Source organism: Streptomyces sp. NPDC097981 (assembly GCF_040302565.1).
Lineage (GTDB): Bacteria > Actinomycetota > Actinomycetes > Streptomycetales > Streptomycetaceae > Streptomyces.
Genome location: NZ_JBEORW010000037.1, coordinates 1 through 56,704, shown reverse-complemented (window position 1 = coordinate 56,704; position 56,704 = coordinate 1). Strand labels below are relative to the sequence as shown.

Sequence of the window (56,704 nt, the reverse complement as noted above, 5' to 3'; positions counted from 1 at the left end):
AGCTCCAGCGCCCCGGAGGTGAAGACCCGCTCCAGCAGGCCCAGCTCGCCCAGGGCGGCGAGGAGCGGGCGGTTGACCCGGCCCGGCTCCCCCTTCTCGGCGAGCGGCCGCAGCCGCTCGCCCGCCAGCACGCGCAGGTGCCCGCACCACTCCTCTTGTTCCGCCCCGAGCGCGAATCCGGTCATCCGAACATCCCCGCTTCTATCGCGTCCTATTGACTGCCGTCACCATCACGATACGCTCGTGGGGCAAGTGCACGGCCTGCTCCGCCACTTCGGCCCCCGACCGGGGCCGCTGCCGTTGCAAGGGGGCGAACCCGCCTTGGAGCTCAAGCCTTCCGCCCACGCCGACACCTTCGCGCGCGACCACCTGCCGCCGCCGCACGCCTGGCCGCGGCTCCTCTTCGAGCTCCCCGAACTGGCCTACCCCGACCGGCTCAACTGCGCTGCCGAGCTGCTCGACGCCACCATCGCCCGGTTCGGACCCGACCGCCCGGCCTTCCTCAGCGGGGCCGGCGAGGTGTGGTCGTACGGCGAGCTGCGCGAGCGCGTGGACCGCCTCGCCCACGTGCTCACGGCCGACCTCGGCGTCGTCCCCGGGAACCGGGTGCTCCTGCGCGGCCCCACCGGTCCCTGGCTCGCCGCCTGCTGGCTGGCGGTGTTGAAGGCGGGCGCGGTGGCGGTGACCGTCCTGGCCCAGCAGCGGGCACAGGAGCTGGCCACGGTCTGCGCGATGGCCCGGGTTCAGCACGCGCTGTGCCATGTGGCGGTGCTGGACGACCTGGCGAAGGCCGAGGTGCCCGGCCTGCGGATCACCCCGTACGGCGGCGAGGCGCCCGACGACCTGCTCCGGCTGGCCGAACGGCACCGGGCGCCCTTCGCCGCCGTCGAGACCTCCGCCGACGACGTGGCCCTGATCGCGTTCACCTCGGGGACGACCGGCCGCCCCAAGGGCTGCATGCACTTCCACCGCGATCTGCTCTCCGTCGCCGACACCTTCTCCCGCAACGTCCTGCGCCCCCGCCCCGACGACGTCTTCGCGGGCAGTCCGCCGCTCGGCTTCACGTTCGGCCTCGGCGGGCTGGTCGTCTTCCCGCTGCGCGCCGGGGCCTGCGCGCTGCTGCTCGACCAGGCGGTCCCGCGCCGGCTTCTGCCCGCCCTCGCCGAACACCGGGTCACGGTGCTGTTCACCGCGCCCACCGCATACCGGGCGATGCTGGACGAGCTGGGCCCGCACGACGTCGGCACGTACGACCTGTCGGCGCTGCGCCGCTGTGTCTCGGCGGGCGAGAACCTCCCGGCCGCCACCTGGCAGGCATGGTACGAGCGCACCGGACTGCGGATCATCAACGGCATCGGTGCCACCGAGCTGCTGCACATCTTCATCTCCGCGGCCGACGAGGACATCCGCCCGGGTACGACCGGCCGCGTGGTGCCGGGCTGGCAGGCCCGGGTGGTGGACGGCTCGGGCCGCCCGGTCGCCGACAACGAGCCGGGGCTGCTGGCCGTACGGGGCCCGGTGGGCTGCCGGTACCTGGCGGATCCGCGGCAGGAGGAGTACGTGCGGGACGGCTGGAACCTGACCGGGGACACCTACGTCCGCGATCCGGAGGGGTACTTCCGGTACGTCGCCCGCGCCGACGACATGATCGTCTCGGCGGGCTACAACATCGCGGGCCCCGAGGTGGAGGAAGCCCTGATGCGCCACCCGGACGTGGTGGAGGCCGCGGTGGTGGGCCGCCCGGACGAGCGACGCGGGCAGATCGTGGTGGCGTACACCGTGGTGCGGGCCGGCGCGGCACTGACGGAGGAGGCCCTGCGCGCGTTCATGCAGGCCGAGCTGGCCCCGCACAAGTGCCCCCGCGCGTTCGTCTTCCTCCCGGCGCTCCCCCGGACGGCGACCGGGAAACTGCAGCGGTTCCGGCTGCGCGATCTAGAGTGAACCCGTGGTCGAGCAGCACACCCCGCGATCCCTGATCGTCACGTTCTACGGAGCCTACGGGCGGGCCTTCGACGGCCCCGTCCCGGTGTCCGCGCTGGTCCGCCTGCTGGGCGCGGCCGGCGTGGACGCCCCGTCGGTCCGCTCGTCGGTGTCCCGGCTGAAGCGGCGCGCCTTCCTGCTGCCCGCGTGCGCCGCGGACGGCTCGGCGGGGTACGAGCTCTCCGTGGAGGCGCGGCAGCTGCTGGACGACGGCGACCGGCGGATCTACGGGGCCCCCGAGCCGTCCGGGGAGTGGCTGCTGGCGGTGTTCTCCGTTCCCGAGCAGGAGCGGCACAAGCGGCACCTGCTGCGCTCGCGGCTGGCCCGGCTCGGGTTCGGCGCGGTGGCCCCGGGGGTGTGGATCGCCCCGGCCCACCTGTACGAGGAGACCGGGCACACCCTGGACCGGCTGCACCTGACGGCGTACGTGGAGCTGTTCCGCGGCGGCCACCTCGGCTTCACCGCGACCGCCGAGGCGGTGGCCCGGTGGTGGGACCTGACCTCGCTGGCCAAACAGCACGAGGAGTTCCTCGACCTGCACGAGCCGGTGCTGCGCGCCCTCCAGTCCGGCCCGGCCCCCACCGCGGAGGAGGCATACCGCGGCTACCTCCTCGCCCTGGACAGCTGGCGGCGCCTCCCGTACGCCGACCCCGGCCTGCCGCGGGAGCTGCTGCCCGCGGACTGGCCGGGCGACCGGGCGGCGGCGGTCTTCGCCGAACTGCACTCCCGGCTGCGGGACATCGGGGCGGAGTTCCTGGAACCGTAGGCGGCGGGGGTACGTCACGTCGGGGTGTGACGACGAACGGTCTTCCGCCGGAGACACCGCCCCAACCCCCGCACCCGCCGCGCGTCCAGCCGCCGGCCGGCTCCCCGCCGCCCGGCTCCCCGCCGCCCGGCTTCGGGCCGCCGCCCGCCATGGCGGGGAACCGGGCTCGCCGGCAGGGCGTGGTGGTCGCGGCGCTGGCCGGCGCCTTCGCCGGCTACCTCGCGCACGCCCTGGCCGCCAACGCCCGCGCCTACTGTGACGCGGGCTGGGAGGCGGGCGGCAAGTTCGAGCTGACCTTCGAGATGATCGGGCTGGTCCCGGGGTGTGCGGTGCTCGCCGTGCTGGTCTGGCTGCTCGCCCGGCGCGTGAACCCGGTGGTGGGGGTGGCGGCCGTGCTGCTGGTCCTGGCAGTCATCGTCGTCTGGTACTTCGCCACGCAGGGCACGCTGGACGGGTACCGCGGGGAATCGGGGCTGTGCGGGCCCGACAACGTGCCGCCGTGGTGGCCGGCCTGGCTGCCCTCGTAGAAACCGGTGTGCGCGGGGAAACGGTCCGGGACCATCATGAGCCATGACGTGGACCTTCACCCATGACCTGGCGGCCTATCTTGCTGCGGCGCGCCCGGCCGTGGCCGGCGAGCCCGTCGCCAACACCTCTCTGCTGACGGTGACCGATGCGCTGGAGCGGCGCGGCCCGGACGCCTACGGATCCGCCGAGCCCGTCTTCGGCTGGTGGACCGCCGCCGACGGGAGCGTCGGCGGCGCCCTGCTGTGCACCCCGCCGTACCCGCTCCTGATCGGGGCGCTGCCGGACGAAGCCGTGCACGCGCTGGGGGCCGCACTGGCCACCGAGCCGCTGCTCGCCGGGATCGACGCGCTGAACGCCCGCCGCCGCGACGCGCAGGCGCTGGCCGCGGCCTGGGCCAGGCCGAGCGAGGTCACCGAGGAATACCGCCTGTACCGGCTCGCCGAACTGGTCCCCCCGGATCCCGCCCCGGCCGGGCGGGCCCGGACCGCGGCCGAGGACGACCTCCCGCTGCTGATGGACTGGGCCGGCGCCTTCGGGCGGGAGACCGGGGAGCCGGGCGGCCCCTCCGAGGCCTCCCTGCGCGACCGGCTCGGGTACGGGGGCATGCTGCTCTGGGAGGACGCCGGGACGCCGGTGTCGATGGCCGGGTTCTTCCGCCCCATCGGATCGGTCTCCCGCGTCGGCCCGGTGTACACGCCGCCGGAGCTCCGCGGCCGCGGGTACGCGGCCGGGGTCACCCACGCGGTGAGCGAAGCGGCGTACGCGGCCGGCGCCTCGGAGGTGCTGCTCTTCACGGACCTGGCCAACCCGACCAGCAACGGCATCTACCGGCGCCTGGGCTACACCCCGGTCGAGGACCGCGTCGAGGTGGCCGCCGTATGAGCACCCCGGGGAGCCCGACGAGCCGGGTGATCCGCTCTCAGCCGCGCCCGGTCGGCGGTTTGCGACTGCCCGCCCGGTAGGGCGCCGGCCAGGGCGCGGCGGGGCCCGTGTACGACTGGTCGGCGGCAGCGTGCAGGGTCCAGTGCGGGTCGTACAGGTGGGGGCGGCCCACCGCGCAGAGGTCGGCGCGGCCCGCCAGCAGCAGGGAGTTCACGTCGTCCCAGGAGGAGATGGCCCCGACCGCGATGACCGGGACGCCCAGGGCGCTGCGGATCCGGTCCGCGTACGGGGTCTGGTACGAGCGCCCGTACTCGGGGGTCTCGTCCGCCACCACCTGGCCGGTCGACACGTCGATGGCGTCGGCGCCGTGGGCGGCGAAGGCGGCCGCGATGTCCACCGCGTCCTGGGCGGAGGTGCCGCCGGGGGCCCAGTCGGTGGCCGAGATGCGGACGGTCATGGGGCGGTCGTCGGGCCAGACGGCGCGGACCGCGTCGAAGACCTCCAGCGGGAACCGGAGCCGGTTCTCCAGCGGGCCTCCGTAGGCGTCGCTGCGGTGGTTGGTGAGCGGGGACAGGAACCCGGACAGCAGATAGCCGTGGGCGCAGTGCAGTTCGAGCAGGTCGAAGCCGCAGCCGGCGGCCCGTACCGCGGCGGCCGCGAAATCGGAGCGGATCGAAGCGAGGTCCTGCGCCGTCAGCGCGCGCGGGACGGCGGAGACGCCCGGCCGGTAGGGCAGTTCCGAGGCGGCCACGACCGGCCAGTTGTCCTCCGGGAGGGGGTCGTCCATGCCCTCCCACATCAGCCGCGTCGAGCCCTTGGGACCCGAGTGGCCGAGCTGGACGCCGAGTGCGGTGCCGGGTGCGCCGGTGTGGACGAAGTCCGCGATCCGGGTCCAGGCAGCCGCCTGCTCCGCCGTGTACAGGCCGGTGCAGCCGGGGGTGATGCGGCCCTCGGCGGACACGCAGACCATCTCCGTCATGACCAGGGCGGCTCCGCCGAGCGCCCGCGCACCCAGGTGCACCAGGTGGAAGTCCCCGGGCATGCCGTCGCCGTCCCGCGCCGAGTACATGTCCATCGGGGAGACCACGACCCGGTTGCGCAGGGTCAGCCCGCGCAGCTTCAGCGGCGTGAACATCGGCGGGGTGTTCTCGTCCGGGCAGCCGAAGTCCCGCTCGACGGCGCGGGTGAAGCGCTCGTCGCGCAGCCGCAGGTTGTCGTGGGTCACCCGGCGGCTTCGGGTGAGCAGGTTGAAGGCGAACTGCCGGGCGGGCTGGTCCACGTACCCGGCGATCTCCTCGAACCACCGCATGCTGGCTGCGGCGGCCCGCTGGGTCGAGGCCACCGCCGGCCGCCGTGCGGCCTCGTACGCGGCCAGGGCGGAGGGCACGTCCGGCTGCGCGGCCACGGATTCGGCGAGCGCGAGCGCGTCCTCCACGGCCAGCTTGGTGCCGGAGCCGATGGAGAAGTGCGCGGTGTGCGCCGCGTCACCGAGCAGGACCACGTTGCCGTGCGACCAGCGCTCGTTGACGACCGTGCGGAACTGCGTCCACGCCGAGCGGTTCGAACGCAGCGGCCGGCCGCTGAGGGCCTCGCCGAAGATCTTGGCGCAGCGGGCGGCCGATTCGGCCTCGTCGCACAGGTCGAGGCCGGCCGCCCGCCACACCTCCTCGCGCATCTCCACGATGACGGTGGAGGCGTCGGCGGAGTACGGGTAGGCGTGCAGCTGCATGACGCCGTGCTCGGTCTCCGCGATCTCGAAGCGGAAGGCGTCGAAGGCGAAGTCGGCGGCGAGCCAGATGTACCGGCAGCGCCCGCTCGTCAGCGTCGGGCCGAAGTGCGCGGCCCCGCTCTGCCGGGTCGTGCTGTGCACTCCGTCGGCCGCGACCACCAGGTCGTACGAGGCCGCCAGCACCGCGGTGGGCGGCGCCTCGGCGCGGAAGCGGAGCGACACTGCGAGTGCGGCGCAGCGCTCGTGGAGGATCTCCAGCAGCCTGCGCCGTCCGAGGGCGGCGAAGCCGTGGCCGCCGGAGGTGAGCAGCCGCCCCCGGTGCACGATGTCGATGTCGTCCCAGCGCACGAACTCCGCGCCGAGGGCGGCGTAGACCGTGGTGTCGGCCCGCTCGATGCCGCCGAGGGTCTCGTCGGAGAGCACCACGCCGAAACCGAAGGTGTCCTCGGGGGCGCCCCGTTCCCAGACCTCGACGGCGTGGCCCTGGCGGGCCAGCAGGGCGGCGGCGTACAGGCCCCCCGGCCCGCCTCCGACGACGGCGACCCGCAGGGGGCGCCGGGGGCTGTCGACCGGCATGGTGCCCGCGGACATGGCGCTACCTGCCCTTCCACTCCGGGGGCCGCTTCGCGGTGAAGGCGGCGTGGAACTCGGCGTAGTCCCGGCCGTTCATCAGCAGGGCCTGGGTGTTGGCGTCGAGCTCGACCGACGCGGCCAGCGGCATGTCGAGTTCGGCGGTCAGCAGCGCCTTGGTCTGCGCGTAGGCGAGGGCCGGGCCGGCGGCGAGGCGCGCGGCGAGTTCGGCGGCCCGTGCCCCGGCCTTGCCCTCCTCGGTGACCTCGCTGAGCAGGCCGATGCGCTCGGCCTCCGGCGCGCGTACGGGCTCTCCGAGCATCAGCAGGCGGGTGGCGTGGCCGAGGCCGACGACCCGGGGCAGCAGGTACGCGGCGCCCATGTCCCCGCCGGAGAGGCCGACGCGGGTGAAGAGGAACGCGAAGCGGGCGGTGGGGTCGGCGATCCGGAAGTCGGCGGCGAGGGCGAGGACGGCTCCGGCGCCGGCGGCGACCCCGTGCACGGCGGCGATCACCGGGAACGGGCATTCCCGGATGGCCCGCACCACCTGGCCGGTCATCCGGTTGAAGTCGAGGAGCTGGGCCGTGTCCATGGCGAGGGTGGCGCCGATGATCTCGTCGACGTCCCCGCCGGAGCAGAACCCGCGCCCCTCGCCGCCGAGCACGAGGGCGCGCACGGACCGCTCCCGGGAGAGTTCGGCGAGCAGGTCGCGCAGGTCGGCGTAGGCCCCGAAGGTGAGGGCGTTGAGTTTCTCGGGGCGGTCGAGGGTGACGGTGGCCACGCCGTCCTGCCGGGTCACCCGCAGGTGGCGCCACTGTCCGGTCGCTGCTGTGGAACCGATGAAGGGGCTCACACCGTCGACGGTATCACTGCATCGTGACTGCCGTCACAGAAACGCGACACACAGGTGACCGCGCGGCGAGGGCGGACCCCGGCCGGCGGCGGGAAGGCGGCCCGGTGCGCCGTGGTGGCGCGGCGCGGCGCGCCGCGCATGACTATGCGGTACTAGCCCGCAGCCGTCGGGGCAAGGGTCGCCACGAGTACGGCCTTGATGGTGTGCAGCCGGTTCTCGGCCTCGTCGAAGACGACGGAGTGCGCGGACTCGAACACCTCGTCCGTCACCTCCAGCGAGTCCAGCCCGTGCCGCTCGTGGATCTCCCGGCCGACCTCGGTGCCCAGGTCGTGGAAGGCGGGCAGGCAGTGCAGGAACTTCACGTCCGGGTTGCCGGTCGCGCGCAGCACGTCCATCGTGACGGCGTAAGGGGCCAGGGCGGCGATCCGCTCGTCCCAGACCGCCTTGGGCTCGCCCATGGAGACCCACACATCGGTGGCGACGAAGTCCGCCTGGGCCACACCCTCGGCGACCTCCTCCGTCAGCGTGATCCGGGCCCCGCTGACGGCCGCGAGCTCGCGCGCCTTCGCCACCACGGACTCGGCCGGCCAGTAGGCCTTCGGCGCGACGATGCGCATGTCCATGCCGAGCAGGGCGCCGGTCACCAGGTACGAGTTGCCCATGTTGAAACGGGCGTCACCGAGGTAGGCGAAGACGATCCGGTCCAGCGGCTTGGTGCAGTGCTCGGTCATGGTGAGCACGTCGGCGAGCATCTGGGTGGGGTGCCAGTCGTCGGTGAGGCCGTTGAACACCGGCACGCCGGAGTGGGCCGCGAGCGCCTCGACGGCCTCCTGGCTGTCGCCGCGGTACTCGATGCCGTCGAACATCCGGCCGAGCACCCGCGCCGTGTCCTTGACCGACTCCTTGTGGCCCATCTGGGAGCCCGCAGGGTCGAGGTAGGTGGTGCGGGCGCCCTGGTCGGCGGCGGCGACCTCGAACGCGCAGCGGGTGCGCGTCGAGGTCTTCTCGAAGATCAGCGCGATGTGCCTGCCCTGGAGGCGGCGCTGCTCGGCCCCCGCCTTCTTTTCGGCCTTGAGTTCGGCAGCGAGCTCGATCAGGCCGCGGAACTCGGCGGCGGAAAAGTCGAGCTCCTTGAGGAAACTGCGGCCGACGAGGTCGGTGGCCATGGGGACACTCCGGGGTCGCACTGACAGGGGATGCTGGAAGTCTATACGACGCTCCGCATTGATATACAGCCCAGCCCCCTGTCGGGCGGGTCAGACGGGGTCCCGCTCCACCGGACAGCTCATGCACCGCGGCCCGCCCCGGCCCCGCCCCAGCTCGCTGCCCGGGATCTCGATGACCTCGATGCCCTCCTTGCGCAGGTGCGTGTTGGTCGTCACGTTCCGCTCGTACGCCACCACCACCCCCGGCTCGACGGCCAGCACGTTGCAGCCGTCGTCCCACTGCTCGCGCTCCGCGGCGTGCACGTCCTGCGTGGCGGTCAGCACCCGGATCGAGTCCAGCCCGAGCGCCGCCGCGATCGCCCGGTGCATGTGCTCCGGCGGGTGGTCGGTCACCTTCAGCTCCTGAGCGCCCGCGCCCGGCTCGATCGTGTAGGAGCGCAGCATGCCGAGGCCCGCGTACTGAGTAAACGTATCTCCGTCCACCATCGTCATCACGGTGTCCAGGTGCATGAGGGCCCGCCGCTTGGGCATGTCCAGCGCCACGATGGCGGTCGCCGACCCGGCCGCGAAGAGTCCCCGCGCGAGCATCTCCACCGCCTGCGGCGTGGTCCGCTCGCTCATCCCGATCAGCACGGCGCCGTTGCCGATCACGAGCACGTCCCCGCCCTCGATGGTCGACGGGTAGTCCGACTGCCCCTGCGACCAGTAGTGGAAGGCCCCCGAGGAGGTGAAGACCGGGTGGTGCTTGTAGATCGCCTCGAAGTGCACGGTCTCGCGCTGCCGGGCCGGCCAGCGCATGGCATTGATGGACACCCCGTCGTAGATCCAGGCGGAGGTGTCCCGGGTGAACAGGTGGTTGGGCAGCGGCCCCAGCAGGAAGTCGTCCAGCTCCATGGCGTGGAAGCGGACCGAGATCGGCTCGGGGTGCCGCTCCAGGTACTCGCGCTTGGTCATCCCGCCGACCAGTGCCTCGGCCAGCCCGGTCGACGGCAGACCCTCGAAGACCGCGCGCAGGTGGTCGGTGGCGAGCGGCCCGTACTCCTTCTCGTCGAACACCCGGTCCAGTACGAGGTGTCTGGCCTCGGGGATGTCCAGGGCCTGGCACAGCAGGTCGCCGAAGAGGTGCACCTCCACGCCTCGGTCACGCAGTACGTCCGCGAATCCGTCGTGCTCCTGGCGGGCCCGGCGCACCCACAGCACGTCGTCGAAGAGCAGACCGTCCTTGTTGCTCGGTGTGAGCCGCTTCAGCTCCAGGTCGGGCCGGTGGAGGATGACGCGGCGAAGCCGCCCGGTCTCGGAGTCGACATGGAATCCCATGGCGTACACGTTCGCAGACCGGACGGCTTTTTGACGTGGCGTTCGCTCAGGAGACCCGGCGCAGCCCGCGGCCCCCGCGAACCGGGCGGCCCCGGCGGGATCAGTGCAGGCCGAGAAGCGCCGACGGGGTCCCGACCAGCTCCGGTGCGCTCAGTCCCAGCTTGGGCGCGGCCAGGTCCGGGATCCCGTAGTTGGCGCCGTTCGGCATCGTCAGCGGGGCGCCGACGACCGCACCGGGCGTGCGGGTGTGCAGGTCGGTGGCCGGCGACTCCAGCGAGCCCTCGCCGTCCGTCTCCGGATCGCCGAGCAGGTTCGGCACGGGCGCGCCGACCAGGGTGCTGCCGAGCTCGGTGGTGACCGGCATCGCCGGGACGAGCGGGGCGGGCAGCAGATCGCCCGTGTGCCGGCGGGGGGCCTCCGGAGCGCCGACGACCGGCACCGGCACCGCGGTGGCCACGCGCGGGGTGTCCACGCCCAGGGTGGTCTTCACGGCGTCCAGGGGGACACCCACCGGCACCGAGGCGGCCACGGCCGGGGCGGTCGCGCCGGCCGCGGCCATACAGGTCATGAGTGCCGCAATGCTTCCGCGCGCGGTCATCTTCATAAGTGACGTTCCGTCCTTCCAGGGTCGCGGACATTCCGCTGCCCTGGGTGAACGATCCCGCCGGTGGTTTTCCCGGCGTTCCCCGGGAAAGTTCCCCCATACGACCTAATTAGCGGCCGTACAGGGGCTCCGGCTTTACGGCTGCGTGCGAAGCACCGCCGCCCGCAGTGTCACAGCCGGGGGTCGACCGGCTCCGATTCGAGGGCGAGCACCGCGAAGACCGCCTCGTGCACCCGCCACAGCGGTTCCTCGCCCACCAGCCGGTCCAGGGCCTCCAGCCCGAGCGCGTACTCGCGCAGGGCCAGCGAGCGCTTGTGGCCCAGGAACCGGTGGCGCAGCTTCTCCAACTGCTCCGGACGCGTGTACTCCGGACCGTAGATGATCCGCAGGTACTCCCGGCCGCGCACCTTGACGCCGGGCTGGACCAGGCGACCCTTGCCGTCGCGGGCGTACGCCTGGAGCGGCTTGACGACCATGCCCTCTCCGCCCGCGGCCGTCAGCTCCAGCCACCAGTCGGTGCCGGCCCGTACGGACTCCTCGTCTGCGGTGTCCACCAGGATCCGGCCCGTGCGGCGCAGCAGCCCGCTGCCGCCCGGTTTGCCGGGGTCATCCGCTTCGACGAGGCGGTCCAGCCAGAACAGCTGCTCGTCGTGCGGTACGCCGGCCAGCGAGCGCCCGGCAGCCGCCAGGATCTGGAACGGCGCGAACCGTACGCCCTCCAGCCCGTCGGTGGTCCAGCAGTAGCGCCGGTAGGCGTCGGTGAACCGCTCGGCGTCGACCGCCCGGTCCCGCTGGCGGGCGAGCAGGGCGCCGGTGTCGACGCCCCGCGCGGTGGCCGCGGCCAGGGCGGCGAGGGCGTCCGGGAAGACGGCGCGGGAGGCGGCGCCGACGGCGGCGTACTGGTTGCGCAGCAGGCCGGTGGACTTCAACGACCAGGGCAGGAGCTCCCCGTCGAGCAGCAGCCAGTCGGTGGCCAGCTCCTCCCACAGACCCGCGTCGGTGACGGCGCCGCGGAGCCGGGCGAGGACCTCCTCGGTGACCTCGGGGTCGTGGAAGAAGGGCCGGCCGGTGCGGGTGTAGACGGAACCGGTCGGGCCGTCGACGCCGAAGCGCTCGCGGGCCGCGGCGGCGTCCTTGCAGACGAGGACGGTGGCGCGGGAGCCCATGTGCTTCTCCTCGCACACGACCTGGGCGATGCCGTCCTGGCGGTACTGGGCGAAGGCCTCGGCCGGGTGCTCCAGGTAGCCGTCCTGGTTCGAGGTGGCCGTGGGCGCCATGGTGGGCGGCAGGTACGGCACCAGCCGCGGGTCCACCGCGAAGCGGCTCATGACCTCCAGGGCGGCCGCCGCGTTCTCCTCGCGCACGTTGACGTTGCCCAGGTGCCGGGTCTCGACGATCCGGCGCCCGTGGACGTCGCCCAGGTCGAGCGGCCGCCCTCCCCCGGAATCCGTCCGGGGGGACCCCCAGTCCCCCGGCGCCTCGTCAGCGAGCGGCTTGACCGGCTCGTACCAGACCTTCTCGGCCGGTACGTCCACCAGTTCGCGCTCGGGCCAGCGCAGGGCGGTCATCTTCCCGCCGAAGACGGCGCCGGTGTCCAGGCAGATGGTGTTGTTGATCCAGGACGTGTCCGGGACCGGGGTGTGGCCGTAGACCACGACCGCCTTGCCCCGGTAGTCCTCGGCCCACGGGTAGCGCACGGGCAGGCCGAACTCGTCGGTCTCGCCCGTGGTCTCCCCGTACAGGGCGTGCGAGCGGACCCGGCCGGAGGTGCGGCCGTGGTATTTCTCGGGCAGGCCGGCGTGGCAGACGACCAGCCTGCCGCCGTCGAGGACGTAGTGGCTGACGAGCCCCGCGATGAACGTGCGGACCTCCCGGACGAACTCCTCCGGCTCGTGCCCCAGCTGCTCGATCGTCTCGGCGAGCCCGTGGGTCTGCTGGACCTTGGAGCCCTTGAGGTAACGGCCGAGCTTGTTCTCGTGGTTCCCCGGCACGCACAGGGCGTTGCCGGACTTGGCCATGTCCATCACCCGGCGCAGTACGCCGGGGCTGTCCGGGCCGCGGTCGACGAGGTCGCCGACGAAGACGGCGGTGCGGCCCTCGGGGTGGACGCCGTCCTCGTACCCGAGCTTGGCGAGCAGGGTCTCCAGCTCGGAGGAACAGCCGTGGACGTCGCCGATGATGTCGAAGGGACCGGTGAGGTGGGAGAGGTCGTTGTAGCGCTTCTCCAGGACGACCTCGGCGGTCTCGGCCTCCTCGGGCGTGCGCAGCACGTGCACCTTGCGGAAACCCTCGCGCTCCAGTCCGCGCAGCGAGCGCCGCAGGTCGCGGCGGTGCCGCTGGATGACGGCACGGGGCAGCCCGGCCCGGTCGGGGCGGGCGGCGTTGCGCTCGGCGCAGACCTCCTCCGGCATGTCGAGGACGATGGCGATGGGCAGCACGTCGTGCGCGCGGGCGAGCTGGACCAGCTGGCGGCGCGCCTCCTGCTGGACACTGGTCGCGTCGACGACGGTGAGGCGGCCGGCGGCGAGGCGCTTGCCGGCGATGTAGTGCAGGACGTCGAAGGCGTCCTTGCTGGCGCCCTGGTCGTTCTCGTCGTCGGCGACGAGGCCCCGGCAGTAGTCGGAGGAGATGACCTCGGTGGCCTTGAAGTGCGTGCGCGCGAAGGTGGACTTCCCGGATCCGGTGGCCCCGATCAGAACGACGAGGGACAGGTCGGTGACGGGAAGTACGCGCTTGGTGTCGGTGGTGGTCATGCTGCCTCGCCCTCCTTCGGGGTGTTGGCGGTGGTGCCGGCGGCGGTCGTGCCGACGGCGGCCTTGGTGAAGACGGCCATCTGGGTCGGCGGCCCCACCCCAGGGTCGTCGTCCCCGACGGGGGTGAACTCCACGGTGTACCCGTACCGTTCGGCGACCCCGCCGGCCCAGGTGCGGAACTCCGCCCGGGTCCACTCGAAGCGGTGGTCGTTGTGCCGGACCTGCCCGGCCGGCAGGGTCTCCCAGCGGACGTTGTATTCCACGTTGGGGGTGGTGACGAGCACCGTGCCGGGGCGGGCGGCGGCGAACACGGCGTACTCCAGCGCGGGCAGCCGCGGCAGGTCCAGGTGCTCGATGACCTCGCTGAGCACGGCGGCGTCGTAGCCGGCCAGCCGTTTGTCGGTGTACGCGAGGGAGCCCTGGAACAGCTGCACGCGGCTGCTCTGCCGCTCCCCCATCCGCTCCAGCCGCAGCCGCCTGGCAGCCGTGGTGAGGGCCCGCACGGACACGTCGACACCGACGATCTCGGTGAAGGCCACGTCCTTGAGCAGGGCCTGCACCAGCTGGCCCTGTCCGCAGCCCAGGTCGAGGACCCGGGCCGCGCCGGCGGCGCGGAGCGCGGCGAGGATCGCCTCGCGGCGCTGCACCGCGAGCGGTACGGGCCGCTCCTCGGTGTCGATGCGTTCGTCGACCGCGTTGTCGAGCTCCTCCACCTCGCTGCCGTCGGCCTCGGCCAGCCGGACCAGCTCCAGGCGGTCGAGGGCGTCCTGGGTCAGCCGCTTGTGGCGGGCGAGGTAGCGGGAGGTGATGAGTGCGGTCTCCGGGTGCGCGGCCAGCCAGCCGTCTCCGGCGCGCAACAGCTTGTCGACCTCGTCGGGGGCGACCCAGTAGTGCTTGGCGTCGTCGAGCACGGGCAGCAGGACGTAGAGCTGACGCAGCGCGTCGGCGAGCCGCAGCCCGCCCTCCAGGACGAGCCGCACGTACCGGGAGTCGCCCCACTCGGGGAACTGCTCGTCGAGCGGTACGGGTTCGGCCCGTACGAGGTCCCAGCCGAGCGGGTCGAACAGCCGGTGCACCAGGGCCGCCCCGCCGCGCGCGGGCAGCGCCGGGATCTCGATCCGCAGCGGGCGGACCTCCTCCGGCAGCTCGGGGCGGGCGGCGCACTGCCCCTTGAGTGCGGTGCGGAAGACGCCGCTGAGCGCCACGGCGAGCAGTGAGGAGGCCGCGTACGGGCGGTCGTTGACGTACTGCGCGAGCGCGGCGTCGGGCGCTCCGCCCCGGCCCTTGCCCTGACCGCTGCGCACGAGTGCGACGGGATCCACCTCCAGCAGCAGGGCCGCCGTGCACCGCTCGGCCGTGGCCTCGGGGTAGAACACGTGGGCGGTGCCGTGGGAGGTGGAGAACGCCTGCGCCTTTCCGGGATGCTTGTGCAGCAGGAAGCCCAGGTCGGTGGCGGGTCGTTCAGGGGAACCGGTGGTGGAGATCGTCAGGAACACGCGACCGATTCTTGCCGGTCACCCGTTCCGTCTGCCTCCTGTTTTTCGGCGGCCCCGGCCCCTCAGCAGGCCCCGGCGGCTCAGCCGGCCCCGGCCGTCAGCCGCGCGATGCGGGCCGGGCCGATGCGGCAGCAGCCGCCGATGAGGCGGGCGCCGGTGCGACGCCAGGCCGCCGTTGGCCAGGGGGCGGGATCGGCCGGGGCGTGCCACTCGCCGGTGGCCGCTTCCCACACGGAACCGTCGTTGGGGTACGCCACGAGCGGTTTGCCGGTGACGGAGGCGGCCGCTTCGAGGGCGGGCAGCACATCCGCCGGGTCGCAGCAGTTGACGCCGAGGGCGGTGATCTCCGGGGCCGCGGCCGCGAGTGCGAAGGCTTCGGTCAGGGACTGGCCGGCGCGGGTGCGGGCGTCGGCCACGGTGTAGCTCAGCCAGGCGGTGGCGCCGGTCCCGGCGAGGACGCCGAGGAGGGCTTCGGCCTCATCGGCGTCCGGGATCGTCTCCAGGGCGAGGACGTCGGGGCCCGCCGCGAGCAGGGCTTCGATGCGGGGGCGGTGGAAGGCGGCGAGCTCGCGCACGCTCAGCCCGTACCGTCCGCGGTACTCGGAGCCGTCCGCGAGCACCGCCCCGTACGGGCCGACCGACGCTGCGACCCAGACCTCGTGGTCCGCGGCCTCGGCCGCCCGGGCGGCGAGTGCGACGCTGCGGTGCAGCAGGGCCGTGGTCGCGGCGCGGTCGTGGCCGCGGGCGGCGAAGGCCTCGTACCCCACCTGGTAGCTGGCGGTGATCAGTACCTCGGCGCCGGCCCGCGCGTACGCCGTGTGGGCGGCCTCCACCTGGTCCGGCCGCTCGGCGAGCACCCGGCCCGACCAGAGGCCGCCGGACAGGTCGCAGCCCTGGTCGACGAGCTGGTTGCTCAGCCCGCCGTCCAGGAGTACGACCCTGTGGGCCAGGGCTTCGGCGAGCGGGCCGGATGCGCGGGGCACGGGTCGTCCGCCTCCCTCAGCCGAGCTGGGACAGCACCTGGGCCGAGATCAGCTCCAGGTGGTCCAGGTCGTCGAGATCGAGCAGCTGGAGGTAGACGCGGGAGGAGCCGACGGCCGCGTAGGCGCCGATCTTCTCCACGACCTCGGCCGGGGACCCGGCCAGGCCGTTGGCCTTGAGCTCGTCCACGTCCCGGCCGATGGCGGCGGCGCGGCGGGCGACCTCGGCGTCGTCCTTGCCGACACACACCACGAGGGCGTTGGAGTAGACGAGGTCGTCGGCCCCCCGCCCGGCCTCCTCGGCGGCCCGGCGCACCCGGCCGAACTGCCGCTCGCTGTCCGCGATCGACGCGAACGGCATGTTGAACTCGTCCGCGTACCGGGCGGCGAGACGCGGGGTGCGCTTCGCGCCGTGCCCGCCGATGAGCACGGGCACCTTGGCCTGGGCCGGCTTGGGCAGGGCCGGGGAGTTCTCCACCCGGTAGTGGGTGCCCGCATAGTCGAAGGAGGCGCCTGGTTCGGTCGCCCACAGACCGGTGACGATGGCCAGCTGCTCCTCCAGCCGGGCCATCCGCTCCGCCGGGAAGGGGATGCCGTACGCCTTGTGCTCCTCCTCGAACCAGCCTGCGCCCAGGCCGAGTTCGACCCGGCCGCCGGACATCTGGTCCACCTGCGCCACCTGGATGGCCAGCACGCCGGGCAGCCGGAAGGTGCCGGCCGTCATCAGCGTGCCGAGCCGGATCCGCCGCGTCTCCCGGGCCAGGCCCGCAAGGGTGATCCAGGCGTCGGTGGGCCCGGGCAGGCCGTCGGCCGAGCCCATCCGCAGATAGTGGTCGGACCGGAAGAACGCGTCGAAGCCCAGATCCTCGGTGGCCTTCGCGACGCTCAGGAGGGTGTCGTAGCTCGCGCCCTGCTGGGGCTCGGTGAAAATACGGAGATCCATGACTCCCATCCTGCCTCTCCCGCCCCGGCAGGGTGAATCCGCGTCAACCGGGCGGGCCGCCCCCGTCCCGGCCAGTGACCAGCACGGATGTGGGGCGTTGGTTCGGAAGGAGCCGGACCGCCCGGCCCGCGTGCCGGCGGCCTTCCACCGGTGCGTCCACCGCCCCCTCCGCCGGTCCCGGGCGGCCGCCCGCCCGAGAGCGAGCGCCCGTCCCACCGGCCGTACTGACCGGGCGGGTCCCGTCGCGCGCGGTGGACCCCCCCCGGCCCGGCCCCGTTCTCCCGTCGGGCCGCCCCTCCCGTCAGGCCACTCCGGAGGCGGACCCCCGTTCGCGGACCGCCAGGCGGCGCAGGACCGCCCGGACCCGGTCACTCGACTCGTCGGCCGCGTCGATGGACTCGATGCACTGCCAGTACAGGCTCTCGTCGTCCGTCGCACACGCCACCCCGACCAGGGCTATCCCCACTTCGCCGAGCAGCGCCTGCAGTCCGAGCAGGGCCTGGCGGACATCCGCCATCCCGGTCAGCTGCGCCGCTCTCGGCGGATGGTCGGGCGCGCCGCCCTCTGCGCCCAGGGCTGCTCTGTCGAGCACCCCGCAGCCTCTGCCCCCCGCTTCACCCAGTCCCCGTGCCTCCGATCTCAGCTCCGGCGGCCCGGTGACCGCCAGCCAGCTCCCCATCCCCTGCGCGAGTGCCTGGGCCTGCCAGGCCTCGCCCACGATGTCCATCGCCGCCCCGCTCTGCGCCAGCGCGTGCCGGCCGGCCGCGATGAGCCGTACCGCATCCATATGCCGTCCCCCGTCCGCACGACATCCGCCGTTCTCACCACTACCCAGAGTGAGGGCAATGGGCCAGTAAAGCCAGGGGTATTCGGAAATCTATGGACACAAACATGGTTGTGGACGACGCCATCACTCCGAAGAGTGACAATTCGAGGTCGAAGACCCTGTCACCGGGAAGCGGAACTCGTTCCTCTCGATCTTCGCGGCGAGCGCATCCAGCACATCCACCCCGAGAACCTCGCAGAATTGCAGCAGATACGCCAGCACGTCGGCCACCTCATCGGCCACGCGGTGGGCGGTTTCCGGCTTCTCCATGACCTTCGCCGACTGTTCCGGGGTCAGCCACTGGAAGATTTCGACCAGTTCGGCCGCTTCCACGCTCAGCGCCACGGCCAGGTTCTTGGGCGTGTGGTACGGCTGCCAGCCCCGCTCAGCGGCGAACTCGGCCAGCCGTCTCTGGAGTTGGTGCAGCCGTTCGCCGGGCTGCCCGCCGGGGTCCGGCTCGTTCGTGTCGGGCGTGTCGCGCGTGTCGCTCATGGCATCAGGTCTACCACCGTGACCCCCGGGGCCACACGGGCGGCCGCGGCCGTCTCCTCCCCCACCGCCGCGACCAGGCGGACATGGCCACGGCCGCAGGACAGCAGGGCCAGCCGCAGCAGTTCGGCGTTCTGCCGCCGGTCCAGGCCGCGGTCGAAGCCGTCGGCGAGGACGGTCAGCGCCTGCCGGGCGGAGAGCAGTTCCGCGGCCGGGTCCATGGCCAGCACCCCCGGGCCGGTCAGCAGGACCAGCGCCAGCGCGAGGAAGCGGAGCTCGCCCGCGCCGAGCCGGCCCAGTTCCGTGGGCGGTCCGGCGGAGCCGCGGTCCAGCAGCGCCGTGACCGGGCCGCGCGCAGGAGCCCGTACGTCCAGCCCCTGCACCGGGCCCGCGCAGCCGGACCGCGCGGCCGCGGCCAGCAGCGCGTGGCGGGTGCCGCATTCGTGGCGGGTCCGGCGCAGGACGTCGGCCAGGTTGGCGCAGTCGCCCAGCAGCCGGCCCTCGCCCGGCGGGACGGGGGCGCGCATCCGGTCGGGGCTCGGGTCGCAGGGGAACACCGACCGCAGCGCCACCACCATCTGCTCGGCAGCGGCCAGGACCTCCCGCTGCCCGGCCGTGGCCCCGGCCACGCGCAGCGGGAGCAGGGCGGTGCCGAGCCGGTCGTCGGGCAGCGGGGCCCGGGTGACGCCGACGGCGCCGCCGGTCAGCCAGGAGGCCTGCACGGAGCGGCGGCCGGGGTCGCGCAGGGCGGTGCCGAGCAGGATCCTCCCGTCCACCGAGAGGCGTTCGCCGACGATCCGGAGCGTGGGCTCGGCCTGGACGGCGAGGTCGAGGCGGACGGCCCCGGCCGGGCCGTCGACGGTGCAGCCGATGCGGAACCCGCGCCGCCCCTGGCCGTCGGGCCGGGCCCGGTCGGGGACGCGGGCCCGCGCATCGGGGAACGCCTCCTCCAGGGTGGCTCCGGACCCGAGCCCGACCAGGGCCTCGTAGGCGGCCAGGACCTGCGACTTGCCGCTGCCGCTGGGCCCGGCGAGGAAGGTCACGGGACCGAGTACGAAGGCGGCCGCGCGATGCCTGCCGAAGGCGGAGAGCCGTAACTCGGTGACGACGGGCCGGTGGTGCACGACGGACCGGCCGGGATCGGCCGGCGCGCCGGAAGCACCGGCCGGCACGGCGGGTGCCGAAGCAGCCGCGACAGGGGCGAAGGCAGCGGCGACCCCCGCCGCGTCCAGGGAGGTGTCCATGCGCCGGACGGTACGGGCCGCCGGGCCCCCGGTGGGCCCGGCGAACCGTTCCGTCGGGGCGACCTTCCTACGATCGGGGGACGGCGGCGGCCGCTATCCCCTCGACCTCGGTCCCGACGGGCGCCAGCAGGAAGACGTTCCGGTCGACCCGGTGCATCCCGCTGCCCAGCCCGAAGACCACACCGCTGCTGAAGTCGAGGATCCGCTTGGCCACTTCACTGTCCGCGCCGGTGAGGTCGAGCAGCACCGGGATCTGCGCGATCAGGTACTCGGCCACCTCCCGGGCATCGGCGAAGATCTGGACCCGGATCACGACGAAGCGCCGCTGTTCCGCCGCGGACGCTCCCGGCGTCGTGGGGATGGTGCGGTGGTCCACTCTGGAGGGCCACTCGTTGCGACTGCGCAGGGGGACCACCTGCGCGAGCCCCTCCCACTGTTCGTCCGTGACGTCGTACCTGCTCACCGGGCCGCCTCGGCCGTGCGCTTCATGTGCATCCCCCCATCCTCTCGCGTTTCACCCGTTCGGCCCAACAACGACACGAGCGACACGGGGTACCCCCGCGGAACCGAATAAGTTAGGTTAGGCATACCTAAGTTTCTCGCCGAGGACGATGGAGAGATCCACATGCGCATGTCCGGTGCTGCCCCCGCCACCCCGGCCGCCGGCCGGCCCACCGACGCCGAGCGGGTCCGGTCGGTCCTGGCCGCCGCCCACTCCATGACGGTGGTCACCGACGGGCTGCGCAGCGAGGTCCGCCACCTCGACGGGACGGACCCGATGGGCCGGCTGCACCTGCACCCCGCCGAGCCCGGCGGCGCCGGCGAGCACCGGCCGTCGGTCCGGCTGGAGTTCACCGACATCGCCCCCACCCCTGTACGGGACCGGGTGCGCGCCCGCGTCACGATCACGGGCCGCCTGCTCACGCCCTACAGCGACGAGGGCGCCGACTCCACCTGCATGGAATTCGGCCGGGCCGTCCTGGAGACCTCGGAGGGCCGCTCGCCCATCGGCCTCGAAGAGCTCGACGCGGCCTCCGCCGACCCGCTCGCCCCGTTCGAGTCCGGGATGCTCACGCACCTCCTCGACGACCACGCCGAACTCGTCACCCTCCTGCTGCGCCTGGTCCAGCCGCTGCCCGTCGCCGCGATCGTCCGCGTACTGCCGCTCGCCATGGACCGGTACGGGATCACCCTGCGTATGGAGCAGCGGCGCGGACACCGCGACGTACGCCTGCCGTTCCCCTCGCCGCTCGACGACGTCGAGCAGTCCGGGGCGCAGATCCAGGCCCTGTTCAGCGCGGCCCGGCGGCGCTCGCACCGCAACAGCCTGCCCGCGTGAGGAATACGCCCGCAGCCGGCCCCGTTGGGGGCGATCATGAAGGCAATCACGTACAGCGCATACGGAACTTCCGGGAACCTCACGCTCGTTGACCTACCGCAGCCCAAGGTGGGACCCGGCGAGGTACTGGTCCGCGTCAAGGCCGCCGGCGTCAACCCGGTCGACTGGAAGCTCGCCGCCGGATACCTCGACCCGATCCTCGAAGTCCGCTACCCGGTCATACCCGGCTGGGACGTCGCCGGAGTCGTCGAGGCCGTCGGCCCCGACACCTTCGACCACGCCGTCGGCGACGAGGTCTACGGGTACGTCCGCAAGGTCGGGGGCACCTCCCAGCGGTAGCTGGGGGAGGGTCGAGCTCGGCACCTACGCCGAACTGGTCTCCGCCCCCGTCCGGACCCTGGCCCGCAAGCCGCGCGAGCTGACCTTCGAGCAGGCCGCCGGCATCCCGCTGGCCGGCCTCACCGCGTACCAGTCCCTCACCCGCGCGGGCCCCCGGGCCGGCGAGACCGTCGTCATCCACTCCGCGGCGGGCGGCACCGGCTCCTTCGGCGTGCAGATCGCCGTCGCGCTCGGCCTGCGCGTCATCGGCACGGCCGGCGCGCACAACCACGACTACCTGCGCTCGCTCGGCGCGGAACCCGTCCTGTACGGGGAGGGCACGGCGGACCGGATCCGCGTGCTGGCCCCCGAAGGCATCGACGCGGGGCTGGACTTCTTCGGGGACGGCGCCGTCGAGATCCTCCAGTCGCTCGTCAAGGAGCGCGGCCGGGTGGTCTCCATCGCCGACTACGAGGCCGCCGCCAAGGGCGCGCACCAGCTGTGGGTGCGTCCGGACACCGCCGACCTGGCGTTCCTGGCCGAACTGGCCGACACGGGCCGGCTCACGGTCAACGTAGAGCACGCGCTGCCGCTCGCCGAGGCCGCGAAGGCCTGGGAGCTCAGCGCGGCGGGCCGCACCCGGGGCAAGATCGTCCTCACGGTCTGAGGGACGGCCCGCGGGGCCGCCGGAGCCCGCTGCTCCGGCGGCCCCGCGGGATCGTACGGCCGCGCCGTCCGTCACGAGGCCGCCCCGGCATACCGGTTCGCCGGGCGCGGAAGGCCGTAGTTCTCGCGCAGGGTCGTACCGGTGTACTCGGTACGGAGCAGGCCGCGCCGCTGGAGGATCGGCACGACGTGGTCGACGAAGGCGGTGAGCCCGGTGGGCAGAACCGGCGCCATGACGTTGAAGCCGTCGGCGGCTCCCTGCGTGAACCACTGTTCCAGCTGGTCGGCGAGCTGCTCGGGGGTCCCGGCGAAAACGCGGTGGCCGCGGCCGGCGCCGAGGCGGGCGATCAGCTCGCGCAGGGTGAGGCCGTCCCGGCGGGCCAGTTCGGCGACGAGCGTGAAGCGGCTCTTGTTCCCGTTGATGTCCCGCTCCTCGGGGAGGTCGGGCAGCGGACCGTCGAGGGGGAGGCCGGTGAGGTCGGTGCCGAGCATGCCGGAGAGCTGGGCGAGGCCGTACTCCGGCACCTGCAGGTCGGTGAGCTCCTGTTCAAGGGCCTTCGCCTCGGCCTCGGTGGAGCCGATGACGGGGGCGATGCCGGGCAGCACGAGCAGGTCCGACCCGGACCGGCCGTACTTGGCGAGGCGCGACTTGAGGTCCTTGTAGAAGGTCTGCCCGTCGGCGAGGGTCTGCTGGGCGGTGAAGACGGCCTCCGCGTACTGCGCCGCGAACTCCTTGCCGTCCTCGGAGGAGCCGGCCTGGACGAGGAGCGGGTGGCCCTGCGGGGAGCGGGGCACGTTGAGCGGGCCGGCCACACCGAAGTGCTCGCCGCGGTGGGCGGCGGGGTGGAGCTTGTCGGTGTCGGCATAGATGCCGCTCTCCTTGTCGAGGACGATCGCGTCGTCCTCCCAGCTGTCCCAGAGCTTGGTGGCGACGTCGAGGAATTCGCGGGCGCGGTCGTAGCGGAGGCTGTGCTCCAGGTGCTCGTCACGGCCGAAGTTGCGGGCCTCGTCGACGGAGCCGGAGGTGACGATGTTCCAGCCGGCGCGGCCGTTGCTGATGTGGTCGAGGGAGGCGAACTTGCGGGCGAGGTGGAAGGGCTCGTTGAAGGTGGTGGAGACGGTGGCGATGAGGCCGATGTGGTCGGTGACGGCGGCGATGGCCGAGAGCAGAGTGAGCGGCTCGAACCCGCCGAGGGCGTTGTGGCGGGCGCTGCCCCAGAGGGCGAGCCCGTCGGCGAAGAAGACCGAGTCGAGCCGCCCCCGCTCGGCGGTCCGGGCCAGCTCCTGGAAGTACCGCAGATCGGTGACCCGCTCGGGAGTGCTGTCGGGGTGGCGCCAGGCGGCGTCGTGGTGACCGGCGTTCATCAGGAAGGCATTGAGGCGGAGGGTCCGGGATGCGGTCATTTCTCGTCGTGTCCTCGGGTCGGGGTGAGGTGGTACGGGGGCGGCGACCGGTCCGGCGCGAGGGCGCGTCCGGTGGCCCGCGGGACGTCAGGCCGCAGGGACCCGCCAGAGGCTGAGGCGGCGTTCGATGGCGACCAGGAGCTGGTTGAAGGCCACTCCGATGGCGGAGATGGTCACGATGCCCGCGTACATCTCCGGGATCGCGAAGTTGAACTGCGAGGCGTTGATCAGATAGCCGAGACCCGCCTTGGCGCCGATCATCTCGGCGGCCACGAGGACCAGGATCGAGACGGCGCCGGCCAGCCGGATCCCGGTGAAGACGGCCGGTACGGAGGCCGGAAGGATCACCTTCTGGAAGAGCCGCGGCGTGGACAGGTCCATCGAACGGGCCAGTTTGACCAGGGTCGGGTCCGCGTTGCCGACGGCGCTGATGGTGTTCAGCAGGATGGGCCAGACGCAGGCGTAGACGACAATGGAGACCTTCGACGTCTCGCCGATGCCGAGCAGCAGCACGAACACCGGCAGCAGCGCCAGGGCCGCCGTGTTGCGGAACACCTCCAGCAGCGGGCCGAGCAGCGCGGCGACGGGGCGGTACCAGCCGATGAGCAGGCCGAGCGGGACGGCGACGACGACGGCGATGCCGAAGCCGCCGAAGGACCGGACGAGGCTGGCGCGGGTGTGCTCGCCCAGTTGGCCGTCGGCCAGCAGCCCCCACCAGGCCCTGGCGACCTCGCTGACCGGCGGGAGGAACGTGGCGTCGACCAGGCCGAGCCGGGGCGCGGCCTCCCAGAGGGCGAGCAGGGCGACGAGTGCGGCGGACCGCAGCACCCCGGCGCGTACCCACCGTCCCACGGCCGCGCCCCTGGCCGGGCGTGGGACGGCGGGTGCCGGCTTCGGCTCCGGAGCCCGCTGATCGCCCGTCGCGCCACCGGCCCCCGGGGCCGGCTCCGCGGCGGGATCCGTGCGCACGGCGTCGGCCGGAGCGGGCGCCTCGACGCCCTGAAGGGCGGTGGCGGTGGCGGCGGCGGTGCTGGTGTCGGTTCCGGTGGTCATACCGGGGTCCCCTCCTTCTCCAACTGCTGGGCACGCGCCACCTCGTCGTGGAGCAGGGTCCAGATCTCATGGCGGTAGCGGGCGAACTCCGGGCTGGAGCGCAGGTCCTCGCCCTGAGCCCCGGTCCCCCGGGCTCCCAGGGAGACCGGGACGACCTCCTTGACCCGGCCGGGACGGGAGGTGATGACGGCCACCCGCTGCCCGAGGTAGACGGCCTCCTCGATGCCGTGCGTGATGAAGACGACCGTCTTGCCGGTGCGCTGCCAGATCCGGCGCAGCTCGTCCTGGAGCGATTCGCGAGTCTGGGCATCGAGCGCCGCGAACGGCTCGTCCATCAGCAGCACGTCCGGGTCGTACGCCAGCGAGCGGGCGATCGCGACGCGCTGGCGCATGCCGCCGGACAGTTCGTGCGGGTGGCGGTCCTCGAAGCCGGCGAGGCCGACGAGGTCCAGGAACTCCCGGGCCCGGTCCGCTCGTTCACGGCGCGGGGCGCCCGTGGCCTCCAGGCCGAACTCGACGTTGCCCAGCGCGGTCCGCCACGGCAGCAGCGCGTACTGCTGGAAGACGATCCCCCGGTCCAGGCCGGGTCCGGTGACCGGTTTGCCGTCGAGTACGATCCGGCCCGACGTGGGCCGGGTCAGGCCGCCGAGGAGGTCCAGGAGGGTGGATTTGCCGCAGCCGCTGGGGCCGACGACGACCAGGAACTCCCCCGTCTCGATCCGCAGGTCTATGCCGTCGAGGGCGGTGAACTCGCCTCCGCCCTTCTTCGCAGGCAGCGGAAAGGTCTTGGTCACGGACTGGAATTCGATGGTGGCCATGGCGCCGGTCAGCCCTTCCCGTAGCCGTTGAACTCGTTGGTGTACAGGTCGGACGCCTTCAGCCGGCCGGCCTTGATCTCGCCGCGCTCGGCGAGCCAGTCCAGCCACAGCTGGAACTCCTTGTCCTCGATCCGCCCGCCGGTCTCGGCGACCCCGTACGAGCGCCAGTACCGGAGGGTCGAGGTGTCCTCGTTCCGGCCGCGCTTCTTGATGATCTCGGCCATCCGTGCGATGACCTCCTCCCGCGGGGTAGTGCGCGACCACTCGATGGCTTTGGCCACGCCGGTGGTGAAGGTCCGTACGGTGTCCGGGTTCTCCTTGATGAAGCGCTGGGTCATCACGTACGTGCCTGCGCTGAACGCGCCCAGCAGGTCGAAGTCGCTGAACAGCGGGCGGATCCCGCCCGCTGCCAGGGCCTTGTCACGCAGGACGCCCGTCAGCACGCCCACGTCGATCTGCTTCTGGCGCAGGGTCTGCTCGGTGTTCACGGGCGGGACGACGAGCGGCTCGACCTTGCCCGCATCGGCCTTGGAGAGGCCGCCGCGGCTCAGGTAGATGTCGAGCAGGGCCTGGTAGTGGGCGCCCAGGGTGTTCATACCGACCTTCTTGCCGATGAGGTCGCGGGCGGTCCGGATCGGGCTGTCCTCCAGGACGCAGTAGCCGCCGTACGAGAACCGGTCGACGCCGTAGGAGGAGATCACGGCCTTGATGGAGGCCTTTCCGGCGGCGAGTTTGATGACCGCCCCGTTGAAGGCACTGCCGAAGTGGGTCTGGCCGGTGGCCGCGGACTGGATGTCCTGCGGGCCGCTGATCGTGTTGCCGACCCATTCGAGGGTGAGGTCGCCGAGGTGGCCGAGGTCCGCGGCCAGCTCGGGCAGGGTGACCGAGCTGGCCGCTCCCTGGTACTTGAGGGTGGTGACCTGGCTGCCCGTACGGCCGGAGCCGCCGGTGGCGGTGGCCGTGCCGCAGCTCACAGCGGCCGCCGAGATGCCGAGCAGGGTGAGGAACTGGCGTCGGGAGGTGGAGGTGGGGGCGAGGGCTGCGGGCATGGCGGTTCCTTGTCCGGGGCGCGGGATTGCGGCGGGGCGGGTGTCGTCGCTACGGGGCGGTAGTCGCGAGGGCGGCGGAGGCCCTGGTGTTCAGGTTCAGCGCCTCGGCGAACTCGTCGACGGCCTGGAAGAGGTCCAGCTCCGCCTCGGGCCGCAGCCGGTCGGGGCCGGCCCCGCGCTCCACCACGGAGTCCAGGACGAACCGGCCGGCGGTGACGTGCCGGGCGCCGAGGGCGGCGAGCACGGGGCGCAGGGCGTAGTCGAGGGTCAGGACATGGGCGAGGCTGCCGCCGGTGGCGATCGGCAGAACCGTTTTGCCGGCCAGTCCGTCCTGCGGGAGCAGATCGAGGAAGGCCTTGAGCAGGCCGGTGTACGAGGCCTTGTAGACCGGGGTCGCGACGATGATCCCGTCGGCCTCCGCGACGGCTTCGAGGGCCCGGCGGATCTCGGGCTCGCCGCGGCGGGCGGAGAGGAGGTCGGCGGCGGGGAGCTCCCGTACGGCGAGGTGGGCGGTGTCGAACCCGGCGTGGGAGAGGCGCCGCAGCACGTGGTCGGCGACGACGGCGGTTCGGGAGTGAGGGGAGGGGCTGCCGGAAAGGGCGAGCAGGGTGGGCACGGGGCCTCCTTCGGGCGTCGTACGAGTGGGGCGGGCGCGTCGGGCAGGCCGCGTCAGGCGGCGGTGGACGCGCCGGAGGGGATGCCGAAGGACGGGTCGGGGACGCTGTCCGGGCTGATCAGGCGGGACGGGACCCCGTAGGGGCCGACCGGGACGTCCCCGTCCACCGTCACGCGGCGCAGGGTGCGCTCGTGGTCGTCGGAGTCGTCGACGCCGTAGTGCTGGGTGGCCCGGTTGTCCCAGATGGCGACGTCGCCGGCCCGCCACTGCCGGCGGACGGTGTTCTCCGGACGCTCGATGTGCGACTGGAAGAGGTCGAGGAGGGCGCGGGAGTCCTGGCCGGTGAGGCCCTTGATCCGCTGGACGAAGTTGCCGAGGAGCAGGCTGCGCTCGCCGGTCTCGGGGTGGACCCGGACGACGGGGTGCTCGGTGAGGAACGCCGTGGAGGTGAACACGTCGCGGTACTGGGCGAGTGCCTCGGGCAGGGCATCGGGCTTGAGGGCGGCGTAGTCGTACTCGTTGGAGTGCAGGGCGCGCAGGCCGTCGGCGAGGGCGCGCAGCGGCTCGGGGAGGTTGGCGTAGGCGGCGGCGGTGTTGGCCCAGAGGGTGTCGCCGCCGTACGGGGGGACGGCGACGGCCCGGAGGATGGAGAAGGCGGGGTAGGCGGGGACGAAGGTGACGTCGGTGTGCCACTGGTTGGCGCGGGCACCGTGGTGCGAGTCGATGCCGAGGGCGTAGCGGCCGTCGGCGGAGGGCACGGTGGGGTGGGCGACGGGCGTGCCGAGCAGCCGGGCGAAGGCCTCGTGGCCGGCCTCGTCGAGGTGGTCCTGGCCGCGGAAGAAGACGACCTTGTGGGCGAGGAGGGCGGCCCGGATCACGGCGACGGACTCGGCCGCGAGGTCGCCGCCGAGCCGGACACCACCGATCTCGGCGCCGATCCGGCCGCCGATCCGGGTGACGGTGGGCTGTGTGCGGGTGGCGGTGGTCATGGGGGACTCCCTCGGGTTTGTTCACGCAGCGGAAGAAGAGGAGGTACGGGCACACCCCGCCGGCCGGAGGGCGGGGCTGCCCGCGCCAGGGCGGGCGGGGCGGAGCCCGGTTGCCCACGGGACAGGAACCCGGGACGGGGACAGGGGTACGGAAGGCGGTTTCGGCCCCCGAGCCGCCCGACGGCGAGGCCGACCACCCGAGGCCGGCCTTGAGCCGGGTCGGCCTTGAGCCGGGTTCGGCCGAGGCCGGTTGGCCTGAAGCCCGGTTGGGCGGAAGCCGGTCAGGCGCAGGCCGGGTTGGGCGGAGTGGACCGAAGCCGGGTCGGCCGGGAGCCGGATGGCCAGGTCGGCCGGGTCGGCCTTGATCCGGGTCGGCCGGGTCGGCCTTGATCCGGGTCGGCCGTGGCCCGGGTTCGACCGAGGCCGGTTGGCTTTGGCCCGGGTTCGACCGAGGCCGGTTGGGCGGAAGCCGGTCAGGCGGGGGCTGGGTTGGGTTGGGCGAAGTGGACCGAAGCCGGGTCGGCCGGGAGCCGGATGGCCGGGCCGGCCGGGAGCCGGGTCAGTCCTGAGCCGGGACGGCAGAAGGCCGGTCGGTGGGAGGCCGAGCGGTCATCGGTCGGGGCCCGGGCGGCGCTCAGGCGCGGCGCGGGGCCGGACAGCGGCCCGGACACGAACCCGGCGCGGTACAGGAGCCGGGGGTGTGGAGCCGCGGGGCGGGAAGCTCGAACGCGGACATGGCTCGGAGCGTGTCAGCGACTCCGGTACGGGTCAAGCCCCGCCCGGCGCGCCGGAAACGACCCCGCCCGCAGCCCCCACCCACCCCGCCGCACTCGCGCTGACCTGGTGCTTCGCCTGTCCCGACCGGTACGACCCGACACCCCCGAACGGCTGAAAACCGTGGCCGGATTTCACGCCCCTGCAACGCGACCGCCACGTGCCCGCCGACACCGCCCGCCCGCCCGTGCCGGCGCCCGGTCCGGAGCACCTCTCCGCGTCACCGAGGGCCCGTGAACCACGCCCCGCCCCGGACGCCACCCCACCCCACCCCAACCCCGCCCCGCCGCACCCCGCACCCCGCCCCCGCCGAGCCGCCGCCCCGCCGGAGACCGACCCCGCGGGAGAGCCGACACGCGGAAGACCACCCGCTCTCCCCGGTCGGCACAGCAGTGCTGATCAGGGCGCTCTTCCGTGCCCCCTCCCGTCTCACATGAGAGGGCGAGATCACATCCGGTGGTTATAGTCGTTCGCTAGGTGACCCCCCTAGCATTCGAGCCATGACGGTCCTGCCTGATGACGGGCTCTCCTTGGCCGCCGAGTTCCCTGACGCGACGCACGAGCAGTGGCAGCGCCTGGTAGAGGGCGTTCTACGCAAGTCCGGCAAGGATGCATCCGGCGAGGCCGCAGAAGACGCGTTGTCCACGAAGCTTGAGGACGGGCTCACCACCCGCCCGCTGTACACCGCGCCCGAGACGGCCGACGAAACCGGGTTTCCCGGGTTCGCACCGTTCACAAGGGGCGGCAGTCCCGCGGGCGGTGCCGCCGCCGGCTGGGACGTACGCCAGCGGCACCTCGGCGATGACCCCGTACGGGTGAACGAAGCCGTGCTCGCCGACCTCGAAAACGGGGTCACCTCGCTCTGGCTGTCCCTGGGCAGCCCCGGCGGGCTGCCGGTGGGCTCCCTCCCCCGCGCCCTGGACGGGGTCTACCTCGACCTCGCGCCCGTCTCCCTCGACGCCGGTGCCGAATACGCCGACGCCGCCCGGGCGTTCCTGGCCCTGTGTGCCGAGCGCAAGGTGGACCCGCCAGCCGTCCGCGCGAGCCTCGGCGCCGACCCGCTGGGCCACGAGGCCCGTACGGGTGAGGTCCTGGACCCCGCCGGCGCCGTCGAGCTGGCCAAGGCCATGGCCGCCGAGTACCCGGGCGTCCGTGCCCTGGCCGTCGACGCGCTGCCCTACCACGAGGCCGGCGGCTCGGCCGCCGAGGAGCTCGGCCTGTCGCTGGCCACCGGAGTCGCGTACCTGCGCGCCCTCACGGACGGCGGCCTCGGCATCGAAGCCGCCCTCGGCCAGCTGGAGTTCCGCTACGCCGCGACCGCCGACCAGTTCCTGACGATCGCGAAGTTCCGCGCCGCACGCCGTCTGTGGGCCCGGGTCGCCGAAGCCTGCGGCGCCTCCGACGCGGGGGCCCAGCGCCAGCACGCCGTCACCTCGTCGGTGATGATGACCCGCCGTGACCCGTGGGTGAACATGCTCCGCACCACCGTCGCCTGCATGGCGGCGGGTGTGGGCGGGGCGGACTCGGTCACGGTGCTCCCCTTCGACAACGAGCTCGGCCTGCCCGACGCCTTCGCGCGCCGGATCGCCCGCAACACCTCCACCATCCTGCTGGAGGAGTCGCACCTGGCCCGCGTCATCGACCCGTCCGGCGGCTCGTACTACGTGGAGCAGCTCACCGACGAACTCGCGCACGCGGCATGGGAGTTCTTCCGGACCGTGGAGAAGGCGGGGGGCCTGGCCGCCGCCCTGCGCTCCGGGCTGGTCGCCGACCGGCTCGCCGCCACCTGGGCCGAGCGCTCCAAGAAGCTCGCCAAGCGCCGTGAACCCATCACGGGCGTCAGCGAGTTTCCGCTGCTCTCGGAGAAACCCCTCGACCGCGAGCCCGCCCCGGCGGGTCCCTCCGGCGGGCTGCCCCGCGTACGGCGCGATGAGGCGTACGAGGCGCTGCGCGCCCGCAGCGACGCGCATCTGGCCGCGACCGGGAACCGCCCGCGGATCTTCCTCGCCGCGCTGGGCCCGGCGGCGGCGCACACCGCGCGCGCCACGTTCACCGCGAACCTGTTCCAGGCGGGCGGCGTCGAGCCGGTCCACGACCCCGTGTCGGTGGACCCCGCGACGGCCGCCGCGGCCTACGCCGCGAGCGGCGCGGACGGCATGGCCGTGCTGTGCTCCAGCGACGCGCTGTACGAGGAGCAGGCGGAGGCGGTGGCCGCGGCCCTGCGCGCGGCCGGTGCGACGACCGTGTTCCTCGCGGGCAAGCCCGGTACGGCTGCGGACGCCGTGGACGAGTACGTCTTCGCCGGCTGCGATGCGGTCGCCGTGCTGTCCTCCGTACTCGACCGGATGGGAATCGCCCCGTGAGCATCCCCGATTTCTCCGAGCTCGGGCTCGGCAGCCCCGCGTCCTCGGGATCCGAAGACCAGTGGCGTGCGGCGGTGAAGGAGTCCACCGGGACCGCCGCCGGCGACCTGCTGTGGGAGACCCCCGAGGGCATCGGCGTGAAGCCGCTGTACACGGGGCGGGACCTGGAGGGGCTGGACTTCCTCCGGACCTACCCGGGCGTGGCCCCGTACCTGCGCGGCCCGTACCCGACCATGTACGTCAACCAGCCCTGGACGATCCGCCAGTACGCGGGCTTCTCCACGGCCGAGGAGTCGAACGCCTTCTACCGGCGCAACCTCGCGGCCGGCCAGAAGGGCCTGTCGATCGCCTTCGACCTGCCCACGCACCGCGGGTACGACAGCGACCACCCGCGCGTCACGGGCGACGTCGGCATGGCGGGCGTGGCGATCGACTCGATCTACGACATGCGCCAGCTGTTCGACGGCATCCCGCTGGACAAGATGACGGTGTCGATGACGATGAACGGCGCGGTGCTGCCGGTTCTCGCCCTCTACATCGTGGCGGCGGAGGAGCAGGGCGTCTCCCCCGAGAAGCTCGCCGGGACCATCCAGAACGACATCCTCAAAGAGTTCATGGTCCGCAACACCTACATCTATCCGCCCAAGCCGTCGATGCGGATCATCTCCGACATCTTCTCGTTCACCTCGCAGAAGATGCCGCGGTACAACTCCATCTCGATCTCCGGGTACCACATCCAGGAGGCGGGGGCCACGGCCGACCTGGAGCTCGCCTACACCCTCGCGGACGGCGTGGAGTACCTGCGCGCCGGGCAGGCTGTCGGGCTGAACGTGGACGCGTTCGCGCCGCGCCTGTCGTTCTTCTGGGCGATCGGCATGAACTTCTTCATGGAGGTCGCGAAGCTGCGCGCCGCCCGCCTGCTGTGGGCGCGGCTCGTCAAGCAGTTCGACCCGCAGAACGCCAAGTCGCTGTCGCTGCGCACCCACTCGCAGACCTCCGGCTGGTCGCTGACCGCGCAGGACGTCTTCAACAACGTGACGCGCACGTGCATCGAGGCGATGGCGGCGACGCAGGGCCACACCCAGTCGCTGCACACCAACGCGCTCGACGAGGCGCTCGCGCTGCCGACGGACTTCTCGGCGCGCATCGCCCGCAACACCCAGCTGCTGCTCCAGCAGGAGTCGGGGACCTGCCGGTCCATCGACCCGTGGGGCGGCAGCGCGTACGTCGAGAAGCTGACGTACGACCTGGCGCGCCGGGCCTGGCAGCACATCCAGGAGGTCGAGGCGGCCGGCGGCATGGCGCAGGCCATCGACGCGGGCATCCCGAAGCTCCGCGTGGAGGAGGCCGCGGCCCGTACGCAGGCGCGGATCGACTCGGGGCGCCAGCCGGTGATCGGCGTGAACAAGTACCGGGTGGAGAACGACGAGCAGATCGACGTGCTCAAGGTCGACAATTCCTCCGTGCGGGCCCAGCAGATCGAGAAGCTGCGGCGGCTGCGCGAGGAGCGGGACGAGACGCGCACGCAGGACGCGCTGCGGGCGCTGACGAACGCGGCGGAGCGCGGCGCCGGGCAGGGCCTGGAGGGCAACCTCCTCGCGCTGGCGGTGGATGCGGCGCGGGCCAAGGCGACCGTGGGTGAGATCTCGGACGCGCTGGAGAAGGTGTACGGGCGGCACGCGAGCCAGATCCGTACGATCTCGGGTGTGTACCGGACCGAAGCAGGGGAGTCCCCGAACGTGGAGCGCACCCGGGCGCTGGTCGACCGGTTCGAGGAGGCGGAGGGCCGTCGTCCGCGTGTCCTGGTCGCCAAGATGGGCCAGGACGGCCACGACCGCGGCCAGAAGGTGATCGCGACCGCCTTCGCCGACCTGGGCTTCGACGTGGACGTCGGCCCGCTGTTCCAGACCCCGGCGGAGGTGGCCCGCCAGGCCGTCGAGGCGGACGTCCACGTGGTGGGCGTGTCGTCGCTGGCGGCCGGCCACCTGACCCTCGTACCGGCGCTGCGCGAGCAGCTGGCGGAGGAGGGGCGCGAGGACATCATGATCGTGGTGGGCGGGGTGATCCCGCCGGCCGATGTGCCGACGCTGCTGGAGATGGGCGCGGCGGCGGTGTTCCCGCCCGGCACGGTGATCCCGGACGCGGCCCATGACCTGGTGACGCGGCTGGCCGCGGATCTGGGTCACGAGCTGTAGGCGCGGCCGATGCCTCCGAAGATCGACATCGAGGCCTATGCGAAGGGGGTGCTCGACGGGAAGCGTGCGTTCATCGCGCGCGCGATCACGCTCGTCGAGTCCACCCTGCCCGCCCACCGGGCCCTCGCACAGGGGCTGTTGACGGAGCTGCTGCCGCATGCGGGGCGGGCCCGGCGGATCGGGATCAGCGGTGTCCCGGGCGTGGGGAAGTCCACGTTCATCGACGCGTTCGGCACGATGCTGACGGGGCTGGGCCACCGGGTCGCGGTCCTGGCCGTGGACCCCTCCTCCACCCGTACGGGCGGCTCGATCCTGGGTGACAAGACCCGGATGGAGCGGCTGGCGGTCGACCCCTCGGCCTTCGTCCGGCCCTCGCCCTCGGCGGGGACGCTGGGCGGGGTCGCCAAGGCCACCCGGGAGTCGATGATCGTCATGGAGGCGGCGGGGTACGACGTCGTCCTCGTCGAGACGGTCGGCGTCGGCCAGTCGGAGACGACGGTGGCCGGCATGGTCGACTCGTTCCTCCTGCTGTCCCTGGCCCGTACGGGGGATCAGCTGCAGGGCATCAAGAAGGGCGTCCTGGAGCTGGCGGACGTCCTCGCGGTGAACAAGGCGGACGGCCCGCACGAGCGTGACGCGAAGGCGGCGGCGCGGGAGTTGTCGGGTGCGCTGCGGCTGATGCACCCCGCCGACGCGGCGTGGACGCCGCCGGTCCTGACGTGCAGTGCGCGGGAGTCCGCGGGCCTGGACGAGGTCTGGAACCGCCTGGAGCAGCACCGTCGGCTCCTGGACGCGGGGGGCCGGCTGACGGCCAAACGGGCGGCGCAGCAGGTGGAATGGACCTGGTCGATGGTCCGCGACGAGCTCCTCGAACGCCTCCGCGGGAGCACGGCCGTACGGGAGCTGGCACCGGATCTCGAAGCAGCGGTCCGGCAGGGGTCCCTGACCCCGACGCTGGCGGCGGACCGCATCCTCGCGGCCTTCGGCCGGCCGTGATGCCCGCGGGGCCTTCCGCTGCGCGGCGCCCGCCACCGGAGAGGTACCGTCCCGCCCGTGTGTGAGGCGCGGAGGTACGGGAGCCGGTGACGGCCCGGCGCAGCGGAGGGCCTTCGAGGTCAGGCCGTGACCAGCGCCGGGTCCGTCGAGGACAGGGTGCGCTGCAGGATGCGGGACTGTTCCGCCGGGTCGGTCGCGGCCAGGAGCGCCGAGAGGACCGCGATGCGGGCCTGGGGGGCGCGCAGGGTGCCCGTCGGGATCGCGCCCGCGGCCACCAGGTCCACCGCACCGCCGTGGGTGTAGATCTCCGTCACCGGGCCGGCGGCGACCCGTGTGGTGAGCGCCACCAGCACGCCGCGCGCGATGGCGTCCTTGACCGCTTCCACGATCTCCGGCGTGGCGTTGCCCGCGCCGGTGCCGATCAGGACGATGCCCCGGGCCCCCGCGGCGACCGCGGCGTTCAGGAGCACCGGGTCACCGTCCGCGTGGTGCATGACCATGTCCACTCGCGGCAGCAGCTCCGGCAGCGCCGGCAGCGGGAGCGGCTGCGGGCGCTGCGGGGTGCGCAGCATGGCGACCTTGCCGAAGCCGATCTTGCCGAGCAGTTCCTTCGAGGGGTCGGCGAACGCGTCCAGCGCCACCGCCTGGGTCTTCACCGTGCCGCGGGCCGCGTGCACCCGCCCCGCGAAGGCGACGAGCACGCCGAGTCCCCGCGTGCTCGCCGCGGTGAGCAGGGCGTCGTACAGGTTGCCCGGGCCGTCCCCGTCGGCGGTGCCCATCGGGCGCTGCGCGCCGGTGAACACCACGGTGCGCGGGTCGTGGTGGTGCAGGTCGACGAGGAACGCCGACTCTTCGAGGGTGTCGGTGCCGTGCGTGACGACGATGCCGTCCACGTCCGGGTCGGCGAGCACCTCGTGCACGGTGCGCAGGAGGGTGAGCTGGTGGGCGGTGGTGAGCCGGGGGCTGTTCACGCTGAACAGGTCCACCACCTCGACGGTGATGCCCTCGGGCAGCGGCGCGGTGGCCATGACCTCGCGTCCGTCGGCGTCGGCCGCGAAGCCGGAGCCTTGCCAGCGGCTGGCTATCGTGCCGCCGGTGCTGATGACGACGATCCGTCCCATGGCCACCCTTCCTCACGTACGGGTGATACCTCGTACAGATGTGCATGCGCTTCGTGAACCGCAATGATAGTGAGATCTACGAGCAATACGATTGCCAGTTTCAACCCATCTGTTCACACCGGCTCAGGGATAATTGCGCCATGGATGCCATTGACCGTGAAATCTTGCGCGAGCTCCAGTCCGACGGCCGCCTCAGCAACCAGGAGCTGGCCCAGCGCGTCGGCTTGACTCCCTCCCCCTGCATGCGTCGCGTCCGCCAGCTCGAACAGGACGGGGTGATCCAGGGCTACCGCGCGGTGATCGCCCCCGAGGCGGTCGACCGCGGCTTCGAGGTGCTGGTCTCGGTCGAGGTGCGCCGCGACCGCGCCGCCGTCGAGGCATTCGAGGCGGCCCTCCAGGACATCCCGGACGTCATCGAGGCGTACCGCCTCTTCGGAAGTCCCGGCTGCCTGCTGCGGATTGCCGTGGCGGACCTGCGCGCATACGAACGCCTGTGGATCGAGCAGCTGACCGCGCTCTCCGGGGTCACCGAGGTCAACTCGCAGATCATCATGAAGCGGATCAAGGAACCGACCGGCCTGCCCGTCTGAGCCCGCGCTCCGGCCACCGCCGCCAGAGGCGGCACCCCCGGGTCGCGACCAGGCCGAAACCAGGCCGTGACCAGGCAGTATCGGGTCGTGGGCCCGTATTGACCTGCGGTGATTTTCAGGTAAGCCTTACCTGGCTTTCGCATGGGCCGCCGACGCGGGGCCCTGTCCGCATCACCCCCGGAGCCCTCCCCCATGCTGTCGTCGGTCGCCCCAGCCCCAGCCCCGTCTGCCCGCGCCCTGACGGCGCGGCCCGTCCGCCTGTACGACTCCTGGTGGACGGTGTCGGCCGCGGGTCTGTGCGCGGTGCTCGGGCTGACCGCCGCCCTCTGGCTCTCCGCCCACCTCCGCACGGACGCCGCGCTGCACACGGCGGCGCTCTTCGTCCACCTCGCCTCGCTCGTCCTGGGCTTCGGCGCCGTCCTCTCCGCCGACTACCACGGCGTCCTGTGGGCCACCGGGCGGTGCTCGCTCGACGAGGTGCTCGGTGCCGCCTCCCGGCTGCACGTGCCGATCTGGGCCGGGCTCGGCGGGCTCGTCGCGAGCGGGATGATGCTGCACCCGGACCTCGGCTCCGGGCTGACGCTGATCAAGGTCGCGCTCGTGCTCGCGCTGACCCTCAACGGCCTCCAGGCCGGGCTGCTGAGCCGCAAGCTGGCCGCCGCCACCGGGCCGATCGGCCGCGGGATGCTGGCATGGGGCGGGGCCACCGCGGCGATTTCCCAGGTGTGCTGGTGGGGAGCCGTCGCGATCGGCTTCCTCAACTCCAACGGCTGACACCACTGCGACAGCCGACGGCGCCCGCACGGGGCGCGGCGCCGGGCCTTCGCTCAGCGCGGCGCCACCAGCGGGCGCAGGGCCGTACCGCGCAGGCCCTCGACGGCCGGGGCGCCCCGCCGGGCCAGCAGGGTCAGGGGCCAGGCGAGGCCGGCGCCGACGAGCACGCCGAGGACGACGTCGTGGGGGTAGTGGACGCCCACCCACACCCGCGAGAAGGCCATCAGCAGCGCTGCCGGGACCGCGAGCGCGCCGATGCGCCGGTCGACGAGCCACAGGGCCGTCGCCGCAGCGGCCGCGATGGCGGCGTGGTTGCTGGGGAAGGACCAGTCGCCCGGCGGCGGACAGGCCTCCAGCGTGAGGGCGTGCAGGGTCCGGCAGGGCCGCTGCTCCCGGATCAGCGACTTGAGCAGGGTGTCCGCGAGGAAGGCCGTCACCACGACGGCGGGGGCGGCGAGCGCCATGGCCGTCCGCCGCGGTCCGCCCGCCCGGGCCCGCCACCAGGCCGCCAGCATGAGCACCGCGAAGAACCCCAGGCCGTACGCCGACCAGCCGGACACCAGCGCGTCCAGCCAGTGCGGAGCCCGCCCGGCGAGCGCGGTGATCCGGGTATAGAGGGGACCGTCGACGGACGGGCCGTCCAGGGCGATCGGGAGCGGGCTCAACGCGAGCACCGCACGGTCTGCGGCGCGGCCGCGCGGGCGGAGGGGGCCATCATGTGCTGCTCCCATAATGTGAGTGGGCAGGGCGTGGCGGACGCCCGGTCGACTACAGTCCTGTAGACGGTCTACACACTGTAGACGCTGACACGCGGAGGATCGTTCCCATGGGTGACACGAACGCCGATCGGCTGCCCGCCGGCGGGCTTGAGGCGAGCGTGCTGGCGGCCCTGTGGGCGGCCGACGGTCCACTGACCCCCGGGCAGGTGCAGGAGGCGCTGAACACCTCGCACGCCCGGACGACCGTCACGACGATCCTGTCCCGCCTGTACGAGAAGGGCACCGTCACCCGCACGAGAGCGGGCCGCGGCTACGCCTACCTCCCGACCGAGGACGCCTCCGGCCTGACCGCCCGGCGCATGCACTCGGAGCTGGAGCGGAACGAGGACCGCGGCGCCGTGCTCTCCCGCTTCGTCTCGCAGCTGAGCGACGAGGACGAGCGGATCCTGCGCTCCCTCCTCGAAGGCGGCGCCGAGTGATCGCCATGGCGTGGCTGCCGCTGCTCGTGCCGTTCCTGGCCGGGCCGGCGGCCCGCCGCCTGGTCTCCTGCCTGCCCCCGCGACAGGCCGCCTGGCTGCTGACCGTCACGGCGGCGGGCCTCGCCGCGGGCAGCACCGCCGCACTCGCCCTGCTCGTCGTGCCCGGCGCCACCCATCTGCCCGCCGTCGCCGCGCTCGGCCGGCTCCTGACCCCGCTCTCGGCGGGCTCCCCCGACGCGGTCGTGACGGTCGCGATCACGGCACTGGCCCTGCTGCTGCTCTGCGCCACCCTCTTCGTACGGGGACTGCACCGGCGCTGGACCCAGCTCGGGCGGGCGAAGCGGCTGGCTGCCCGCGCCCGCGGAGAGCTCCTCGTCCTCCCGGACGAGACCCCCGACGCGTACGCACTGCCCGGCCGTCCGGGCCGGATCGTGGTGACCGCCGGCATGCTCCGCACCCTGTCGGCCGCCGAACGCGAGGCGCTGCTCGCCCACGAACGGGCCCACCTGCGGGGCCGCCACCACCGGTTCACCGCCGTGATAGAGCTGTCCGCCCTGTGCCACCCCGCCCTCGGCGCGCTGCGCGAGCCGCTCGCCTATGCGCTGGAGCGCTGCGCCGACGAGGACGCCGCGCGCGCCGTCGGGGACCGGCGGCTCACGGCCCGGGCGATCGGCAAGGCGGCGCTGGCCTCGCGCGACGCCGGGCGCCGGCCGGGCCTGGCCCTGGCCGCGACGGCGGGCCCGGTTCCGCGGCGGGTCGCGGCCCTGCTCGAACACCGCGCCGGGGCGGCGCGGGACCGGCCCGACATCGGCCTCGTCGTCGCGGCGGCCCTGCTGGCCTGCCTGGCACTGTCGGCCGCATCGGCCCTGGAGGCGGCGGGCGATCTGCACACGAGCATCGAGGTCGCGCAGGGCGAGCTCCCCGAACCCTGATCACACCCCGGCGGCGGTGACGACCGCGTCGGTGGCGAAGCCGACCAGCAGGCCGAGCAGAATGCACCACGTGGTCAGTTCCTTGGTCGCCGCGCTGCGCCGGGCCACGGCCAGCAGCTCGATGACCACGTACAGGATGGACCCGGCGGCCAGGCCGAGGAAGGCGATCGACAGCGTCTCGTCGACGACCCGCTGCCCGAGCAGGGTCCCGAGGAAGGTGGGCCCCCCGCCGATCAGGCCCAGGAGGGCGAGCGTGCCCCACGAGGGGCGCTCCCCCGCGGCGGCGAGCGGGGCGACGATGCCGAAGCCCTCGGTGGCGTTGTGCAGGCCGAAGCCGATGACGAGCAGGACGGCCAGCGAGACCTCGCCGTGCGCGGCGGAGTTCCCGATGGCCAGCCCCTCGGCGAAGTTGTGCAGGCCGATCCCGGTGGCGATCGTCAGGGCGAGCCGGCCGGCCTGCGTGCGTACGCCGGGAGCGAGCTCGGTGGCGGTCGCGGCTCCCGGTCCGGCCGGGGGACGCACCGGGGCGCGCCTGCGCACGGCCCACCGGTCGTAGTACACGAGCCCGGCGAGCCCCACCACGAGCCCCGCGCCGAGCACCAGCCCTCCGCGGGTGCAGGCGCCCCAGTCGCCCTCGGCGAGCGCCGTGTCGACGGGCTCCCACGCATGCCCGAGGACGTCCCACAGCAGGAAGACCAGAACGCCGATCGCAACGGCGTTGAGCCCGGCCTTGAGCCGCGGCGTCGCGGCGCGCAGGCGCCCGACCGGCAGCCCGAGGAAGATCGTGAGACCCGCCACGGCGCCGAGCAGCGCGATCTGGGAACCGGACACGGCAGCTCCGCACGAGAGGACCGGCGAGAACCGGGGGACACACCCCCAATTGAGGACACACTCCCTAACTAAGGCAAGGCTACGCTAACCATGACGTAACGCCCACCGCTGCCGCCGGAGCGCCCCGCTGGCGGGGCGTTCTCCCGTGCGTAGGGTGGTGGTCATGGTCGTCGACCTCTTGCTCATCGCACTGGCCATCACCGTCGACCCGTTCCCCATCATGGCGTTCCTGCTGGCTGTGATGGCCCCCAAAGGGGTGTGGAGGGGACTGGTCTTCATCCTGGCCTGGCTGGCCTGCCTGGTCGCGGTGATCGCGGTGGTCCTGCTGGTGACGGGGGGCGAGCCACCCGCTCCGCGCTCCCCGCCGGGGGTGGCACAGCTGGCCGCCAAACTGGTCGCCGGCCTCGCGCTGGTGGGCTACGGCCTGCACCGGCGCCGCCGGCTGCGGGCGGGTACCTCCGGCGGCGGCACGGCGGCGGCCGACACCCCGACGGCCGACACGGAGCCGGCCGCCGGCGCCGCGGCAGCCGGGGTGGCGGCCGGTACGGTGCCCGCGCCCGACGAGAGCGGCTCCACGGTCGACAAGGAACTGGGGCGCAGCCCGATCTGGAGTGCGGGAGCGCTGGCCGTGCTGTCGCAGCCCTGGGGGATGGTGGCGGCGGCCGCCACCACCGTGATGGAGGCGGACGCCTCGCAGCCCACGACGTATTTCGCCCTGTTCGGCTTCTGCCTCCTCGCCACGGCCAGCCTGATCGCCGCCGAGCTGTACCTCGTGTTCTCGCCGCAGGCCGCCCAGGCCAGGCTGCTGCAGTTGCGCAACTGGATGAAGGGCCACAAGGAACAGGCGATCGTGACCATCTGCCTGGTGCTCGGCATCTGGCTGACGGGGAAGAGCCTCTTCCAGCTGACCTCCTGACCGGGACCGGGCCGCCTCGAAGGGCCCGAAGCGGACCGGGAGAGATCGTCCTCGTGGTGATGGGCATCCTCGGCCTCGTCACCCACGTCACGAAGCACCCGGCGCGGCCCGTCGCGGCCCGGGGTCGGGCGTGCCGTGCAGCGCCGTCCGCACCAGCCGGCGGACCTGGTACCAGTCCATCGGGTGCCTGGCGGGCGGCGTACCGGGACGGCCGCGCGGCAGCACCACCCGCAGGGCGCCCGGTTCGATCCTGCAGCGGACCGGCGCCGGCAGGCTGAGGGCCTCGCCGTCCACCCCCACGTCGACGTACGGAGCGTCGGAGTCCACGACGGCCTCGCGGGCCGTCACCGAGGTCAGGCCCTTGGCCCGCCGGCCGCGCAGCAGTCCTGCGGCCTGCGCGGCGTTGTCCACGTTCACGCCCAGCACCCCGAGCCTGCCGGTGTCCAGCCGGTCGCGCCGCCCCAGCCCGGCCGGGTCCCCGAACTGGTAGGGGTTGTTGCTCACGAGCACGGCCTGGGGCGCCTCGACGACCGTCCCCTCCGCCCGTACGGTGAGCTGCTGACCCTGGTCGCGGGCCAGCAGTTCGGGCAGTACGCGCAGGATCGTCCCGGCTTTGTCGTCCCGGTACATCGGGCTCTGCACCACGGAGGCGTACACCCCGAACGAGGCGTTGTTGACGAACACGCGGTCGCCGATGAAGCCGAGATCCACGCGCACCTCGACACCGTCGGTCAGCGCTTCCAGGCAGGTCGAGGGGTCGTCCCGGTCGAGGCCCAGATCCATGGCGAAGTGGTTGCGGGTTCCGGCGGAGATCACCACGAACGGCACCCCGCGCTCGGCCGCCACCTCGGCGACCGCCGCCTGGGTACCGTCGCCGCCCGCCACCCCGACCAGGTCGGCGCCTTCGTCGATGGCCCGGCGCGCCAGCGCGGCCACGTCCTGCACCCGGTCCGGGTCCAGCAGCACGACCTCGGCGCCGAGGGCCTCGGCGCGCTCGCGCAGGCGGAATTCCTCGACCTTGCCCCCGCCGGAGCGCGGATTCATGATCAGGAACGGCCGTTCGGGCCGGGCGGCCGGGCGTTCCGCCGGTCCGCCGCGGCTCGGCGGGCTCGCGAGCGCAGTCCGGGCGGCGGCTCCGGCGGCGATCCACAGAGCCAGCGAGAGGAGGAGGACCCACACCAGGCCCGCCCGCAGGTAGACCGTGAGGGCGCCGCCGGCGGCGCACACCGCCAGCATCAGCGCCAGCCCCCTGGCCAGGCCCCTGTGCGCCAGCACCCACCACCCGCAGGCCGCGATCACGGCCAGCGCGACCACCCCCACCAGTACGACGAGCACACTGCGAAGCCCGGCGGATCCGATCACGACAGCCGGAGCCGCGACACCGCAGATCAGCGCAGCCCAGGCCCACCAGCGCCTTTCCACACCGCCACCTCCGAACGGGGGCTCGGCCCCCGACCATTGCACGTGCCGGACGGAGCGGCCTGCATCACCCGGGCCGGGTGACGCTTTTGCCCCCGTACGCGACAGGATGTGAGTACACCCATTCGCCGGGGCGGGGAGGTGGTCCTCCATGCGTTATGAATTCCGCGTCGACGGGCACGTGTCCGAGCCCGTCGCCAAGGCTTTCCCCGAACTGCAGAACGTGCGCGCGGCCCGCCAGACGCTCTTCTTCGGCTCCGTGACGGACGAGACCCAACTCGTCGGACTGCTCGGGCGGTTCCGTGATTTCGGCCTGCAGGTTGACGAAATGCGGCAGCTCCCCGACTGACGGGGCACGCCCGGCTCCCGCCGCACCCCCGACGGGAGCCGCTCACCCCCGGAGGGTGATGCGGGGAGATCGTTTCCACCCGCATGGTCGGACGTGCAAGACAAGACGAACGAAGGAGGAGGCGGTGATGGACGGTTACGTCAACCTGGCCTACGACTATCCCGTGTTGGGTGCTTTCTGGACCGTCATGTGGATCTTCCTGTGGATCCTGTGGTTCATGTTGCTGTTCCGCATCATCGGCGACATCTTCCGCGACGACACGCTCTCCGGCTGGGGCAAGACCGGGTGGCTCATCTTCGTGGTCTTCCTGCCCTTCCTGGGGGTCTTCGTGTACATCCTCGCCCGCGGCAAGGACATGGGCCGCCGCGAGATGCAAAGGGCCCAGCATCACCAGGAGGAGATGGACGCCTACATCCGGCAGACCGCCAGCACGTCGGCGCCGAGCACCGCGGACCAGCTCGCGAAGCTCTCCGAGATCCGCACCAGGGGCGACATCACCGAGGCCGAGTACCAGAAGGCCAAGGAGAAAATCCTCCACTGACCTCCCCGGCGCCGGGCCGCGCGACGACCGCGGCCCGGCTGCCGCCCGCCGAAGGGCCTCGTGACCAGCGGAAGGGGTGATCGGCCATGTGCCGGTGGCTCGCCTATTCGGGAACTCCCTTGCTCCTCGACACCATCCTGTACAAGCCCGCGCACTCGCTGATCGACCAGAGCCTGCACTCGCGCCTGGGGGTCGAGACGACCAACGGAGACGGGTTCGGCATCGGCTGGTACACGCAGGAGGACGAAGTCGAGACCCCTGCGATCGTGCGCGACGTCGGCCCCGCGTGGAACAACCGCAATCTCCGGGAGATCGCCGAGCACGTGAGATCCCCCCTGCTCTTCGCGCACATACGGGCCTCGACGGGCACGGCCGTACAGCAGACGAACTGCCATCCCTTCCGGCACGGCCGCTGGATGTGGATGCACAACGGCTCCATCGCTGGCTTCCACGGCATGCGCAGGGAGCTCGCCCTGGCCGTGGACCCCACCCTGTTCCTGGACCTGGAGGGCACCACGGACTCCGAGATGATGTTCTTCCTCGCCCTCACCTTCGGCATGGACGAGGACCCTCCGGCCGCGGTGGCGCGGATGGCCGGGCTGGTGGAGCGCACCGGGCGGGCCCACGGCATCGACGCCCCCCTGCAGATGACCGTCGCCACGACCGACGGCAAAGCCGTGTGGGCGTTCCGATATGCCAGTGCGGGCACCGCCCGCTCGCTGTTCTTCAGCACCAAGGTGGAAGCGCTCCAGAAGCTGCATCCCGACGTGCCGCTCCTCCAGGAGCTGTCCGACGACACCCGTCTGATCGTGTCCGAGCCGCTGGGCGACCTGACCGGAGCCTGGAACGAGGTGCCCGAGCACAGCTGGGGCATGGTGCGCGAGGGAGCGCACGAGTTGCACGCCTTCACCCCGGTCTAGGCATCGCGGCGCGCGCGTACGGGGGGAGGCTGGGACCATGGTGGGCGAGAGGCCCCATCCGTGGCCGGACCGACAAGGGCGATGAGCGCGGTGGCGACTGACGACCACAGCGGGGGACCGACGATCGGGCGCCACGGCGCCGGCCGGGACCCGTTCATGCGCACCCGGTTCGCCGTACCGGCGCGGCCGCCGACCTTCATGCGGCGCGAGCGCCTGGTCGGAAAGCTCGACGAGGGCGTCCAGAGGCCGCTGACCATGGTCAGCGGGGCGGCCGGTGCGGGCAAGACCCTGCTGGTCGCCGACTGGGCCCTCGGCCTGGACCAGCCGGTGGCGTGGCTCACCGTCGACGCCGCCGACCAGGCTCCCGGCGTCTTCTGGTCGTACGTACTGGAAGCCGTACGGGTGAGCGGGGTACGGATTTCGCAGGAGATCGACCGCCCCGCCGACGCGAGCCGGGTGGACGACCGCCTGCTCGCCTGGCTCGCCGCGGACCTCGGGGACCGGAGCCGGCCCGCGATCGTCGTACTCGACGAGTACGAGCGGCTGGCCGGCGCTGCGCAGATCGCGGACCAGCTGCAGTTCCTGCTGCACCATGCAGGGCAGGCGCTGCGGCTGGTCCTCGTCACGCGCACCGAACCGCTGCTGCCGCTGCACCGGTACCGGCTGGACGGGAGCATGACGGAGATCCGGGGGGCGGAGCTGGCGTTCACCCCCGAGGAGGCGACCACGCTGCTCGGCCTCCACGGGCTGCAGGTGTCCGACGGCGCCGCGCAGGCACTGGTCGAGCGCACCCAGGGGTGGGCCGCCGGCCTGCGGCTCGGTGCGCTCGCCGCCCAGCAGAGCGGTGATCCCGACACCTACCTCAAGGAATTCGAGGCCGGGGAGAGCACCATCGCGGACTTCCTGCTGGCCGAGGTGCTGAAGAAGCAGCCGGACGCCACCCAGGACCTCCTCCTGCGGGTGAGCACCGTCAACCCCTTCACCCCCGCGTTGGCCAACGCACTGACGGGCCGCACGGATGCCGAGCAGATCCTGGCCGGGCTGCAGCGCGACAACGCGTTCGTCGAACCGCTCGGGCACGGGTGCTACCGCCTCCATCCGCTGTTCGCGGAGATCCTGCGGTCCCATCTGCGCCTGCGTTCACCGGGGCTGGACATCGAGATGCACCGCCGGGCCTCCCGGTGGCTGAGCCGGTACGGATCCCTCGCCGAGACACTCGCCCACGGTGCTGCCGCGGGTGACTGGGACTTCACCGCCGGCGCCCTCGTGGACGAGCTGGCGATCGGCGAACTGTTCACGGGCCTGGAGTCCAACGACCTGGCCGAGCTGTTCTCCCGCATGGCGCCGGAGACCGCGAGCCCGGCGGCGGAACTCGTCTTCGCGGCGAGCGGACTGCTGGACCACGACCTGGAGCGCGGCCTGAGGCATCTGCGGCAGGCCGAGGAGGCGCTGGAAGCCGACCCCGCCGACCCCGCCGACATGGCGGCCGCACAGCTCAGCTGCGCCCTGCTGGAGACCCTCGCGGCCCGGCTGACCGGATCCCCGGGCAGGGCCGAGAAGGCCGCCGAAGCCGCCGAGGAGCTCCGGCCGTGCATTCCCGACGAGCTCCTGAGCAGGCATCCCGAGGTGACCGCGCTCCTGCAGACCCACCTGGGGTCGAGCCGGCTGTGGGCCGGCCGCTTCGAGGACGCGCGCCTGGCCCTGTCGGCGGCGGCCGCGAGCCCGGGCGGGGTGTCCACCGCGCTGCCCCGGCAGGAGTCGCTGGGCCACCTCGCGCTGATCGAGTACCTCAACGGCTGGACCGGCCGGGCGCAGCGCCACGCACGGGCGGCGATGTCGGAGGCGGAACGGTTCAGCGTCCCGCACTCCTCCGGGTCCAGCCTCGGGCTGCTGGTGCTCGCCGCCATCGCCGTCGACCGCAACGAGCTGCGCGAGGCCAAGGCTCACCTCGACCGGGCGACCAGTACGTCGAACGGGGCCGGAGATCCGGTGGTCGCGGCGGGAAGGGCCATCATCGGGTCCCGTCTGCTGCTGGCGTGCGGCAAGCCGCAGGCCGCCCTGACCGCCACCGCGACGCCCGTCCCCGCGGCGGTGGCCTCGCCGTGGGCGCAGGAGCACGCCGCCCTCGTCTCCTCGGCCGCCTACCTGGCCGAGGGCGATACGAAGGCGGCGCTCGACGTGGTCGCACGGGCGGCGGAGCACGGGTCCGCCTCCGCCGTGGCGGCCGCGCAGGCCCAGCTCGCCGCGGGACACCACGCCGAGGCGCTGATCCTGCTGGACGGCGTCCCCGTACACGGCGGGCTCGGACCCGCGGTGACCGTACGGGCGACCCTGGCCCGCGCCCAGGCCGCCGATCAGGCGGGGGACGCCGCGCGGGCCCGGCGGCTCGTGGCCCAGGCGCTGCTCGACGCGCGCCGCGACCGGCTGCGCCGCCCGTTCCTGGAGATCCGGCCGTGGATCCGGTCCTTCCTGGGATCCGATCCCGTCCGGGGCCTGGCCGACGGCTGGCTCCTCCAGGGCCAAGGCCAGGGCCAGGGGCAGGGGCCGCAGGCCGAGCCCGGCCCCGACCGGGAGCCGCCCCGGACGGTCATGGTCGAGCAGTTGAGCAGCCGGGAGCGGGAGGTGCTGCAGCGGTTGGCCCAGGTGATGTCGACCGAGGAGATCGCCGCGGACCTGTACCTGTCGGTCAACACCGTGAAGACGCACCTCAAGAGCATCTACCGGAAGCTCGGCGTGAACCGGCGCAGCGATGCGGTGCGCCGCGCGCGCGAGCTGCGGCAGCTGTGACGCGGGCGGGCGCCCCTGCCGGCGCGGACGCCCTCGCCCGCGCCGGGTGATGCGCCCGCCGGACACGTCCGCTGTCCTGGGTTGTGGCGGAACCAGCACGCCCGGCGGATCCCGCCCGTTCGTACCCGGGGCCACCGGCCGGGGAGGGAGACCCATGCACTACGAGATCCGCATCGCCGGGCACCACGTACCGACGGAGCTCACCAGGGCCTTTCCCGAGCTGGAACACGTGGCGATGTCCGGGCAGACGGTCCTGTTCGGGCCGATCATCGACGACGCCCACCTGTACGGGCTGCTGGCCCGCTGCCAGTCGCTCGGGCTCCGGGTTGTCGAAATGCGCCGGCTCGCGGGGTGACGGCGGCTCGGGCGGTGAAGGCCGCTGGACCACCCGCAACGGGTGAGGCACAGACCCCTTGCGCACCGGACCCTTGGAGCCAAGGGGGGTATCGCAACGGCCCACACGCGCCGTGCGACGCGAGGAGGAGTCATGACAGCACCAGACGCCGGACCGCAACTTCCCGGTGAGCCCGCCTCCGGCGGGGCGCCGGCACGGTCGACGGGCGACCCCGTCGACAAGCTGTCGGTCCTGGGAGCCTCCTGGGGCTGGGCCCTGGGCTCGGCGCTCGTGACCCTGGCAACGGGCATCATCGTGCTGGTCTGGCCGGACGAGACCCTGCACGTCCTGGCCGTCGTCATCGGGCTGTACCTGCTCGTCGCAGGAGGGTTCCGCTTCGTGGCGGCCTTCTCCCGCAGGGAGCACGGCGAGCGGTTCCTGAACCTGCTGGCGGCGGTCGCTTTTGTCCTGGCCGGCATCCTGTGCCTGCGCAACCCCCTGCAGACCATCACCTGGCTCGGCCTGATCGTGGGCCTGGTCTGGCTCGTCTCCGGACTGCTGACCGCCTTCTCGGCGATCGCAGACAAGGGGCTGCCGCACCGGGGCGCAATCTTCTGCGCCGGGGCCCTCGGCGTCGTCGCGGGCATCGTCGTCCTGTGCCTGCCGACGGAATCCGTCGTCGTACTGACCCGGCTGCTCGGCCTGTGGCTCATCCTGCTCGGCGTGGCGGAACTCGTCATCGCGTTCGCGATCCGCTCCGCTCTCCACGGCCACCACGACACCGGGCCCCGGCTCGGGTGACGAACGGAAACGAGGCGGAGCGATGACCTCGACCCACCCGGACACGGCACCCGGAGAAGCCAGGAAGCAACGCTGGGCCGCCGGCCTGACGTCCTTCGCGGCCGCCATGCTGACGGTCGTCGGGCTCCTCGCCTTCTTCCGCGGCATCATGGCCGTCGCCGGCGACGACGTCTTCCTCACCACCCGTTCCTACATGTTCAGGTTCGACCTGACGGGGTGGGGCTGGATCCACCTCGTGCTGGGAGCGATCGCCGTCCTCGTGAGCATCGGGCTGTTCAGGGCGGACCGGTGGGCGCGCGTCTGCGGCATCGTGGTCGCCGGCCTCGTGATCATCGCCGACTTCCTCTCGCTGCCGTACCACCCGCTGTGGTCCCTCGTGGCGATCGCCCTCTCGGCGGCCGTCCTCTGGGCCCTGTGCGTACTGAACCCCGAGTACACCCCGCCCCCCTGACCGGCTCCGACGGCCGGGAACCCGGACATGCCGTGACCGTTTTCATCCCTCAAGGTCCGTCAGCAGCACGTCGAGAACTGCCTCCTCCTCCACACGCAGCGCGTGCTCGGCAAGGGCGAGCGCCAGGTCCGGATCCCATGGCGACGGTGCCGGCTTCCCGCCCAGCGGGCGCAGATCGGGTCCGGCAGCTGCCACCGCCGCACGGTAGTCGTCGGCCGTGTAGCGCCATGGCCGCCAGGGCACGTGCCCCGACAGCGTCGTGGCGATGCGTAGACCGCCCCAGTCGAAGTCGCCGTGGTAGCGGAAAGCGGCACCGAGCTCGTGCAGCCGGGCGAGGAGGGTCAGGGCGGCAGCCGACGGCTGGCCCTGGACGCAGACCAGCGGTCGGGCATCCGGTCCGTGGATGTCCGCCGCGGCCGAAAGGACCGCAGGATTCTCACAGACGTGGACCACGGGCGGTGCCGTCCGCGGGGGACGATGGGCGAGCTGTCGGAGGGTGAGTACGCACGGGTCACCCACGTCGGCCATCCAGTCCAGGGCCGGAGTCCCGCGGAGGTTGAGAGTGAGCACCGTCGAGGAGACGTCGTCCCGGAGCAGGCCGGCGGAAGCCCACGCGGCCCGGCGCCAGGCCGCTCCTGCTCCATCGGGGTGGCCGGTCAGAGCGCGGGCGCCGGAGAGGGCGAGGGTGGCCACCGGCGTGCCGTCGTCGAGTGCGTGGGCACTTCCCAGGATGTCCGCGGCGAACACCGACAGCGACCGTGCCGGTTCGACAGGCAGTTCCCGCAGTACGCGGACGGCCTGCTCAAGCAGCAGACGGGCGGCGGCAGGCGTGCGGGCGAGACGGCGCACGAGGCCGTCGTCACGGACACGAACGGCCCAAGCGGCGTGATGCGGAAGGTCTTCGGCCAGCAGGGTGAGATGTGCATACGCCTCCCTCCAGTCCTGGTCCTCGCTCTCGCGGACCTCTTCGAGAGGGACGACCGGCCCGGTGAGCGTCGTCACGGCCGCCGTCAGGCCCTCGGGGCTGATGCCTGATCTGACCAGTACGGCGTCCACGGCGTCGAGCCGGACCGTCAGCGCCCTGCCGGCACCCGGTGCCCGGCCCAGCAGTCTCTCGGCCGCTGCCCGCTCGGCCGGGGTCGGCGTTGTCAGCGAGACCGCTCCGGTGAGCGGCTGCCCGCGCTCCAGCCGTCGGCGTACCCGCTCCACCAGCCAGGCCAGGTCGGCGCCGCCGAGGAGCCGGCGCAGGCGCGCTTCGTCCACCGGCGGACCGCTCACGCCCACAGGGGCTCCGGGTCCGCCGGACGCACCGGGTCCTCGCGGCGCGTGCGGGCCGTGCCGTCCCACTCCCAGCGGGTGACCAGAACGGCATCCACCTCGTCGACGCGGGCGAGCTGGGCGATGGCGATGCCGGGCACTTGCGGATAGCAGGCCCACTCCCGCTCGCTGGTCATGACCACATCCAGGTCGAAAGCGTGCAGGAGTCCGAGACACTTGGCACGCGAGTCGTCGTCCACACCCGCGAACGCCTCGTCCAGGGTCACCAGGCGCGGCGCGTACGGGCTGCCCGCGCTCGCGTAGTGCGAGGAAGCGGCGGCGAACAAGGGGACGGACACCGCCAGGACGCGTTCACCCCCGGAAGCGGGGCCCGTGGCGGGTACCCAGCGGCCGTGCTGCTGCCGCTCGACGGCGAACTCGTGCCAGGACCGGTGGTCGAGGGCGGCGGTGAGGTGCTCCAGCCAGCTGCCGGCCGCGTCCTCGGTCTGCTGGCGGGCGATCTGCGTCTGCAGGAACTCACCGACCGCGGCCCGGTCCTCCTGGGTCCAGGCGTCGGCGGTCTGGAGCAGGCGGCCACGGGCCTGGGCAAGGCCGGCAGGGGCCTTGCGGGAAGGCCGCCACACCAGGCGCAGCCTCATGCCGGTGGAGGTGGGGCGTTCCTCCAGCTCGGCGTTCATGGCCAGCACCTGCCGTTCGGCGGCTGCGATCAACTCCTGCAGGGTGCCGGCCACCTCGGTGATGAGGTGGGTTTCGAGGATCTCACGCTCGTGCGCGGAGAGGATGCGGGTGAGTTCGCCGACCTCGACCGCAAGTGCCTCGGCGAGTTCGGGTACGGCTCGCTCACGGCCATGGTAGACGATGTCGACGATCATCCCGTCCTCGACCATGCGGGCCGAGGCGGTGTGGCCGTGCCGCGACAGTGCGTCCTGGAGGGTCTTCAGCTCTTCGCTCAGACGCCGCTGTACACGTTCCCAGGCGCCGTCCGAGTCGTCCGTCGCCGACAGCTCCGATTCGAGGGCACGGGCCAGGGCGATGGCCCGGGTGGCCGCCCACGGGCCGTCGTCCGCGGCCGGTACGGCGAGATCGGGAAGTGCGACGGCGATCAGCCCGGTGGCAGTGAAGCGCTGGAGCGCGACAATGGCCTCGGAGCGCGCGGCGGCGGCTTCGGTGACGGCTTTCTCCAGTTGTTCGATGCGGCCCTCGGCCCGGCTGGCCCGCCGGTCCGCCTCCGTGTGCCGGTCCTGGGAGCGCCGCTGGTCGGCCGCGCAGCCGCGCAGGGCCTCTGCGGTCTCCGCGAGCAGCCGTTCCAGCTCTGCCACGGCGGCGCCGACGGTCGAGCGCAGCGTGGCCAGCCGCTCGTCCGCGGCTGCCGCCTCACGGGCGGCCTCCTCGGCGCGTACGGCGAGTTCGGCCGTCCGCTCCCCTGCCCGGCCCACCTCTTCGCGTTCATCGTCCGCCTGCCGGGACGCCTCGCTCCGCTCACGGAGTGCGGGCCAGAGTCCGGCCAGGACGACGTCGAGTTCGGCGAGGGCCTGCCGTACGGCGGCCAGCGCCGGCCGGTCCGGGGGCAGCCCCAGATCGGCTGCGGTCTCTTGGAGTTCGGCGGTTGCCGACTCGGCCCGCTCGGCTGCGGCCGCCACCTCGGCGGCCCGCTCGTCGCACCGGGTCCGGGCCCGGCGCACGGTGTCGGCGGCAGCCGCGGCGCCGGCGTGCGCCCGGATCAGGGGCGCGTCGTCAGGTACCGCGGCCAGCTCGGTGTCGAGCGTACGACGACGGGTCGCCAGAGCCTGCGCCTGCGCGGCGGCGGCGGCCGACTCCTGTCGGAGGAGGGAGAGTTCAGCCCGCAGGGCGGCGATCCGGGCCCGCCGCGCGGCTTCCCGGGCGCCCTCTCCGATGTACTCGGCGGCTGGTTTGGCCCAACGGCCGGTGAGGACGCCGACGCGGTGGCGTCCGTCCCTCGCGACCCAGGTGCCGTCGGCGGGCCCGGTGCCCCCCGGGCCGACGCCCGGAGCACCGCCGGCCGGTGCCGTGTCCCCAGAAGCCTCGCCGAGGCCGATCGACTCCAGCAGCCGGGCCACCGCCTCCACACCCACCTGTGCGGCCTGCGCGTCGCCGTGGTCCACGGCCGGGCGCAGTACGCCGGCGAGCGACGCCCCTTCGACCGGTCCGGTGTTCGGGGCGAGGAGTACGTCGTGACCGTCTGCGGCGAGGGCCGCGCCGTCGGGGCGCACCCACGCGTCCAGCAGCCCGGACGCCTCCAGGGCGGCCTCCAGCCCGGCGCGGTCGTGGTCCGTGACCTCGTCCCGGAAGTCGATCAGCCGCCACAGAGGGGCACCGGGCGCCTGATCCCGCAGGCCGGGGGTCCGAGTGTACGGGGCCTGTGGCCCGCGCCGGCCGCCGGACTCCAGCCCTGCGAGTTCCTGTCCGGCATCGCGGGTACGGGCGGCCAGGCCGGCCCGGCGTTGCGTTGATTCCGCCGCCTGGTCGGCGAGTACCGCTGCCGTGGCGCTGTGTGCGTCCGAGGCATGGCGGCGTGCCGGGTAGGGGCCGTCCTGGTGCCGGGTCCACTCCTGGAGTTCGTCCAGCAGTCCGGCCGGGTCGGCGTACGCCAGCTCCTCGCACCGGCGGGCGTGCTCGCGTACGGCATCGACCAGGGCCCGTCCCGCGGCCTGCGCCGTGTCCTCGGCCGTGTCCAGCGCCCCGGCGGCGTGCGCCAGCTCGGTCTCCGTCTCGTCGAGCCGGAGTACGGCGGCCCGGCGCTCGGCCACCGCCGCCTCGGCCTTGCCGGCGAGCTCCTCCACGTGCGTGAGGGTGCGGTGCCTGCGGTCGGTCGCTCCGGCCACCGCGGCTCGCAGGTCGGCAACCGCCTGCCCCTCGTCTCCGGGAAGGTCCAGCCGGGCTGCCGCAGCCGTCTCCCGGGCCCGGAGCAGCGTGTCTCCCGACAGCTCCCGGGCGGCCCGGAGCCGGTTCTCCGCGGCACTGAGGCGGCCGAGCGCCTTGGTGTGCTGAATCGCGGCCTCGTCCCGGTCGTCGCGGGCGCGGACACAGCCGTTCTCCGACCGGTCCAACGCCTGGGCGGCCCGCTCCAGTTCGCGGGCACTGCGCATCTCCGGGCCCTCGCGCAGGGCTGCGTCGGCTGCCTCCAGCCTCGCCCGGGTCTCGGTGAGTGCGGCGACCCGCTCCTCCGCGGCCGCCCGCTCCTCCTCCGCCCCGGTCTTCTCGGCCTGCGCCTCGGCGAGGTCGCGCAGCAGCTGCTCGTACTTCGCGTGTTCGCTGCGCGGGAGGCGGGCGCGACGGCGGGAGGCTGCGCGGGCGTAGCGCCGGTAGTGGTCGAGGAACGCGGAGGCCGCGCGTTCGGCGGCCCCGGCTGCCCGCAGCTCCTCCTTCTCCTCGTCCAGGGAGCGGAAGGCCTCGGCCACATCCGCGATGACGGCCTGGTCCATCGGCGGAAGGGCCTCGGTGAGGGCGCGGGAGAGGGCGGCCTCATTGGGACGCTTGGACAGCTGGGGCTGGCGCAGCTGGATGAGCAGGTCCACGAGGGCGGCGTAGCGCTGCTCCCCGAGGCCGAACAGCGCCTCGTCGACGGCCCGGCGATAAGCCTTGGCCTGGTCGTAGACCATCCCCTGTCCGGCGACCGCCTCGATGAGGCGGTCCCGGGACAGGACGGTTCCGGTGGGGTCGAGCAGGCTCAGTGCCCCGTCCGCGCGTACGCCGGCCGGTCCGTGGTCGATCCGCTGCCCGGTCACCGCCCACCAGTGCCGGGCGATGCCGCGCCCGCTGACGGCCTTGAGCCCGCACAGGAGCGTACGGAACTGCTCCTCGCCGCTCACCTCATCGCGGCGGCCGAACTCCACCCAGGTGTAGCCGAGGCGTTCGGAGTGCGGGTGCTCGCCGCCGAGCAGCAGATTCCACTCCATCCGCTTGCCGGCGTCCCCGTCGGGTTCCACTCGGCGCGCGCTGAGGTCCCCGTCGAGAAGGAAGGGCAGGGTCAGGGCCAGCACCTTGGACTTGCCGGTGCCGTTGTTCCCCCGGAGCAGCAGTCGGCCGTCTCGGAAGTGGAACTCCTCCACGTCGTAGTGGAAGAGGTCGACGAGGCCGATCCGCAGGGGCTGCCAGCGGGGGCGCGCAGGGGCGGGGGGTGCGGGACGGGGGGTCAAGGCCGGTACGCCTTTCGCTGCGCGGGCACCTGCGCGGTGCCGGCTGTACGGGGTTCGAGTACGACGGTCTCGCCGACCGCGTAGCGGGCGAGCGCCGGGCGCGGCACGACCCCGTCAGGAGTACGGGCGACCAGGCCGAGAGCGGCCAGCCGGGCGACGGCCTGCTCGACCAAGTCACCCTCGGCCCCCGGCTCACGTGCTGATTTGGACCAGAATCCGCCGTGCTCGACTGCCAGTTCCGCAACTCGGTGCTCAAGGTCGGCCGTGGGGACGACCGGGCCTCCGGCCGCCGTGAGGTACTCGGCGAGCAGGAGGGTGACGTGGCCGCGGGTCCCTGATTCCGGCATGCGGACGTCGGTGAGGTCGTCCTCGGGGTCGGTCATCGCGATGCCCTCGGCCCGCACTTCGGCGACCAGCCCGGTCAGTTCGTTGATTCGGGCGGTGAGGAAGCCGCGCTGGCGTGTGAGGTAGCCGAGCTCGGCGTCGGTCAGCTCGTTGTAGTAGAGGACGGGGTCGTCGAGCAGCCGCCGGGTCAGCGAGCGGCGCATGGCGCGGAAGCGCAGTTCGTCGCTGTCGAGGGCCGTTTCCGTGGCGAGCTCGGCAAGCCGGGCCTCCGGCGTCTCGGCCCGGATGGTGGAGGGTCCGCGGCGGGTGGCGAGCAGACCTGCGAGTACCCGCCGTTCGACGTCGTACAGGACGTCGCCGGCCCCATTGACGTACGCGTCCTCGTCGCCGGCGACGCGCCGCAGGACTCCGAGGTGGAGCAGGAGCCGTACGACGGCGGCCAGGTCGAACCGCTCGTCACGGCGGTCCAGCGTGAACTGGATGCCCGCCGCGGCCAGGTGGGGGTCCTTGGCGTCCAGCACGATCCGGTCGGCGAGGCGGCCGAGCGCGATCTGCGCCTCGCCGCGTTCGAGGGCGGCCAGGGCGAGGCAGAGCAGGACGTAGCGACGGCGGCTGAAGGGGGCGGCGCTACGGGTGACCTCGCGTGCAGGGTGCGTGGCGTCGGCCGGCACACCGGGGATCTTGCCCAGCCGGGCGGTCTCGGCGTCGACCTGGAGGGACCAGCCGGTGTTGCGGTCGAACCACTCGCGCAGCTCGGAGGCGTGCCGCCGAACGAGGCGGAACTCATCGGCATACGCACCGTGCGCGAGCAGCAGGGGCTGCTTCAGCAGGGCACGGGCGGCCTTGCGCCGCTCGGCGGCGTGCTGCCCGTCCAGTACTTCGGCGAGCGGGGTGGTCATGGCGGTCCGCTCCTTCCTGTTCCTTCGGTGAGGTCGACGATCTCGATGCTGTGGTCCGGGCCGCGGAAGATCCCGTCCGGAGTGCGCACCTCGGCCGTGGACCCGTCGGACGGGGCCGTGAGCCGGATCTCCATGGAGCCGTCGCCGCTGGTGGCCACGGTCTGCGTCATACCTGGCCGCCAGGTGGCCAGGGCGTCGCCGAGGAGCTGGAGGAAGAGCCGGAAGCCGAGGGGGTCGAGTTCGCCGAGCCCGGACAGCCTGGTGATGCCGTGGGTGACGAGCCGGGCCCGGGCGGCGGCCGTCTCCGCGGCCTGCTTGGCGGCCGTCTCGGCGAGCAGTCGGCGCGCCTCCTGCCGGTCTTCGACCCTGCGGGTCTTGCCGCGCCGCTCGTAGCTGCCCGTGCGGCGCAGCTGCGGGCTGATCCGCAGCGGCTCGGCATCGGCCCACGCAGTGCCCGCAGGCTCTGGTCGGGCGTGGCGGGCGGCCAGCGTCTCGGCGTCCACGGTGAGGTGCCGGGCCGGGTACAGCCCGAAGGCGGTGCGCCACAGCCGGTGCCGTGCGTCGTCGTCGGGCGCTTCGGCGAACCAGCGCGCAAGCGTGCGGAAGTCGGCGGAGCGGTCCGAACGCCCGGCCCGGCGCTCGTTCAGCGACCGTACGACGGCGAGCAGCTGTGGGATCGCGCCGAGCGCCCGGCCGCGCAGCAGCCGGGCCTGCGACTCCCGGCCGTCCCGGCTGAGGAACCAGGCCGCGAGGCCCGCCCACCGGCCGGCCCACCGCTCGTACGCGGCCTGCCCCGCGTACGCCGCCTCCTGCGGGGTGGCGTCCGCCGCCTCACGGGCTGCGGCAGCCCGCAGGAGGGCGTCGATGCTCCCGCCCTGCTCCAACTCCAGGATCAACCGGGCGATGCGCCCGCCGAGGGTGATCAGGTCCTGGATGAATCGCTCCAGGTACTGGATGAGCTGATCCTTGTAGGCGAGGAAGACCTCCTCCCCCACGTCGTGGAGGTCGATGGTTCGCTGGAGGGATCCCATGAAGGCCCGCGCGTTGTCGGCGAGCGCGGCGAAACGGCTCGCGAGCCCGTCCAGCGCCAGATGCGTCTTGGCCGGATCAGGCTCCTCCTCGGCTGCGAGCACGAGCAGGGCCCGCAGCTGGGTGACGATGTCGTGCAGCGCCACGGCCTGGAGCGCGCCGCGCCGCCCGAGGGCCTCGTCGTAGACGCCCAGGGCTTCCTCGGCGGCTTCTCCGGCCCGGGTGAGCTGGTAGATGAACCGCTTGCGGTAGAAGTCCTCGACGGCGGTGACCCGCCCGGTGTCCGGGTCTGCCCGCAGATTCCCCCACCCCACCAGGCTGTCGAGCGCCTTGACCACGGCATCGAGCTCCGTCGGCCGGACCCCGGAGGCCAGCCCCGCGTACACGTCCTCGGGCCGCAGGTGCACGGCGAACCGCTCTTTGGCGACGAGGAAGGCCCACATCACCGCCCGGTAGAGCAGCACGTTCGGAGCGGTGAGATGCGCGAAGGGCCCGTACCCGTCGAGCGGGCCCTCCGCCTGCGGAGAAATCATGTCCATTGCCCGCCATCCTCCCGGAATGCTGCCCGTGATCGGCAGGGACGAAAGCACTTGGCTGATTCGCACCGATCCTGACCGCACCGACACCCCGCACCGAGCGCCTCAAAGCGATGAATGGGCATACCCAAGCAGCGCACCTCTCTCGGACCGCCATCGACGCGCTGCGTCGCGGCGCCGTACCCGCGATAGCGGGCTGGATCTTCGAGTCCGCGCTCGACGCGGACTCGACGCGGTCACCTACGGCGCCTCGGCGTTCAAGGCTGTCCGGGGCGAGTACGGGTCTCGGCGAGCCTGCCGAACCCGTGGATGCCTGGTTCCACGCGCTGGAAGAGGACGCGCTGACCGCCGGGGCGAGCGAGGACGAGCTCAGCAGTGAGGTGGAGCGCCTACTCGCCGCCCGGCTCAGCAAGATGTCCCGGCACGCCCCGTCGTTCCCTACGGCACTGCGCGGGTACCGGTCCGCGCTCGCCGAAGGCGACGAGACGACTGCACCGGCCGTACCCGCCTGGCTCGGCGGCCAGCCCCACGTGGCCTCGGCAGCCCGTCGGTCCGCCGGCGTCCGCGGGGACCTGGACCATTTCGGGGCCCTGGGCCTCCTGAAGGGCCTGCTGACCTCCTGCGGGACTCGGCACGCCGGGGGCTGTTCGTCGCCTGGAAACAGTCGAACAGCTGACGAAGGTCAGGAAACCACGGGTCAGACACCCCATGTCGTTCGGTGTCAAGCGGCATGGGGTTGGGCGTGGTGGGACCAGGCGGTCGCTTCGTCGTAGCGGGTGCGGGTTTTGAG

General features: G+C 73.1%; 49 protein-coding genes and 1 pseudogene (1 of these 50 cut by a window edge). 22 read left to right on the top strand and 28 right to left on the bottom strand.

Annotated features, from left to right (window positions below):
* Positions 1–185, bottom strand: partial view of an acyl-CoA dehydrogenase family protein gene (locus ABTY04_RS29640; RefSeq protein ID WP_352216478.1) — the start only. The gene continues 925 nt to the left of window position 1, outside the view; 185 of the gene's 1,110 nt are visible here — the first part of the coding sequence; its start codon is at positions 183–185; the stop codon falls past the left edge of the window.
* Positions 186–321: 136 nt separating this feature from the next.
* On the opposite strand from ABTY04_RS29640, the gene ABTY04_RS29635 reads away from it, so the two are divergent.
* The 4 genes from ABTY04_RS29635 to ABTY04_RS29620 are packed head-to-tail and all read left to right on the top strand — an operon-like array spanning position 322 to position 4,156.
* On the top strand, positions 322–1,941 hold the full coding sequence (locus ABTY04_RS29635; RefSeq protein ID WP_352216503.1) for an AMP-binding protein: 1,620 nt from the start codon (positions 322–324) through the stop codon (positions 1,939–1,941).
* Between the two features lie 4 nt (positions 1,942–1,945).
* On the top strand, positions 1,946–2,746 hold the full coding sequence (locus tag ABTY04_RS29630; RefSeq protein WP_352216477.1) for a PaaX family transcriptional regulator: 801 nt from the start codon (positions 1,946–1,948) through the stop codon (positions 2,744–2,746).
* Between the two features lie 26 nt (positions 2,747–2,772).
* A complete protein-coding gene (locus tag ABTY04_RS29625; RefSeq protein ID WP_352216476.1) occupies positions 2,773–3,273 on the top strand; it encodes a hypothetical protein in 501 nt (166 codons plus the stop codon).
* Between the two features lie 43 nt (positions 3,274–3,316).
* Positions 3,317–4,156, top strand: a complete 840-nt coding sequence (locus ABTY04_RS29620) for a GNAT family N-acetyltransferase (RefSeq protein ID WP_352216475.1) — start codon at positions 3,317–3,319, stop codon at positions 4,154–4,156.
* Positions 4,157–4,193: 37 nt separating this feature from the next.
* Here ABTY04_RS29620 and ABTY04_RS29615 read toward each other — a convergent pair whose 3' ends face one another.
* From ABTY04_RS29615 to ABTY04_RS29555, 13 genes are all read right to left on the bottom strand, one after another.
* Positions 4,194–6,476 carry a bifunctional salicylyl-CoA 5-hydroxylase/oxidoreductase gene (locus ABTY04_RS29615; protein ID WP_352216474.1) on the bottom strand — a complete coding sequence of 761 codons (2,283 nt, stop codon included), beginning with the start codon at positions 6,474–6,476 and terminating at the stop codon, positions 4,194–4,196.
* Between the two features lie 4 nt (positions 6,477–6,480).
* Positions 6,481–7,308: an enoyl-CoA hydratase family protein gene (locus tag ABTY04_RS29610; RefSeq protein WP_352216473.1), complete on the bottom strand. Its 828-nt coding sequence runs from the start codon at positions 7,306–7,308 to the stop codon at positions 6,481–6,483.
* A gap of 152 nt (positions 7,309–7,460) precedes the next feature.
* Complete coding sequence (gene argF, locus ABTY04_RS29605; RefSeq protein WP_352216472.1) at positions 7,461–8,474, bottom strand: ornithine carbamoyltransferase; 1,014 nt, start codon at positions 8,472–8,474, stop codon at positions 7,461–7,463.
* Positions 8,475–8,564: 90 nt separating this feature from the next.
* On the bottom strand, positions 8,565–9,791 hold the full coding sequence (locus ABTY04_RS29600) for an arginine deiminase (RefSeq protein ID WP_352216471.1): 1,227 nt from the start codon (positions 9,789–9,791) through the stop codon (positions 8,565–8,567).
* A 100-nt stretch (positions 9,792–9,891) separates the two neighbouring features.
* The gene (locus ABTY04_RS29595; RefSeq protein WP_352216470.1) at positions 9,892–10,389 is read right to left on the bottom strand and encodes a hypothetical protein; all 498 of its coding nucleotides are present in this window, start codon (positions 10,387–10,389) and stop codon (positions 9,892–9,894) included.
* A gap of 176 nt (positions 10,390–10,565) precedes the next feature.
* Positions 10,566–13,148 carry a polynucleotide kinase-phosphatase gene (locus ABTY04_RS29590; protein WP_352216469.1) on the bottom strand — a complete coding sequence of 861 codons (2,583 nt, stop codon included), beginning with the start codon at positions 13,146–13,148 and terminating at the stop codon, positions 10,566–10,568.
* Positions 13,145–14,644 (bottom strand): 3' terminal RNA ribose 2'-O-methyltransferase Hen1, encoded by a 1,500-nt coding sequence (locus tag ABTY04_RS29585; protein ID WP_352216468.1) that lies wholly within the window; start codon positions 14,642–14,644, stop codon positions 13,145–13,147. Before ABTY04_RS29585 ends, ABTY04_RS29590 begins: the two co-directional genes overlap by 4 nt.
* Positions 14,645–14,724: 80 nt before the next feature.
* A complete protein-coding gene (gene mmuM / locus ABTY04_RS29580) occupies positions 14,725–15,627 on the bottom strand; it encodes a homocysteine S-methyltransferase (RefSeq protein ID WP_352216467.1) in 903 nt (300 codons plus the stop codon).
* 16 nt (positions 15,628–15,643) lie between these two features.
* The gene (locus tag ABTY04_RS29575; protein WP_352216466.1) at positions 15,644–16,567 is read right to left on the bottom strand and encodes an LLM class F420-dependent oxidoreductase; all 924 of its coding nucleotides are present in this window, start codon (positions 16,565–16,567) and stop codon (positions 15,644–15,646) included.
* Between the two features lie 301 nt (positions 16,568–16,868).
* Complete coding sequence (locus tag ABTY04_RS29570) at positions 16,869–17,354, bottom strand: DUF6099 family protein (RefSeq protein ID WP_352216465.1); 486 nt, start codon at positions 17,352–17,354, stop codon at positions 16,869–16,871.
* Positions 17,355–17,477: 123 nt separating this feature from the next.
* Positions 17,478–17,885 carry a nucleotide pyrophosphohydrolase gene (locus tag ABTY04_RS29565; RefSeq protein WP_352216464.1) on the bottom strand — a complete coding sequence of 136 codons (408 nt, stop codon included), beginning with the start codon at positions 17,883–17,885 and terminating at the stop codon, positions 17,478–17,480.
* Positions 17,882–19,126 carry an AAA family ATPase gene (locus ABTY04_RS29560; RefSeq protein WP_352216463.1) on the bottom strand — a complete coding sequence of 415 codons (1,245 nt, stop codon included), beginning with the start codon at positions 19,124–19,126 and terminating at the stop codon, positions 17,882–17,884. Before ABTY04_RS29560 ends, ABTY04_RS29565 begins: the two co-directional genes overlap by 4 nt.
* Before the next feature lie 67 nt (positions 19,127–19,193).
* On the bottom strand, positions 19,194–19,589 hold the full coding sequence (locus ABTY04_RS29555; protein ID WP_214941072.1) for a cell division protein SepF: 396 nt from the start codon (positions 19,587–19,589) through the stop codon (positions 19,194–19,196).
* Between the two features lie 162 nt (positions 19,590–19,751).
* Here ABTY04_RS29555 and ABTY04_RS29550 point away from each other — a divergent pair, with 162 nt between their 5' ends.
* Positions 19,752–20,465, top strand: coding sequence for a DUF2470 domain-containing protein (locus ABTY04_RS29550; protein WP_352216462.1), 714 nt, complete (start codon positions 19,752–19,754; stop codon positions 20,463–20,465).
* A 36-nt stretch (positions 20,466–20,501) separates the two neighbouring features.
* Positions 20,502–21,450: pseudogene (locus ABTY04_RS29545) on the top strand (NADP-dependent oxidoreductase).
* 71 nt (positions 21,451–21,521) lie between these two features.
* Here ABTY04_RS29545 and ABTY04_RS29540 read toward each other — a convergent pair.
* The 6 genes from ABTY04_RS29540 to ABTY04_RS29515 form a co-directional block, all read right to left on the bottom strand.
* The gene (locus tag ABTY04_RS29540) at positions 21,522–22,853 is read right to left on the bottom strand and encodes an LLM class flavin-dependent oxidoreductase (RefSeq protein ID WP_352216461.1); all 1,332 of its coding nucleotides are present in this window, start codon (positions 22,851–22,853) and stop codon (positions 21,522–21,524) included.
* A gap of 87 nt (positions 22,854–22,940) precedes the next feature.
* Positions 22,941–23,906, bottom strand: coding sequence for an ABC transporter permease (locus tag ABTY04_RS29535; protein WP_352216460.1), 966 nt, complete (start codon positions 23,904–23,906; stop codon positions 22,941–22,943).
* On the bottom strand, positions 23,903–24,724 hold the full coding sequence (locus tag ABTY04_RS29530) for an ABC transporter ATP-binding protein (RefSeq protein WP_352216459.1): 822 nt from the start codon (positions 24,722–24,724) through the stop codon (positions 23,903–23,905). The genes ABTY04_RS29535 and ABTY04_RS29530 overlap by 4 nt, the downstream gene beginning before the upstream one ends.
* A gap of 8 nt (positions 24,725–24,732) precedes the next feature.
* Complete coding sequence (locus tag ABTY04_RS29525) at positions 24,733–25,773, bottom strand: ABC transporter substrate-binding protein (protein ID WP_352216458.1); 1,041 nt, start codon at positions 25,771–25,773, stop codon at positions 24,733–24,735.
* A gap of 49 nt (positions 25,774–25,822) precedes the next feature.
* Positions 25,823–26,389 (bottom strand): NADPH-dependent FMN reductase, encoded by a 567-nt coding sequence (gene ssuE, locus ABTY04_RS29520; protein WP_352216457.1) that lies wholly within the window; start codon positions 26,387–26,389, stop codon positions 25,823–25,825.
* A gap of 53 nt (positions 26,390–26,442) precedes the next feature.
* The gene (locus tag ABTY04_RS29515) at positions 26,443–27,378 is read right to left on the bottom strand and encodes a TauD/TfdA dioxygenase family protein (protein ID WP_352216456.1); all 936 of its coding nucleotides are present in this window, start codon (positions 27,376–27,378) and stop codon (positions 26,443–26,445) included.
* A gap of 1,274 nt (positions 27,379–28,652) precedes the next feature.
* Here ABTY04_RS29515 and ABTY04_RS29510 point away from each other — a divergent pair.
* The 3 genes from ABTY04_RS29510 to meaB are packed head-to-tail and all read left to right on the top strand — an operon-like array spanning position 28,653 to position 33,706.
* Entirely contained in the window at positions 28,653–30,515 is a 1,863-nt protein-coding gene (locus ABTY04_RS29510; RefSeq protein ID WP_352216455.1) for a methylmalonyl-CoA mutase family protein, read from the top strand.
* Positions 30,512–32,710, top strand: coding sequence for a methylmalonyl-CoA mutase (scpA, locus tag ABTY04_RS29505; protein ID WP_352216454.1), 2,199 nt, complete (start codon positions 30,512–30,514; stop codon positions 32,708–32,710). The genes ABTY04_RS29510 and scpA overlap by 4 nt, the downstream gene beginning before the upstream one ends.
* A gap of 9 nt (positions 32,711–32,719) precedes the next feature.
* The gene (gene meaB, locus ABTY04_RS29500; protein WP_352216453.1) at positions 32,720–33,706 is read left to right on the top strand and encodes a methylmalonyl Co-A mutase-associated GTPase MeaB; all 987 of its coding nucleotides are present in this window, start codon (positions 32,720–32,722) and stop codon (positions 33,704–33,706) included.
* Between the two features lie 119 nt (positions 33,707–33,825).
* On the opposite strand, the gene ABTY04_RS29495 is transcribed toward meaB, so the two are convergent.
* Complete coding sequence (locus ABTY04_RS29495; RefSeq protein ID WP_352216452.1) at positions 33,826–34,827, bottom strand: asparaginase; 1,002 nt, start codon at positions 34,825–34,827, stop codon at positions 33,826–33,828.
* A 140-nt stretch (positions 34,828–34,967) separates the two neighbouring features.
* Between ABTY04_RS29495 and ABTY04_RS29490 the strand changes: the two genes are divergently transcribed.
* Together ABTY04_RS29490 and ABTY04_RS29485 are read left to right on the top strand one after the other, a co-directional pair.
* A complete protein-coding gene (locus tag ABTY04_RS29490; protein ID WP_352216451.1) occupies positions 34,968–35,417 on the top strand; it encodes an Lrp/AsnC family transcriptional regulator in 450 nt (149 codons plus the stop codon).
* A 192-nt stretch (positions 35,418–35,609) separates the two neighbouring features.
* Positions 35,610–36,191 (top strand): hypothetical protein, encoded by a 582-nt coding sequence (locus tag ABTY04_RS29485; protein WP_352216450.1) that lies wholly within the window; start codon positions 35,610–35,612, stop codon positions 36,189–36,191.
* Positions 36,192–36,244: 53 nt separating this feature from the next.
* Here the strand turns inward: ABTY04_RS29485 and ABTY04_RS29480 are convergent, their stop codons facing one another.
* Complete coding sequence (locus ABTY04_RS29480) at positions 36,245–36,856, bottom strand: phosphatase PAP2 family protein (RefSeq protein ID WP_352216449.1); 612 nt, start codon at positions 36,854–36,856, stop codon at positions 36,245–36,247.
* Positions 36,857–37,017: 161 nt separating this feature from the next.
* Here ABTY04_RS29480 and ABTY04_RS29475 point away from each other — a divergent pair, with 161 nt between their 5' ends.
* Positions 37,018–37,389 carry a BlaI/MecI/CopY family transcriptional regulator gene (locus ABTY04_RS29475; RefSeq protein ID WP_352216448.1) on the top strand — a complete coding sequence of 124 codons (372 nt, stop codon included), beginning with the start codon at positions 37,018–37,020 and terminating at the stop codon, positions 37,387–37,389.
* Positions 37,390–37,394: 5 nt separating this feature from the next.
* Positions 37,395–38,321 carry a M56 family metallopeptidase gene (locus tag ABTY04_RS29470; protein WP_352216502.1) on the top strand — a complete coding sequence of 309 codons (927 nt, stop codon included), beginning with the start codon at positions 37,395–37,397 and terminating at the stop codon, positions 38,319–38,321.
* Here ABTY04_RS29470 and ABTY04_RS29465 read toward each other — a convergent pair whose 3' ends face one another.
* Entirely contained in the window at positions 38,322–39,152 is an 831-nt protein-coding gene (locus tag ABTY04_RS29465; RefSeq protein ID WP_352216447.1) for a ZIP family metal transporter, read from the bottom strand. It lies immediately after the preceding gene.
* Positions 39,153–39,315: 163 nt separating this feature from the next.
* On the opposite strand from ABTY04_RS29465, the gene ABTY04_RS29460 reads away from it, so the two are divergent.
* Positions 39,316–40,068: a GAP family protein gene (locus ABTY04_RS29460; RefSeq protein ID WP_352216446.1), complete on the top strand. Its 753-nt coding sequence runs from the start codon at positions 39,316–39,318 to the stop codon at positions 40,066–40,068.
* A gap of 87 nt (positions 40,069–40,155) precedes the next feature.
* Here ABTY04_RS29460 and ABTY04_RS29455 read toward each other — a convergent pair whose 3' ends face one another.
* Positions 40,156–41,490 carry a diacylglycerol/lipid kinase family protein gene (locus ABTY04_RS29455; protein WP_352216445.1) on the bottom strand — a complete coding sequence of 445 codons (1,335 nt, stop codon included), beginning with the start codon at positions 41,488–41,490 and terminating at the stop codon, positions 40,156–40,158.
* A 148-nt stretch (positions 41,491–41,638) separates the two neighbouring features.
* Here ABTY04_RS29455 and ABTY04_RS29450 point away from each other — a divergent pair, with 148 nt between their 5' ends.
* The 7 genes from ABTY04_RS29450 (at position 41,639) to ABTY04_RS29420 (ending at position 47,670) form a co-directional block, all read left to right on the top strand.
* Positions 41,639–41,836 carry a DUF8691 family protein gene (locus ABTY04_RS29450; RefSeq protein ID WP_352216444.1) on the top strand — a complete coding sequence of 66 codons (198 nt, stop codon included), beginning with the start codon at positions 41,639–41,641 and terminating at the stop codon, positions 41,834–41,836.
* Positions 41,837–41,963: 127 nt separating this feature from the next.
* Positions 41,964–42,377, top strand: coding sequence for an SHOCT domain-containing protein (locus tag ABTY04_RS29445; protein WP_352216443.1), 414 nt, complete (start codon positions 41,964–41,966; stop codon positions 42,375–42,377).
* 86 nt (positions 42,378–42,463) lie between these two features.
* Positions 42,464–43,297 carry a class II glutamine amidotransferase gene (locus ABTY04_RS29440; RefSeq protein WP_352216442.1) on the top strand — a complete coding sequence of 278 codons (834 nt, stop codon included), beginning with the start codon at positions 42,464–42,466 and terminating at the stop codon, positions 43,295–43,297.
* An 81-nt stretch (positions 43,298–43,378) separates the two neighbouring features.
* Complete coding sequence (locus ABTY04_RS29435; protein ID WP_352216501.1) at positions 43,379–46,084, top strand: winged helix-turn-helix domain-containing protein; 2,706 nt, start codon at positions 43,379–43,381, stop codon at positions 46,082–46,084.
* Positions 46,085–46,238: 154 nt separating this feature from the next.
* Positions 46,239–46,439, top strand: a complete 201-nt coding sequence (locus tag ABTY04_RS29430; RefSeq protein ID WP_352216441.1) for a DUF8691 family protein — start codon at positions 46,239–46,241, stop codon at positions 46,437–46,439.
* Positions 46,440–46,571: 132 nt separating this feature from the next.
* Complete coding sequence (locus ABTY04_RS29425; protein ID WP_352216440.1) at positions 46,572–47,219, top strand: HdeD family acid-resistance protein; 648 nt, start codon at positions 46,572–46,574, stop codon at positions 47,217–47,219.
* Between the two features lie 22 nt (positions 47,220–47,241).
* Positions 47,242–47,670, top strand: a complete 429-nt coding sequence (locus tag ABTY04_RS29420; RefSeq protein WP_352216439.1) for a DUF7144 family membrane protein — start codon at positions 47,242–47,244, stop codon at positions 47,668–47,670.
* Positions 47,671–47,712: 42 nt separating this feature from the next.
* On the opposite strand, the gene ABTY04_RS29415 is transcribed toward ABTY04_RS29420, so the two are convergent.
* From ABTY04_RS29415 to ABTY04_RS29400, 4 genes are read right to left on the bottom strand one after another with little or no spacing between them, the layout of a single operon-like run.
* Positions 47,713–48,948: a TIGR02679 family protein gene (locus ABTY04_RS29415; RefSeq protein WP_352216438.1), complete on the bottom strand. Its 1,236-nt coding sequence runs from the start codon at positions 48,946–48,948 to the stop codon at positions 47,713–47,715.
* Entirely contained in the window at positions 48,945–53,105 is a 4,161-nt protein-coding gene (locus ABTY04_RS29410) for a TIGR02680 family protein (RefSeq protein ID WP_352216437.1), read from the bottom strand. Before ABTY04_RS29410 ends, ABTY04_RS29415 begins: the two co-directional genes overlap by 4 nt.
* A complete protein-coding gene (locus ABTY04_RS29405; RefSeq protein WP_352216436.1) occupies positions 53,102–54,349 on the bottom strand; it encodes a TIGR02678 family protein in 1,248 nt (415 codons plus the stop codon). Before ABTY04_RS29405 ends, ABTY04_RS29410 begins: the two co-directional genes overlap by 4 nt.
* On the bottom strand, positions 54,346–55,917 hold the full coding sequence (locus ABTY04_RS29400) for a TIGR02677 family protein (protein WP_352216435.1): 1,572 nt from the start codon (positions 55,915–55,917) through the stop codon (positions 54,346–54,348). Before ABTY04_RS29400 ends, ABTY04_RS29405 begins: the two co-directional genes overlap by 4 nt.
* A gap of 110 nt (positions 55,918–56,027) precedes the next feature.
* Here ABTY04_RS29400 and ABTY04_RS29395 point away from each other — a divergent pair, with 110 nt between their 5' ends.
* The gene (locus tag ABTY04_RS29395) at positions 56,028–56,687 is read left to right on the top strand and encodes a BREX system ATP-binding domain-containing protein (RefSeq protein ID WP_502996744.1); all 660 of its coding nucleotides are present in this window, start codon (positions 56,028–56,030) and stop codon (positions 56,685–56,687) included.
* Positions 56,688–56,704: the final 17 nt, after the last annotated feature.

Bases quoted from the DNA above. Each gene is read 5' to 3' on its own strand.
- ABTY04_RS29620 (WP_352216475.1), top strand. From the start codon at position 3,317: ATGACGTGGACCTTCACCCATGACCTGGCGGCCTATCTTGCTGCGGCG.
- ABTY04_RS29615 (WP_352216474.1), bottom strand. From the start codon at position 6,476: ATGTCCGCGGGCACCATGCCGGTCGACAGCCCCCGGCGCCCCCTGCGG.
- argF (WP_352216472.1), bottom strand. From the start codon at position 8,474: ATGGCCACCGACCTCGTCGGCCGCAGTTTCCTCAAGGAGCTCGACTTT.
- ABTY04_RS29600 (WP_352216471.1), bottom strand. From the start codon at position 9,791: ATGGGATTCCATGTCGACTCCGAGACCGGGCGGCTTCGCCGCGTCATC.
- ABTY04_RS29595 (WP_352216470.1), bottom strand. From the start codon at position 10,389: ATGACCGCGCGCGGAAGCATTGCGGCACTCATGACCTGTATGGCCGCG.
- ABTY04_RS29590 (WP_352216469.1), bottom strand. From the start codon at position 13,148: ATGACCACCACCGACACCAAGCGCGTACTTCCCGTCACCGACCTGTCC.
- ABTY04_RS29575 (WP_352216466.1), bottom strand. From the start codon at position 16,567: ATGGATCTCCGTATTTTCACCGAGCCCCAGCAGGGCGCGAGCTACGAC.
- ABTY04_RS29570 (WP_352216465.1), bottom strand. From the start codon at position 17,354: ATGGATGCGGTACGGCTCATCGCGGCCGGCCGGCACGCGCTGGCGCAG.
- ABTY04_RS29565 (WP_352216464.1), bottom strand. From the start codon at position 17,885: ATGAGCGACACGCGCGACACGCCCGACACGAACGAGCCGGACCCCGGC.
- ABTY04_RS29560 (WP_352216463.1), bottom strand. From the start codon at position 19,126: ATGGACACCTCCCTGGACGCGGCGGGGGTCGCCGCTGCCTTCGCCCCT.
- ABTY04_RS29550 (WP_352216462.1), top strand. From the start codon at position 19,752: ATGCGCATGTCCGGTGCTGCCCCCGCCACCCCGGCCGCCGGCCGGCCC.
- ABTY04_RS29540 (WP_352216461.1), bottom strand. From the start codon at position 22,853: ATGACCGCATCCCGGACCCTCCGCCTCAATGCCTTCCTGATGAACGCC.
- ABTY04_RS29535 (WP_352216460.1), bottom strand. From the start codon at position 23,906: ATGACCACCGGAACCGACACCAGCACCGCCGCCGCCACCGCCACCGCC.
- ABTY04_RS29530 (WP_352216459.1), bottom strand. From the start codon at position 24,724: ATGGCCACCATCGAATTCCAGTCCGTGACCAAGACCTTTCCGCTGCCT.
- ABTY04_RS29525 (WP_352216458.1), bottom strand. From the start codon at position 25,773: ATGCCCGCAGCCCTCGCCCCCACCTCCACCTCCCGACGCCAGTTCCTC.
- ABTY04_RS29515 (WP_352216456.1), bottom strand. From the start codon at position 27,378: ATGACCACCGCCACCCGCACACAGCCCACCGTCACCCGGATCGGCGGC.
- ABTY04_RS29510 (WP_352216455.1), top strand. From the start codon at position 28,653: ATGACGGTCCTGCCTGATGACGGGCTCTCCTTGGCCGCCGAGTTCCCT.
- meaB (WP_352216453.1), top strand. From the start codon at position 32,720: ATGCCTCCGAAGATCGACATCGAGGCCTATGCGAAGGGGGTGCTCGAC.
- ABTY04_RS29495 (WP_352216452.1), bottom strand. From the start codon at position 34,827: ATGGGACGGATCGTCGTCATCAGCACCGGCGGCACGATAGCCAGCCGC.
- ABTY04_RS29490 (WP_352216451.1), top strand. From the start codon at position 34,968: ATGGATGCCATTGACCGTGAAATCTTGCGCGAGCTCCAGTCCGACGGC.
- ABTY04_RS29485 (WP_352216450.1), top strand. From the start codon at position 35,610: ATGCTGTCGTCGGTCGCCCCAGCCCCAGCCCCGTCTGCCCGCGCCCTG.
- ABTY04_RS29475 (WP_352216448.1), top strand. From the start codon at position 37,018: ATGGGTGACACGAACGCCGATCGGCTGCCCGCCGGCGGGCTTGAGGCG.
- ABTY04_RS29470 (WP_352216502.1), top strand. From the start codon at position 37,395: ATGGCGTGGCTGCCGCTGCTCGTGCCGTTCCTGGCCGGGCCGGCGGCC.
- ABTY04_RS29460 (WP_352216446.1), top strand. From the start codon at position 39,316: ATGGTCGTCGACCTCTTGCTCATCGCACTGGCCATCACCGTCGACCCG.
- ABTY04_RS29450 (WP_352216444.1), top strand. From the start codon at position 41,639: ATGCGTTATGAATTCCGCGTCGACGGGCACGTGTCCGAGCCCGTCGCC.
- ABTY04_RS29445 (WP_352216443.1), top strand. From the start codon at position 41,964: ATGGACGGTTACGTCAACCTGGCCTACGACTATCCCGTGTTGGGTGCT.
- ABTY04_RS29440 (WP_352216442.1), top strand. From the start codon at position 42,464: ATGTGCCGGTGGCTCGCCTATTCGGGAACTCCCTTGCTCCTCGACACC.
- ABTY04_RS29435 (WP_352216501.1), top strand. From the start codon at position 43,379: ATGAGCGCGGTGGCGACTGACGACCACAGCGGGGGACCGACGATCGGG.
- ABTY04_RS29430 (WP_352216441.1), top strand. From the start codon at position 46,239: ATGCACTACGAGATCCGCATCGCCGGGCACCACGTACCGACGGAGCTC.
- ABTY04_RS29425 (WP_352216440.1), top strand. From the start codon at position 46,572: ATGACAGCACCAGACGCCGGACCGCAACTTCCCGGTGAGCCCGCCTCC.
- ABTY04_RS29420 (WP_352216439.1), top strand. From the start codon at position 47,242: ATGACCTCGACCCACCCGGACACGGCACCCGGAGAAGCCAGGAAGCAA.
- ABTY04_RS29405 (WP_352216436.1), bottom strand. From the start codon at position 54,349: ATGACCACCCCGCTCGCCGAAGTACTGGACGGGCAGCACGCCGCCGAG.
- ABTY04_RS29400 (WP_352216435.1), bottom strand. From the start codon at position 55,917: ATGGACATGATTTCTCCGCAGGCGGAGGGCCCGCTCGACGGGTACGGG.
- ABTY04_RS29395 (WP_502996744.1), top strand. From the start codon at position 56,028: ATGAATGGGCATACCCAAGCAGCGCACCTCTCTCGGACCGCCATCGAC.